Genomic DNA, 55,738 nt, shown 5'->3' on the forward strand with positions numbered 1-55,738 from the left:
GCTGTGCGGGACGCCGAGGGCGGTACCCGGCTCGGGTGGGAGGCCACCCCCGAGCGCACCGTCGATCTTCGGCGGCGCATCCTCGACACACTGCCGTCGGCGCTCCCTGCCCTCGCCGCCGATGTCGTGTGGCGACTCCAGGATGTCGCCGACGGAAACGCCAGTCTGGAGGCGTTCGTGGCCCAACTCTCCCTGGAGGAACTCGAGGCGCTCAGTCGTGGCGACCTCCGCATGAACAGCCCGCTCGGTGCGCCGGGGAACGCGGGCGTGCTCGGAGGGGTGACGGAATCCCTGAGGCGCAAGGGCGTGGTCCCCGTCACCTGCACCGACGGGCCCTCCGGCATCCGTCTGAGTGAGCACGCCGCCCTTCTCCCGTGCGGGACGGCACTGGCCTCCAGTTGGAACGTGGACCTGATCAGCGAACTGGCATCGGAACACGGCAGGGAGATGATCAGGAAGGGCTCGGACGTCCTGCTCAGCCCCGGGATGAACATCCACCGCGACCCCCTGTGCGGACGCAACTTCGAGTACTTCTCCGAGGACCCGCTGCTCACGGGACGCATGGGGGCGGCCGTCGTGACGGGTGTCCAGTCGCAGGGTGTTTCGGCCTGCCCGAAGCATTTTGCCGCCAACAACCAGGAGACCAACCGCACCAAGCACGACTCACGCGTCTCCGAGAGGGCACTGCGGGAGATCTACCTGCGCGGTTTCGAGATCTGCATTGCCGAGGCGGCACCGCACACCATCATGACGTCCTACAACAAGATCAACGGGGTGTGGGCCCACTACAACCACGAACTGGTCACCACCATCCTTCGCGACCAGTGGGGCTACGACGGCCTCGTCATGACCGACTGGTGGATGCAGCCATCCCGGGACCCGAATTTCCCTGCGTTGTGGGACAGCGCCTACCGCGTCCGCGCGCAAGTGGATGTCCTGATGCCGGGCAGCACCATCGGAGGGCTGCGGCGCGGTTACGACAGGTCGCTGCTGAGGTCCCACGCCCGACCTGAGGGCATCACGCTGGGCGAGTTGCAGCGCACTGCAACAAATGTGCTCTCCTTCGTTCTGGTGTCGAGACCGTTCACCACGGGGCGGGTTACCGCCTGAGTTCCCGTCACGGCTGGGCGGCGGAGTGTTGCTTGTGGACAGGAGTCCGGAGGTCGAACCCGAAGGCGCACAGGAACAGCAGCGCGGACGGCAGGAATGCGAGGCCGATGCCGAGGGCCAGGAGCAGGGACCACGCGAGCATGGTGAGCCCGGCCGTCGCCTCCACCACGAGCACGCTTCGTCCCGACAGGTCCCTCAGGAAGACGATGATGCTGATGACCAGGGGGACTCCCAGGAGGTAGCCGGCAGCCGCGCCCGCATCGTGGAATGTCGTGGGTGTCAGCGCCAGCGCCACCACCCACGTCAAGCCGCAGGCGGCGCGGCGGAGGTTCCCGGCGGCGCCAGCGCCCCGTCGACCACCAGTGGTCAGCAGGACGACTGTCACCAGCAGTGCCAGGAGCACCACAACGATGGTCATGCGCCCATGGTAATTGTTCGCAGCAAGTATTAGCGCTCGCTCGTCCTTTGTGCCCCACCCATGGACTTATGGCCCTGTCCGGGGGGAGAGTGGAGGCATGGAATACACGCATCTCGGCCGCACCGGCCTGAACGTCAGCAGGCTGTGCCTCGGCACCATGAACTTCGGTCCCTTCACCGACGAGACGGACTCCTTCGCCATCATGGACTCCGCCCACGAACAGGGCATCAACTTCTTCGACACCGCGAACGCCTATGGCAGGGACAAGGGCAAGGGGGCCACGGAGCAGATCATCGGCAACTGGTTCCAGCAGGGCGGGGGACGGCGTGAGCGCACGGTACTGGCCACCAAGCTGTATGCGGACATGGACGACTGGCCGAACTACGGAAAGTTGTCCGCGCTCAACATCCGCCGCTCCCTGGATGACAGCTTGCGGCGCCTGCAGACAGACCACATCGACCTCTACCAGTTCCACCATGTGGATCGGGCAACCCCGTGGGAGGAGATATGGCAGGCCGTCGACGTCGCTGTCGCCCAGGGCAAGATCCTCTACGCCGGGAGCAGCAACTTCGCGGGCTGGCACATCGCCCAGGCGCAGGCGGCGGCATCGGAGCGCCACATGGTGGGACTCGTGAGCGAGCAGTCGATCTACAACCTCATCACTCGCGACATTGAGCTCGAGGTCATCCCCGCAGCAAAACACTACGGTCTGGGAATTCTCCCCTGGTCCCCGCTGCAGGGCGGGCTGCTGGGCGGCATGCTGCGCAAGGGCCGCGAAGGCGGTCGACGGGCGGAGGGCCGCGTCGCCGACGCGCTGGAGGCGCTCCGACCCCAGATCCAGGAGTTCGAGGACTTCGCCGACGGGTTGGGCCACGCCCCGGGCGACGTCGCCCTGGCATGGCTGCTGCACCAGCCGGCGGTGACCGGCCCCATCGTGGGGCCGCGCACGCAGGAGCAACTGGATGCGGCCGTTCGTGCGCTCGACGTGACGCTTGACGACGACGCGCTGGCCCGCCTCGACGAGATCTTCCCGGGCTACAAAACGGCTCCGGAGCACTACGCCTGGTGACGGTTGCCCGGGAAGTTCCCGGTTCTCTTGCGCCCGACCCCCTCCGGGGTTGACACCCGGAGGGGGTCGGGGACGTCCACTCTCAGTGCGTTGTGAGGACGAAGAAGATGAAGCACAGGAATGCCGTGCGGTCGCCGGTTCTGATGCTGGGTGTCAGTAGCCCGGGTGGTGTCTCCGGCGACGGCGCTGGTTCGGCCACCGCGGCGATCCTGAATCCCGCGTCGATGAAGGCGTTCATCATGGCGTGCAGGGGGCGGTGCCACATGGTGAGGACGGCGTCCTCCCCGTCGAACTCGAAGGCCTCCGAGTACTCCCGGGTGGAGAAGTAGTCCTCGGTGGGGTGAGTGATGAGGCGGACCGTTGGGTGATTGACCGACAGGATGAGCCGGCCGTCCGGCTTCAGCACCCTTCGCAGTTCGGCCAGGGGGCCGGCCCACTCCTCGAGGTAGTGCAGCACGAGCGAAGCCACGACGTCATCGAAGGCGTCGTCGGCGAACGGCAGGGGCTCGGCCAGGTCGCTCACGGACAGCGAGATGTCGTTGCCCAGCCTCCGTCGTGCGAGGTCAATCATCGCAGGACTGCCGTCAAACCCGGTCATGATGGCGCCCCTGGCCCGCAGTGATGCTGACAATGGACCAGAACCGCAGCCTGCATCGAGGATTCGCCGGCCGCGCACATCGCCAGCCACATTGATCATCGCCGGACGCTCGTAGAACTCGTTGAGCAGGCTTGAGGCGTTTTCCGCGTCATAGCAGTCCGCGAAGCTGTCGTAGTGATCAGCCGTCATGCGTCCCCCTCGGGTTGGCGGGTTCATCGTGGGTCATCGTGAACGGCTGGCCCCGAATGAGATGACGTGATTGCTTGCACAGCTCAAGTCCGCGCTGCCGAGCAGGATAACGCGACGGCAAGGCCGGAATGACTGCACGTCCCTCCATGACGTGGGAGAGTGACGGCTGGAAGGGCAAGTCAATGCGCAGACGGGCGACATTTCCTCGAGAGGTGCGAAATCATCACAAGAAGGGGCGGCGAAGGTGCGTGGAGCAGTCGTGGTTCAGGCACCTTCGTACTGGCGAGCGTGCATGGCCTCGGCTGAACCACGAGTGGTGAATCCGTGACGGGCGTTCTTGTGGCCGTGCTCTGGATAGCCGGTGGCGCAGGCACCGTCGCTTTGTTTGCAGCACCCCCACCGAAGGCGTCGCTGGTCATCAGGCTGGCAATGACCATCCCGTATGCCGCGTACCTGTGGGGCGGCGCTCCGATGCAGGAACTTCAGTGGTACTGGGTGCTTCTGTTCTCCGCCATCATCGGCGACGCCATCCTGCATCACCGGCGACGCGCCACGCATCGTGGAGCCGCCCCCGCAGCCGCAGGGGACCGTGCTCAGTGAGGGTGGAAACCACGAGGTTCTGGCCGTGCGGCCTACCGGATCTATACCCCCTGGGGTATCATGAGTGAAACGAGAGCGCGAAGGAGCGACACATGAGCAGCTACACCATCACCATCACCCTCGACCAGCCGTACGAGGATGCCGTCCCGGCCGTCCGTGAAGCGCTGGGGGACCAGGGGTTCGGGATCCTCACCGAGATTGATCTCAGGTCGACGCTCAAGGCCAAGCTCGGCGTCGACATCCAGCCGCAGGTCATTCTGGGGGCTTGCCGGCCGCCGCTGGCCTACGAGGCCATTCAGGCGGAGCCGTCGATAGCGACGGTGCTGCCCTGCAACGTGGTGGTGCGAGCGGTCGGCGAATCCTCCACCGTCGTGGAGGCCTTTGATCCTGAGGCAATGATGGGTCTGGCGGACAACGCCTCGCTGCATGCTGTTGCGGAGGATGCGAAGAAGCGGATCACGGCAGCGTTCGCAGTTCTCTCCGGGGCGCGACCGTGACCAGTCAGTCGCTGGAGGTCCAGCACCCGACGCGCGACGAGGTGGGCACGGCCCTGCCGGCCTGGGGCTCCGTCCTGGTGGTGGTGGCGCACCCCGATGATGAGTCGTTCGGCCTGGGTGCTGTGCTTGACGGTTTCATCATGGAGGGGGCAGAAGTGTCCGTGCTGTGCCTCACCCACGGCGGGGCCTCCACCTTGGGCGCCGGGCCTCAGCTCAGCCAGGTGCGCGCGAAGGAATTGAGGAGTGCAGCAGACCAGTTGGGCGTCGAATCAGCGGTGCTGCTCGGCTACCGCGACGGCATGTTGTCGGACGTGCTGCGGGACATCCTCTCCGCCGAGGTGCTCCGTGAACTGGACGATCGGCCGACGGATGGTCTCGTGGTCTTCGACCCCAGCGGGATCACTGGTCACGCCGACCACACGGCGGCCACTCGGGCAGCCGTCGATGCGGCCGCTGTCATGGATCTTCCGGTTCTGGCATGGACTCTGCCGCAGGACGTCGCCGACACCCTCAACGAGGAATTTGACGCCGGTTTCGTCGGTCACGAGCAGAGCGATGTGGATCTGGTGGTGCCGGTGCGCAGGGAGCGCCAGCGATCCGCATGCCTGTGCCACACCAGCCAGGCGGTGCCCGGCAGCGCCTTGTGGCGGAGACTGGAACTCCTCGGCAACCACGAGCACCTCCGATGGTTGCGCAGAGAAGGCGACCCCCTGCTTCGCTGACGCCAAGCGCGCGTGCTGCTGAACACCAGTCTGACGAGACCCATCAACCACGGCGTCTCCGTCGAACCAGAACCTGGACGATCCTTGCCCCGAGCCTGGAGCTGCGCTGGGTGGAGGGCCTGCCAAAGAGGGTAGGCGCGGGTCAGTCCCGGTCGTCCGGGGCGACGGTGCGGATATGCAGCAGTCGCTCCAGGACGGCGTCGGTGGGGACCAGATAGTTGTCGGGTACACCGGGCGGGGATCCGGCGGCGTGCACCTGCCGGTGCAGCTCCTCCATGAGCGAGTCCAGACGGTGCGCCGTCTCGGCGGCCTCAGTCAGCTGTGCCAGGACGTCGGGGGGTGGCGTGCTCTGGTACTTGTAGTAGATCTTGTGTTCGGTGCTCGCCCAGAAGTCCATCGCGATGGTGCGGAACTGGATCTCGACCATGACGTGCTCCACAGAGTCCGAGAGGAACACCGGCACCTCCACGAGCGCGTGGAGGCTGCGGTAGCCGTTCGGCTTGGGATGCTCTATGTAGTCCTTGACAGTGTGGACCGTGATGTCCGACTGCGTGGTCAGCATTTCGAACAGGCGGTACACGTCGGATGTGAAACTGCAGGTGACCCGCACCCCCGCGATGTCGGTGATCTCCGCGCGGATGGTCTCGAAGGAGGGTGCACATCCCTTGCGGGCGACCTTGCTGATGATCGATTCCGGGGTCTTCAGCCTCGACCCGACGTGCTCGATGGGGTTGTAGTCGTGCAGCAGGCGGAACTCCTCCCGAAGGATGGAGATTTTTGTGGTGACCTCCGACACGGCGAACTGGTACTGGAGCATGAACCGCGTGAATTCGCGGCGCAACTGGTTCAGGTCACCGAGAAACCCGGGTGTGACCAGCGGCAGCGGCGCTGCGGACTGTCCGTCGGTTCCCGATCCGGCCCCGTCGTCAGTGGTCACGTTGCGTCCCTTTGGTCACCCGTGAAGCCTATCCGGAATGGCAGTGGCCGGGCGTGGGGGTGGGGGGTCGGGGATGCTCCACGATTCCCTGCGACGTCCTGCCAATTTCCTTGCTCACCAGCGAAATGGTTCGGCTCGGACCGACAGGGCGGCCTTCTCGCAATGTCGAGTCCTCGCGCACGTGCTGAACGAGGACGACGGCGCAATGGTCGAATTCCCGAACGGGAAAGTCGATTGTGCTGACGCCCTGGCGAAGGATTGATTTCCCGCACAGTTGACATGGATGCAGTCCGCGGTCACGGGAATTATCAGTCCGTCAGGCCCGTGACGCGCATCGTGATGTTGATGCGGCCCTCACGGAGGCCGCATCCAGTGGGTGCCGTGCGTGGCTGCACCTTCGTGATGCCGTGGAACGCGAGGCGTGACGGACCGCCGAACACGAACAGGTCCCCCGACCGCAACTCGATGTCCTCGTAGGGGCGGTTGCGGTTCTCGGAGTTCCCGAAGCGGAACGTGGCGCTGTCGCCGATGGACAGCGACACCACGGGCTCGAGCGTCGCCTCGTCCTTGTCCTGGTGCATCCCCATGCGGGCGTCATCGTCATACAGGTTCACCAGTGCGGTGTCCGGGGTGTAGGTGTCTCCGGACCGGGAGTCACCGGTCGCCTCGACGATCGCACGCCGCCCCAGTCGGAGCATCCAGTCGGGGAAGGCGAGCACCTGGTTACCGTTCACGTCCACGGCGTCCCGGCTGTACTGGTACGGCCGCCAGTGCCACCCGAGGCAGACCGTCTGGACGCTCATCTCGTGGCCGCGGACTGTCGCGCTGCGGATGGGGACGGGGCCGGCCCTCCACTCGTGAAACCTGTCCACGATCCACGCCTGCTGCTCCAAAGTGAGCCAGCCGGGAAGCCAGAACGCTCCCGGACCGAGTGCGCGGGCGGGGCGGGGTGCGTCCTCGAACAGGGCGTCGGTCATCGTGCTCTCCCTCGATCGGTGCCGGGTACATCCGGTGCGATCGCGTCGCATCCACCACGACGGTACCCACCCTCGGCACGGATTGCCCGCATGCGCCCCGTGCATGCCCCGGGGCCTTGAGTAGGCTGAGCCCTGGTACCGCGCCGGGGCGCACATCGACGTCGACGAGTGGGCGGTGCCGGGAAAGGGAATTCATGAGGATCAGGGTGGGGGCCAAGGAGTCCGACGTGTCCGTGGCGCGGGCCGATGACTTGGCCGAGCAGTTGCGGGCCAAGGGGCACGACGTGGAGATCGTCCTGCTGCCTGACACAGGCGACAGGGAGAGCATCGGACAGTTACGGCTCGGCTTGCTGCGAGACGATTTCGATGTGGCCATCCACCGCATGAACCGCATGCCCACCGGGTCCGTGCCGGGTCTGAAGCTGGCTGCCATCCCCGTGCGCGGCGATGCACGCGATGCGTTGTGCGCCCGGGACGGGCTCCAGCTGTCGGGACTTCCGGACGGATCAGTCCTGGCCACCCAGGGTCCGCTTCGCCGAGCAAACGTGCGGCGGTTGCGTGCTGAGATGGACTTCGAGGACCTGAAACCCAGCCTGTCCGTCTGTCTCGACCGCGTTGCAGCTGGCACGCTCGACGGCGTCGTCGCCAGCGCCGCGGACATCTTCGTGATCGGCCGCGAGGAGGCCATCACGGACTACGTGCCGTTCGTCTCGGCGCCCGGGCTGGGCGCCGTCGGATACGAATGCCGGGAGGTGGACACCGATCTGGTGGAGTTGCTGGCCCAGTTCGACGATCAGGACAGCCGTATCTGTGCCATCACCGAGCGTGCCGCCCGCGCTGCTCTCAACGTGCACGAGTCCGTATCCGTGGGTGCGTTTGCACAGCGCAGTGGCCTGCTGACCCTGAAGGTGGAGGTGATTCCGCACGACGGTTCGCAGGGCATGAGCGTGCAGATGGGCATGCCCACCTCCGAGTTCCACGCGATTCGCTGCGGTCAGCGCGCCGCCGAGGCCCTTCGCATGCGCGGCGCCGAGCAGATCGGCCGAGAACAGGCCCCCGTCCACGAAGTCCAGACCGAGGACCGCCCCGTCACCACGGACATCTGCCAGGCCCGCGTACTCGTACCTCGGGAAGAGGGTCGCATGTCGCTCGGACTGCGCGCCCACGGGATCACCGTCGACGCCGTCCCTCTGCAGCGACGCGACGTGCTCAGCGTCAGCAGCACGTTGGAGGGTGCCGATTGGGTGGCGTTCACGTCCCGTCGGGCCGTCGACAGCATCCGGGAGCTGGGGTGGACCCTGCCCCGCGGCGCGAAGGTGGCCGCCGTCGGCCCCGGCACCGCCGATGCCCTCGTGGACCTCGGCTACACCGTCGACCTCGTCCCCACGCAGGGATGGGGCGTCAACGCGCTGCTCGACATCTGGCCCGAGGGCACCGGCAACGTGCTGGTCCCCGGCTCTGCTCTCCTGGCGCCCACGTTCGTGGCGTCACTGCAGGCCAAGGGCTACACCGCCCAACTGGTGCCGGTCTACACCATGAAGGTCGTCGAATCGGCCCCCGCCGAGGTCGTCGAGGCCTGGAAGGACTCCCGCTACGACGCCATCGTCATCGCATCCGGTTCAAGTGCCCTGGCGGTCAGCAGTCTGCTGGGCTGGAATCCTGAGACGGCCGTCATCGCCGTCGGCGACTCCGCAGCGGCGGTGTTGAAGCGCGTGCGCGTCGACGTGGCGGGGGAGACCGGCTCCTACCTGCCGGAGGACACCGTGGAGTTGCTGCGCGGGATCATCGAGCGACGGTCACAGCAGTCCTGATGGCGGGCCTCCCCGACAGTCACTGTCGGGGGGCGCCCGTATGATCATCGCCATGGATGGGACGACCGTCAGCGACCTGCTGCAGATGGATGGCTACGACGCCGTCGTCACGTACAAGGCCATGAAACGATTGCGCCTGCGAATCCTGCCCCCTGATGGTGCCGTGGCCATCTCTGCACCGTTCGGGACCCCCGAACACGTCATCGAGCAGTTCGTGGATCAGCACCACGGCTGGATTCTGCGGACCCGGACGGCCGTACGCCTCCGGTCACCCCGGCCGCAGCGCCTCGACACGGGTGGCAGGGTACGCCTCTGGGGTGCGTGGACCGAACTGGTGGTCGAGGACGCCTCCCGTGCGTACGCCCGCCACACGGACGGCCGGGTCCACATCCTCTGCCCGGATGGTGACGAGGATGCGGCGCGTCGGGCACTCGACGCCCTCCACCGGCGCGAGCTGGAGCCGGCGCTGAAGCGTCTGCTGGAGGAGTGGCAACCCCGCGTGGGACGTCGGGCCGCCGGCATCAGGATGCGCCGCATGACCTCGCGGTGGGGGAGCTGCAACACCGCGACCGCCGTGATCACCTTCAACACGGCCCTTGCAAAATTCCCTCCGGAAGCCCTTGAGTTCGTGGTCGTGCACGAACTGGTGCACCTGCTGGAGCGGGGCCACGGCCCCGTGTTCAAGGCACACATGTCGCGTCTTCTGCCCGACTGGCAGGCCAGGCGGATGCTGCTGAGGGAGGGCCCGTGACGGTCCTCAGCGGTTCCGAGTGGAGGGAGAGTGCCGCAGAGCATGCCGAGCGCGTCGACACCGAACTGGCTGACATCCTCGCTCGTCGCGACAGCGGAACCGCGCACCCCGTGGACGATTTTCTGTTCCACTACTACAGCGTGCGCCCAGCCCAGCTGAGGGTGTGGCATCCGGGCATGGGGGTGGACCTGATGGATGCCCCCGAGTACGCGGACCGCCGGTTCTACAGGGTGCGGGAGAACAGGGCGGTGCTCGACGTCCCGGCGTTCCTCGCGCAGCGTGGCCCCACCGTCGACACCGCGCACACCTTGTTGACGGCGGCACTCGGGCAAACTCCACGCTTCGGGTGTTTCGGCATGCATGAGTGGGCCATGGTTCTGGGTCTGGCGCAGGAGCAAACCAGGCATCCGTATCTGCCGTTGCGCTTCCCGCCCGAGGAGGTGTCGCGGATCGTCGAAGAGGTGGGCTGCCGCTGTTCCCACATAGATGCGTTCCGGTTCTTCACTCCTGCAGCAAAGCCGCTGAACCTGGTGCAGCCGACGCGCGAGCGGCAGGCCGAGTTCGACCAACCCGGCTGCCTCCACGTCAACATGGACTTGTACAAATGGGCTGGGAAGTTGTCGCCGGCAGTGTCCTCGGAGTTGTTGTTCGACACGTTCGTGCTCGCCCGTGACATCCGGGTGGTGGACATGCAGGCCAGTGCTTATGACCTGACCGAATGGGGGCTGGACCCGGTCCGGGTGGAGACGCCGGAAGGTCGCGCCGAATACGCCGACGTGCAGAAAGGGTTTGCTGAGCGGGCCCAGCCACTGCGACGAGAACTCGTGGCCGTGACGCAGGAACTCATCACCATCAGACAACTCGTCCGTTCCTGACGGCCCACGCCGACCACGTGGGAGGCATGATGCTGGCGGTCCCGCCCGGCGCTGGGCGACGGTTACGCGTCCTGCAGTGTGGCGCGGAGATCCTTCGGAGGAGTCCTGTTGAAGTCCGTGCCCGCCAGGCGTTTGCCCGTGACACCGTCCGAGTCACGGGAGGCCAGCCAGACGGCCGCGGGGACAATAACCGTCGGCTCAGACCACGGGGCGTGAGCCTTGATGTGGGCAGGCATCCCGCCGGGACCGAACAGGTGGGTGTCGACCATGCCTCCGGGAGAGAGGCAGTTGACCCGTACCCCGCGTTCCGCTGACTCGGCTGCGGCGATCCGGACCAGCAGATCCACGCTCGCCTTGGTGATGGCATACACCCCGGCGCCGGCCCCGGCCAGCCTCCCGAGTTCGGATCCGATGGCGATGAAGCTGCCCCCTGCGGGCATGACGGGGAGAGCGGCTTTCATGGACAGCCACATCCCCACGGTGTTCACTGCGATGAGGCGCTCAACGACATCGAGTTCGTAGGTGTCGAGCGTCGTCATGCGCTTGTCGGTGATGCCGGGCACCGCAATGCCCGCGTTGGCGACGAAGACATCGAGGCGGCCGAGCCGCTCCAGCGTGGTCTGCACGAGCGCGTTGACGTGGTCCTCCCGGGTGACGTCGGTGGGAATGACCTCCACACGGACGGCCCCCGCCTCACGGCATCGCGCCGCGACGCTCTCCAGATCCGCAACGGTTCTGGCGGCCAGAACCACCGAGGCCCCTTCGGAGGCGAATCCGGTCGCCATGGCTGCACCGAGACCTCGGCTGGCCCCGGTGACCACCACCACTGTGTCCGCGAGCTTGCCCATTCCCCCGACCTCCCGTGCATCGTCGTCAACGAGATTTTAGTCCCGGGTGTGCGACGGCGTGGCGGGCGTGGTCCTGAGAGGAGGACGTGTCGAGTTGCACCGGCGCGACGCAGGGCCCTGGCTGCCTCGTGTGGTGCACGTCCGATGAAGCTGTCAGTCGGGGAGGTCCTGGGTGGCCGGACCCTCCAGGACCTTCCCGTCGGGGGCGAAACGTGAGCCGTGCAGCGGGCAGTCCCACGACTTCTCGGCGTCGTTCCAGTGCAAAATCCCTCCCATGTGGGTGCACACGCCGGAGACCTGGCAGGTCTTCCCATCCACGGTGGACCGCGCCGTCGGTGTCGCTCCCACTCGTCCCACCACCCCCATGCCTTCCGCCGGGTCGCCGTCGGGCAGGGCGTGAAGCTCTGATTGCACCCAGTCCTTCATGAGGTGTGTCCCGACACCCGCCATGATCTTGGCTGTCGAGGCCAATCCTGCGGGCTTGGTCACTCGATGGTCGAGTACGTCGGACCATTCCATGGTGCCGCCAAGAATCTGGGTGCTGATCGACAGGGCTGCAGCCACGGCGTTCGTCATGCCCCACTTGTTGTAGCCGGTGCCCATCCAGATGTTTCCATGACCGCGTGGCATCTTGCCGATGAAGGGAACCCGGTTGAGCGACTGGTAGTCCTGCGATGACCAGGCGTGCGTTCGTTCTGCACCGGGGAAGTGTTCCTGAGTCCACGCCTCGAGGTCATCGACGGCGGCCTGGGTGGAGTCGGAGCGACCCACCACGTGTCCGTTGCCGCCGACGAGCAGCAGTTCATCGTCGCCGGTCGGTGCTGTGCGCAGGCTGCGGGTGGGCTCCTCGGCGTTGAGGTACATCCCCTGTGGCAGCGACGTCGGGGCACCCGGGACCCGGAAGGACAGGGCGTAGGAGCGCAACGGCGTCAGTTTGGCGAAGTACCCACCGCGGTCGAGGACCGGGAAGCCAGTGCACAGGATGAGGTGATCGGCGGTGACGTCGCCACGTGAGGTCTCCACCGTGATCGGTGCGTGGGAGCCCTTGGCGCCGGTCACCCTCACGCCCTCGATGATGACTCCGCCGCGCTCCCGCAGGTCGTCCGCCAGTGCCGCGAGGACCTCCATGGGCTGGAACTGCGCCTGATCGGCCAGTGCAATGGCGCCGGTCACCGCAAAGGGCAGTTCGCTCTCCTCGGACCAGGTGACTTCCAGACCTGCGGCCAGGGCGGCCTCATGTTCCTTCTTCAGGGTGGTTGTCCCGTCGGGGGTGGTGGCGTAGGTGTAGGCGTTTCGCTGCTGGACGGCGACGTCACGCTCAGCCAGGTACTGCAGCAGCCAGGCCTGGGCCTCCCTGTTTCCGTCCACATAGGCGCGCAGCACCTTGTCCGAATGGAAGTGGCGGATCTGGTGGAGGGTGGTGCCCTGGAGGAGGGACAGTTTTCCCGTGGTGTTGCCGGTGGTGACGGCGCCGACGAACCGCGCCTCCAGTACGGCAACGCGGTGCCCCGCACGGGCAAGTTGGGCGGCGGTGGCGAGTCCGGTGAGTCCGCCCCCGGCGACAATGGTGTCGTAGTGGGTGCCCTTCGTGAACTCGTCCGGGGAAGGTGGGAGTCGGTGGGTGGCCAGCCATAGTGAGTCCATCCCTCATCATCGCCCGCGCCCGGGCAGAAGGAGTCGTTTCGGCTATTCAGGTGGGCGTCTCGCCCCGGACGGGGGATTCGGTGGCCCCACCAGCGGGTCATGCCGTCACGAGATCCTTCGCCGGTAGATCCTCGTGGCGGTGACGTGGGCGGCGATCAGGACGCCGACGAGCCAGGCAAGCGCGATCCACATGTCACCGCCTACGGGAGACTGGGTGAACAGAGCTCGGAGGGTGTTCACGATCGGGGTCACGGGCTGGTTCTCAGCGAACCCTGCGACCGGTCCGGGCATCGATTCGGTGGGCACGAACGCCGAACTGATGAAGGGGAGGAAGATCAGCGGGTAGCTGAACGCGCTGGCCCCGTCGATGGTTGTGGCTAAAAGTCCCGCGATCACGGCGACCCATGTCAATGTCAGTGTGAAAAGGATCAGGATGCCGGCAACGGCGAGCCACGCGCCCACGGATGCCCTCGTGCGGAACCCCATGATCAGCGCAACACCGGTGACCACTGCTGTCGAGACCACGTTCGCGGCCACAGAGGTGAGGACGTGCGCCCAGAGCGGGCTTGATCTGGCAATCGCCATGGAGCGGAAGCGTTCACACATGCCGCCCTTCACGCGAGGAACAGCCGGTACGCCGTGTAGGCGATGCCGGAGGCGATGGTGATGAGCAGGATGCCGGGAATCATGTAGTTGACGTAGGACTCGCTGGAGCCGTCCAACCCACTCGTGGCCGAGCCGCAGGGGAAATGGGTGAGCCCTGGCCGACGTAGGCCATCTCAGCGGTGTACAGCTCGACGTCGGTGCCGCAGATCCCGACCCGTTCCACGTCCACCAGGAGTTGCCCGGGCGCAGGGAACGGGGCGGGGACCTCCACCACCTCGGCCCGGCGTGGAGCGGTGACGACGAGCGCACGCATCAGCGGGCTGGGTCGGTGTGGCGGATGACGTGTTGCGTCTGGGTGCCGAGGCGGGTGATGCCGAGGTTCATGACCTCGCCACCCTTGAGGTAGAACTGCGGCGACTGTCCCATGCCGACCCCGGGAGGGGTGCCGGTGTTGATGAGGTCACCGGGCTCCAGAGCCATGAACTGGCTCAGGTAGTGGACGATGAACGTGGGCGAGAAGACCATCCTGGAGGTGGACCCGGTCTGCAGGCGCGTGCCGTCGATGTCGAGCCACATGTCGAGGTCCAGTGGGTCCCCGATCTCGTCGGGAGTGACCAGGTAGGGTCCGGCAGGGTTGAAGGTGGGTGCCGACTTGCCCTTGGACCACTGGCCGTTGCGTTCCAGCTGCCAGGCCCGTTCGCTCACATCATTGACCAGCACGTAGCCGGCGATGGAGGCTGCGGCTTCTGCTTCATCCGCCAGGTACGAACAGTGGCGCCCGATGACGATGCCGAGCTCCACCTCCCAGTCGGTTTTCTCCGAACCCCGCGGGATGACGACGTCGTCGTCCGGACCCACGAGCGTGTTGGGGGACTTGGTGAACAGGATCGGCTCGTCCGGTACGGCCTGGCCAGTCTCGGCGGCGTGGTCGCTGTAGTTCAGTCCGATGCAGAGGATCTGGTGCGGGCGGGCGATGGGCGCGCCGAAACGTCGGCCGTCGAGGGGTTCGCTCCGGTTGGTGGCGATCCGCTCGGCTACCAGTTCACCCAGGGTGGCCAGTGACCCGGAGCGGAAGAAGGCTTCGTTGAAGTCGACGACGACGTCGGACAGATCCACGAAGGTCTCGTCGTCCACCAGGACCCCGGGGGTTTCCCGGCCGATGCTGCCTATGCGTACAAGTTTCATGGTTCTGCGTCTCTTTCCTGTGTCGGCATCAGCCGGTGGGGTTGTTGGGTAGCGCGCCCAGCCGTGGGTCGGCAGACCAGTTGGTCTCAGTCGGCTTCAGGGCCTTCATGCACCCGCTGGATCGGCATCTGCCGACGTTGCCCGGGCTCCATGCACACGTGGAGTCACACGTCATCGCCTTCCGTCAGCGGTCGCAGGACCCGGATCGGGCCACCCCGCGTCATGGCGATGGGCAGTGTGTCTGCCCGCCAGACCGGGTTCCTGATCAGCGCTTCCGGTAGAGGTTCTTCGTCTGGTAGACCGGCTCGCTGGTGACCAGGACGCCAAGGTTGCGAAGGATGCCCCGGTCCACGGGACCGAGGATCACGGCGGAGTGGGCGTCGCAGCCGCGGAGGTGCCGCAGTTCGGCCAGGGCCCGTTTCGCGTGGGGGTCGACGTTGGCGCTGACCGCCAGGGCGATGAGGACCTCGTCGGTGTGGAGACGCGGATTCTTGCTCCCGAGGTGTTGGGTCTTGAGTTCCTGGATCGGCTCGATGGCCTCGGGGGAGAGGAGCTTGACGGAGGGATCGATGCCCGCCAGCGTCTTGAGTGCGTCGAGGAGCATGGCGGAGCATGCGCCCAGCAGGGGTGATGTCTTGCCGGTGATGATGCGGCCGTCTGGTAGTTCGATGGCCGCCGCGGGTGCCTGCGTGCGCCTGGCAACCTTCAGGGCCGGCTCGACAACCGCGCGGTCAAGCTTGCTGATCCCCAGCGAACTCATGAGCAGGGCGATCCGGTCCGACTCGTCGGGTTCCAGCTGGTCGCGTTTCTCCTCCACGAGGGCGGCGAACCATCTCCTGATCACCTCCTGTCTGGAGGCCTCCCTGCACGCCTCGTCGTCGGAGATGCAGGCCCCCACCATGTTCACGCCCATGTCAGTGGGTGACTTGTACGGGGAGGTGCCCAGGATCCGCTGGAACATCAGGTTCAACACCGGGAAGATCTCCACGTCCCGGTTGTAGTTGATGGCCTGTTTCCCGTAGGCGGCGAGGTGGTACGGGTCGATCATGTTGACGTCATCGAGATCGGCTGTGGCCGCCTCGTAGGCAACGTTGACTGGATGGTCCAGAGGCAGGTTCCAGATCGGGAAGGTCTCGAACTTCGCGTAGCCGGAGCTGATGCCGCGTGTGTGGTCGTGGTACATCTGCGACAGGCAGGTGGCCATCTTGCCGCTGCCAGGGCCGGGGCCCGTGACGACGACGACGTCGCGGGTTGTCTCCACGTAGTCGTTCTTTCCGTATCCCTGGTCGCTGACGATGTGGGCGATGTCGTTGGGGTAGCCCTTGATCGGGTAGTGGCGGTACACCTTCAGCCCCAGCTTTTCGAGCTTGCGCTTGAAGGCCCGGGCGTTGCCGTTGTCCTCGGTCATCCGCGAAATGACGACGCTGCCCACGTACAGGCCGTGGGCCCTGAACCCGTCGACGAGGCGGAGGACGTCCTCGTCGTAGGAGATGCCGTGGTCGGCCCGCATCTTGTGGCGGGCCAGGTCACGGGCGCTGATGGCGATGATGATCTCGAGGTCGTCCTTGAGTTCCGCGAGCATCGCGATCTTGTTGTCGGGGGTGAAGCCCGGCAGTACGCGGGACGCGTGAAGGTCATCGAACAGTTTCCCGCCGAGTTCCAGGTAGAGCTTGCCGCCGAACTGCTTGCGCCGGGCGTCGATGTGGTGGGACTGAAGTGCGAGGTACTTCTCGCGATCGAATCCGATCCTGTGCATGCTGTTCCTCCCGGTCCCAGCGGATCATACCGACCGGCCCCCGGAGTCTGCGACGCGCGATCGCCCAAGGAGCGTCGCTCCGCCGTCGTCGGGGGTCAGCGGCGCACGAAACCCATGCACCATCACTCGTGGGCGGTGCACTGCGGGCAATCAGCCACTCACTGGCGTGTGCCGCGGTCATCCAGCAGCACTGGCCCGTACTCTGGGGCCGAAGTGCTGCCCCGCAGCAACCCCCGTCGCGAAGGTTCGGCTGTGTCGCTGTTCTCCCCCCGCCGTATGGGCGCCGTCCTGGCGCCGCTTCTCCTGCTCTGCGTGGCGGCCTGCGCCCCCGCACCTCTGGCGCTGCCCGAGCCGGTGGTGGAGCAGTCGACGGAGCCTGCCTCCTCGGCCGTTCCCACGGCGACGCCGCAGGACGGCACCCCGCCAAGCCCCACGAAGACCGCAGGAGCGAGCCCGAGCACGGGGACACAGGACGGCGAGGGCCCGGAGACGGCCCCCAGCATGAGCGAGTCCCTGACGAGCGTCACGCCGTCGCTGACCCTGCTCCCCGAGGCCATCCTGGCGCCCGGCGATGCCGGCGATGACGTCCGTGACCTCCAGCACCGGCTGATGCAGCTGGAGTGGTACTCCGGAAAAATCACGGACAACTTCGGCGAGCAGACACAACTCGCAGTGGAGGGGTTCCAGACCAAGCGCGGCCTACCAGCGCTCGGCTTCGTCGACGACGCAACATGGGACAGGCTCGTCGAAATGACCAGAACCCCCACACGCGACGAGATGTACAACGTGCTCAAGCCGGGGCCCGCCCTGCTGGCCTCGGGCGCCAGGGGCGAGACTGTGAAGGATCTGCAGGCGCGGCTGAAGCAGGTCGCGTGGTACGACGCGCTGATCGACGGGGTCTACGGAGCGCAGACCCTCGAGGCCGTGACGGGGTTCCAGGGCAAGCGTGGGATACCGGTGACGGGTGAGGTGGATCAGCGCACCATCGACCGCCTGCACGCCATGACGCGCACGCCCACCACCGACGAACTCAACAACGTGGCCCCGAAGCCGAGGACGGAGGGGATGACGCTCGATGACCGCTGCCTCAGCGGGCGGGTGGTGTGCATTTCCAAGAAGCAACGGAAGCTGGCGTTCGTGGTGGACGGCCAGGTGAAGTTGACTATGGACGTGCGTTTCGGCTCGGAGCTGACCCCCACCCGCAACGGTGCGTTCTCGGTGAACTGGAAGTCGAAGAACCACGTCTCCAGCCTGTACAAGACCGCCATGCCCTACGCCCTGTTCTTCTCCGGAGGACAGGCCGTGCACTTCTCCGCGGACTTTGCGGCCAGAGGATACAACGGCTCCTCCCACGGTTGTGTGAACGTGCGGAACAAGGACGCCGTCTCTGCGCTGTTCGACGCCACCTCGGTGGGGGACACGGTGATCGTCTACCCGGGATGACCCGGGGAAGGACAGACCCGGGTCTGATACTGATCAACCGGGGATTCGACTATCGTCATCATCGGCGCACACGCACTTCGGAAGGTTGCTCGTGAACATTGCTCTGGCCATTGGGCTGCAGGTCATAGGGTCGTTTCTTTTTGCCAGTGGGGCGACACTGCAGCACCTCGGCGTCAAGAGCACCTTCGACCCGTCCAGCACAACCTCGTCGAACCGGCTCACCATGAGTGGCATGCTGCGGCTCTTCAAGATCCGCAAGTGGCTCCTCGGCCTGGTGTTCGTGTTCAGCGGCGCCGCACTGCACCTGTTCGCCCTCAGCATGGCACCGGTGGCAGTCGTCCAGCCCGTCGGAATCCTCGCGGTTCCGTGGTCGGTGCTGCTGGCCGCCAAGATCCACGGGCACAAGGTGCCCTCCCGGATCTGGACGGCGGTGTCGGTGACCGTCCTGGGCGTCGTGGGCTTCACCGTCTTCTCGTCGCTGTTCGCCAAAGGGGACACGCCGTTTGAATTCGCCCCCATCCTCATCTCGTTCGTCGTTGTTCTGCTGCTGTGCGCAGTCCTCTCGGGGTTTGCTCTCAAGGCTCCGGGCTGGTCCAAGGCCATGTTGTGGTCGTCTGTGGGCGCCATTTTCTACGGTCTGGCCTCGGGCATGATGAAGGCGGCCATGAACCTGGTGCAGAGCCACGGCTTCTCGCTGACGCACTGGCGGGTCCTGGCCGTGATCGGGTTCATGCTGGCCTGCTATGCCCTCGGCGTGTGGATGATCCAACAGGGATACGCCTCCGGGCCCGCCGAGATCACGGTGGGCACCATGACGACGGTGGACCCGTTCGTGGCCGTCGTCTTCGGATTGGTCGTGCTGGGTGAGGGCTACGGGATGGGCATCGGGCCGGGCATCGGCATGGTCGTCTCGGGTGCGGTGGCCGTCTACGGCGTCGTGCTCCTATCCCGAGACCATCCGGATGCTGTGGAGGAGCGGCGAAAGGCTGCGGAGGACGCCGCGCAGGCACTCGCCGCCGCCCATGCCCTGAAGATGGGGGAGCGGTCTCCCGGTGTCCACCGGGAGGACTCAGTCGGGGATGGGAAGCGCGGTCAGCGCGGCACCGAATCCTGATGCCAGCACCAGCGTGCTTTTCGCCCTCACCACGGAAAACTCCACCGTGCCCGTGAACGGCTTCCCTGAGGCGGCAACAGCCAGCTCGGAATTGAGCGGGTCGGCCACCTCCAGCGTGGAGTTGGTGAACATGTAGAGGGAGAAGCTGCGTTCGCCCTGCCCCTCGTCCAACGTGATCTGGTACGTGATGCTCAGGCCTGTGTCGGTCCACTCCTGCGACAGGATCTCGAACAGGCCCGTGCCATTGCCCTCGAACGGAATGGAGGTCCCGCCCGTCGCTGCGGGTACAGGGCTGGCGCCTTCCGTCACAGCCGCGCTGGGGGAGGCCGAGGGGGTGGGATCGGTGGGGGTGAAGCTGCCGGTGAGTTGCAGCACGAGAACCAGGACGACGATGGTTGCGACGATGCCCACACCCCAGCCGAGGGTCTTCCTGGTGAACCGCGGCGGCGGCTCGAACTGGTCGATGCCCGGGGCGGGAGCGGGTGTCGTCGGCTGACCGAAGGGCTTCTGGGGATCACGCGCCTGCGAGTCCCGGTAGCTCTGGGGACTCCATCGGGCGTCGGGCTGGGCCCACGGCGACTGGTCAGGGGGGCCGGGTCTCGCGCCGTTGCCCTGCGAAGGTCTGTTGCCCTGCGGAGGGCCGTTGCCCGGGGGCGGCGGCCACTGTTGGTTGCTCATGGTGGGCCCCACGATACCCATCGATGGTGGGCATCCGCGGCAGCGTCTTCTCCACACTGCACCCACCGTCCTGGCGATCCCGCGGGCACGCCGACCAAGGTGCCGTCCATGAGCACCGAGATCACACGACTTCACGGCACCACCAGCGCGGACCTGCTAGCCATACCCGTCATCATGTTGGGGTTCCATCCACGGGAATCCTGTGTCGTCCTGGGCGTGCGGGGCACAAGGGTCGAATTCTGCGCGCGGATGGACCTGGACTGGTTCACCAACGACTTCAGGTTCGGTGAGGTGGTGGACCAGTTGGAGAACGCCGTGATCAGATGCGCCGGTTGCCGCGTGGCCGTCCTCGCCTACACCGCGGATCCCGAGGCGGGCTCGCTGGCGGTGGAGGAACTCGTTGCGGTGCTCGGTGAGGAGATCGTCGCCGAATCGTTGGTCACCGATGGCGACCTGTTCTGGTACGTGCATGCGGGGATGCTGGCACCCCCCGGCGGCGTCTCCTACTCCTACGCCTCCAGTAACTTCGCTGCACAGGCCGTGTACTCGGGGGTCAACGTTGACACCTGCCGTGAGGAAGCCGTGCAGGCAGTCCGGCCACCGGAGCCCGCCTCCCTCGTCGCGCGCTGTCCGGGAGCGGGCTGGCAGCCGCGCAGAGACTTGCCGCCCTGTCCGCGGATGAACGAATGATGCTGTTGTCCCGACACGTGGCGTGCGACGACCAGCCGGGATCCGACCCCACGGAACTGGCACTCCTGCTGCAGGATGAAGAACTGTTCGGGGAGGTGCTGGCCCAACTCAGCACCAGCAGTGCCGAGCGACTCCGGCCCCGCCTCGCCGCAGCACGCCGGGTCAGCGACGACACTGTGGCCCCCAATGTTCTGGCCCTGCTGGTCCTGGCGTGCTGGCTCGACGGGGAGGGTGCGCAACAGAGCGACTGCCTGGGGCAGCTCGAATCCCTGGACCCGTGCCACCCCCTCATGCCGTTGCTGGTGGCCATGCACCACAAAGCGGCGCCGCCGGGCATCTGGGACCTGTGACCCCCCTGCCCTACCAAGCCGTGGCTTGGCCGTAGAGTGTCGCCATGCGATTCGTGGTGTGCGGTGAGGCCTTGGTGGACATGCTCCCGGCGGAGGTGGTGTCCCCGGCAGAGACCCGGTGGACGGCCCTGGCGGGGGGCGGGCCCATGAACACGGCCGTGGCGCTCACGCGCCTCGGGGAGGACGTCCAGTTCCTCGGCCGGTTGGGTGGCGATGCGTTCGGCCGACAGATCGAGCGCTGGCTGGACGCCAACGAGGTGGGCACCGAACTGATGGTGCGTACGGACCAGGCCACGTCGATGGCCGTGGTGTCCCTCGACGACGACGGCAAGGCCCAGTACACGTTCCACTTCGACGGCACCTCGAACTTCGGATGGCGTCCGTCTGAGCTGCCCGCCCTCTCCGAGGACGACTGGCTCCACTTCGGGTCCATCGCCGCCGTGGTGGGTCCCGGTGCGAAGCCGTTGCTCGATTTCGTGGCGGCGACGCCGGCCACTGTCAGCTACGACATCAACGTTCGCCCCAGTGTGCAGCCGGACCGCAGCGCCTACTTCCATCACGTCGCAGATCTCATGGCGGCCGTCGGATCAGGTGGGGGAATCGTCAAGGCCAGCGACGAGGACATCAACTGGCTCGTCGACGACGACGATCCGCTGTCCTACGCGGAGGCGTGGGCAGCCGAGTACGGACTCTCGATGTTCGTGGTGACTCTCGGCGCCGACGGCGTGGCTGCTGTCAAGCCTGACGGCCGCCACGCACGTGTTCCCGGATACCAGGTGGAACTCGTCGACACCGTCGGTGCCGGTGACACGTTCATGGCGGGATTCCTCAGTGCCTACGCGGATGACCCCATGGACGTCGAGGCAGCCCTCACACGGGGGGCCGCGGCCGCCGCGCTGGTGTGCAGCCGCAAGGGTGCCAACCCCCCCACCTCAGCGGAGCTCGAGGCGTTCCTCGCGCGCTGACGCGGTCGTCGGGGTGGCCGGTGGGCGACTGTATATTGAGCGGGCGTGTGTGCGTGCGTACGCGAGATCAACCAAGGAGCATTCGTGACCCAGGACGTGGACCAGACGTCAAGAAGCTTCGACCGGGTGCAGGCCCAGGAGAAGTGGCAGGCATTCTGGGAGGAGGACGAGACCTTCCGCCCGCGGGACGACGGCAGCCGTGAACGCCGCTACGTCCTCGACATGTTCCCCTACCCGTCCGGCGACCTTCACATGGGCCACGCCGAGGCCTACGCCATGGGCGACGTGCTCTCCCGGTTCTGGCGCTTGCAGGGCTATGACGTCATGCACCCCATCGGCTGGGACTCCTTCGGGCTGCCCGCTGAGAATGCCGCCATCAAAGCCAACACGCACCCCGCCACCTGGACGTACAACAACATCGAGACCCAGGCGCGGTCCCTGCGCCGCTACGGTCTGTCGCTGGACTGGTCGCGACGCCTCCACACCTCCGACGAGGAGTACTACCGCTGGACACAGTGGCTGTTCCTGAAGTTCCGTGAGCGTGGCCTTGCCTACCGCAAGAACTCGTTCGTGAACTGGTGCCCTTCTGATCAGACGGTGCTCGCCAACGAGCAGGTCGTGGGTGGCTTCTGCGAACGATGCGGCGCGGAGGTGACCAAACGCAAGCTGAACCAGTGGTACTTCAAGATCACTGACTACGCCGAGCAGCTGCTGGATGACATGTCGCAGCTGGAGGGCGGCTGGCCGGACCACGTGCTGGCGATGCAGCGCAACTGGATCGGACGCTCGGAGGGTGCCCACGTCAAGTTCACGGTGGATGGCCGCGACGAGCCCATCACCGTGTTCACCACGCGTCCGGACACCCTCTTTGGTGCCACCTACATGGCCGTGGCGCCAGATGCGGCACTGGCCTCCGAGCTGGTCTCCGACGATCAGCGACCCGCCTTCGAGGCGTACGCGGACAAGGTGAAGAAGCAAACCGAGATCCAGCGGCAGTCCACGGACCACCCCAAGACCGGCGTCTTTCTGGGCGTGTACGCCACCAACCCCGTCAACGGCAAGCAGGTTCCCATCTGGGCGGCGGACTATGTGCTGGCCGATTACGGCACGGGCGCCATCATGGCTGTCCCCGCCCACGACCAGCGCGACCTCGACTTCGCCCGCACCTACGACCTTCCCGTGGTCACCGTGCTCGACGTCGATGGCACTGACCCGGCGGAGACCGGCATAGCCACCGTTGGGGACGGCGCCTACCTGAACTCCGGCCTGCTCAACGGCCTGACCGACAAGGCCTCGGGCGTGTCCAGGATCATCCAGGAGCTCGAAGCCGACGGTGCCGGCACAGGCACCATCCAGTACCGGCTGCGCGACTGGCTGCTGTCACGCCAGCGTTTCTGGGGCTGTCCCATCCCCATCATCCACTGCGGGAAGTGCGGGGATGTCCCCGTTCCCGAGGAGCAGCTGCCCGTCCGGCTGCCGGACATGCGCGGTGCCGCCCTGTCACCCAAGGGCACCTCCCCGCTCGCGTCCGCCACGGACTGGGTGAACGTTGCCTGCCCTGCGTGCGGCGGGCGCGCCACCCGCGACACCGACACCATGGACACGTTCGTGGACTCGTCCTGGTACTTCTTCCGCTACTGCTCACCCCACTACACCGAGGGTCCGTTCGACCCGCAGGCGGTGGCCGACTGGATGCCGGTGGCGCAGTACGTGGGTGGAGTGGAGCACGCCATCCTGCACCTCCTCTACATGCGGTTCTTCACCAAGGTGTTGCGCGACATGGGTCTGGTCTCCTTTGACGAGCCCATGCAGCGCCTTCTGAACCAGGGTCAGGTCATCAACGCGGGCAAAGCCATGAGCAAGTCCCTCGGCAATGGTGTGGACCTCGGCAAGGTGATTGACGAGTTCGGCGTCGACGCTGTCCGGCTCACCATGGTGTTCGCAGGCCCCCCCGAGGACGACATCGACTGGGCCGAGGTGTCCCCGGCGTCGTCGCTGAAGTTCTTGCAACGTGCGTACCGGATCGCCGCGGACGTCACGTCCGGGGTGGATGCCGACCTCAGGAACGGTGACCAGACCCTGCGACGTCAGACCCACAAGGCCATTGCCGAGATCACCACCCTGGTGGAGTCGGGCCGCTTCAACGTGGCGATCGCCCGCACCATGGAGATGGTCAACGCCACCCGCAAGGCCATCGACGGGTCGGCGGGCGGGGCCGACCCGGCCGTCCGCGAGGCCGCTGCGTTCGTGGCGCAGTCGCTGAGCCTCGTGGCACCGTACGTGGCGGAGGAGATGTGGGAGACGTTGGGTCTGCCGCCCTCGATCGCCAACAGCACCTGGCCCACGGCCGACCCCGCCCTCATGGTGGAGGACTCCGCCACCATGGTGGTGCAGATCCAGGGCAAGATCCGCGGCAAGATCGAGGTCCCCGCTGACATCGATGAGGACACCGCGCTGGAACTGGCACTGGCGGATCCGGGCGTGAAGCGCTCGCTGGATGGCCGCGAGGTGGTCAAGGTGATCGCACGCCTGCCCAAGATGTTGAGTCTGGTGCCCGGAAAGTAGCCCCCCAGCACGAGTCACAGGCCGCCGCCGGGACACTGTCCCGGCGGCGGCTTGTCCACATCAGGTGCCGTTCCTGGCGACGGGGCCTCCCTGCCGCCCAAGGTGGTGGGCATGAGCCCAGGGACCCGAGCCAGCTTCGACGAGGAACTGGCGCGGGCACGCCTCGCGTTCATCAGCGCAGGTCAACAGCCTCTCGGCGCCCCCCGGCGGGCTGCCACCCCGCCGGAGCGTCCCGCCCCACCTCCACCTGAGGACTCCGAGGCGGCTCCGGCGGGCATCCCCCCGGGGCATTCCGGTGATCCAGCCGGGGTGCGCATCTTCGACAGGTTCTCCCTCACCACACGACAGGCAGCAGCGGTGCTTGTCCTGCTGCTCTGCGGTGTGGCCGTGACTGTCCTGGCGCTGGGCCGAAGTTCCGCGAGTCAACTTCCCATCCCGCAGGAACCGGTGGTGTCGCCCTCCGTGTCCAGCGCCGGTCCCAGCCCGGGCCCCAGCCCACCGCCGCCGGTGCGGGTCCACGTTCTGGGTGCCGTGGTGTCACCCGGCGTCGTGACCATTCCCGCAGGTGCAATCGTTCAGGACGCAGTCCTTGCAGCTGGCGGGCTCCGGCAGGATGCCGATCCCGCCGAGCTCAATCTCGCTGCCCCCGTCAGCGACGGACAGCAGGTGATCGTCGGCACCACGGCCGCACCCCGGGGCGAGGTGAACCACCAGCCTGGGACCACGCTCTCCAGCGAATCCGGAGGCCCCCTGAACCTCAACACGGCCACGGCATCCCAGTTGGAGGACCTCCCGGGGGTGGGCCCTGTACTGGCCTCAGCGATCCTCGCATGGCGGGAAGAGCATGGAGAATTCACCTCGGTGGCAGAACTGCAGGAAGTCTCCGGGATCGGCCCCAAGAGCTTCGCCAAGCTGGAACCCCTGGTGACCTTGTGAAGCCGCAGGACTGGCGCCTCGCGCCGCTGGCTGCGGCAGCGTGGGGTGGTGCCTGGCTGGGGTCTTCAGGGTGGCGGCCCGGTTGGGCCCCGGTGCTGGCCGCCTGTGCTGCGCTCCTGGTGGTGGCTGTCGGAGCGCATGTGGGCAATCGCAGGTGGATGGTGCTGGTGGTGGTTGTACTGGTGGTGACCACCGTCTTGACGGTTCTGCGCGCCGGCAGCCTCCAGTCCGCAGCCCCCGCCCAGCTTGCTGCACAGTCCGCCGCGGCCACCGCAGTGGTCAAACTCGTGGGGGAGCCGTACTCAAGGACGGACGAGGGGCGTCGGCTGAAGGTGGCCGTCGCCCGGGCCCAGCTCAACGAGTTGCGTGCCCGCGGGGTCACCATCACCACGTCGCAGCCCATCGTGATCTTCGCCTCCGGCGGACTTGCCGAGGAGTTTGTCGCCGCTGCACCCGGTGGCACGTACGAGGTGCATGGAGTTCTGGCACCAGCGGAGCCGGGCTCTGCCGAGGCGCTGGTACTGCGCGCCCGCTCGTTGTCATCCCAACTGGCGCCCCCCGGGCCCCTCGACACCCTGGTCAACGGCTTGCGCATCGGACTGCGGGACAGCACGGCCCACTCCCCGCCGCTGCAGGCGGCGCTGGTGCCGTCGCTCGTGGTGGGCGACAGATCGGACATCACCGATGCGATGGATGCCCAGTTCAAGGCCACATCCCTGTCCCACCTGATGGCGGTCAGCGGATCGAACCTGTCGCTCATGCTCGTGGTGCTGCTTGCCCTCACGCGTGCCGTTGGTGTGCGGGGCTGGTGGGTCCGTGTGGTGGCCATGGCCGGGGTGGCGATGTTCGTGCTTGTCTGCAGGGGAGAACCATCCGTGGTGCGCGCCGCTGCCATGGGGCTGGTGGCCGTGTCCGCGACGGGGGCGGGCAGAGGCCGCCGCAGCGTACGGAACCTGTCCCTGGCCGTGTTGTGCCTGATGCTGGTGGACCCGTGGCTGTCACGGACGTGGGGGTTCGCGCTGTCGGTGGCGGCCTGCTCCGGGATCGCACTGTGGTCGCCCGGTTGGGTGGAAGCCCTGTGCGCGTGGGCGCCCCGGTGGGTGGCGGAGGCACTGGCCATCCCCTTGGCGGCGCAACTCGCCACGCAGCCGCTGATCGTTGCACTCTCTGGTCAGGTCTCGGTGATCGGGGTCCTCGCCAACGCACTGGCCGGCCCCTTCGTCGGTCCGGCGACAGTACTGGGCCTTGCCGCCATGTGCACCGCCTTCCTGCCGGTGGTCTCGGTGTCGCTCGGGTGGCTCGCCGGCTGGTGCGTGCAGCCCATCATCTGGGTGGCCCAGTTCGGCGCCGCGCTGCCGTCGGCGGCCTGGTCCTGGCCCGCGACGCCTGTGGGGGTGGGGCTTTCCGGGGCTGCGTGTGTGCTGGCGGGGTCACTCGTGGTGCACGCGCTGCGTCGACGTATCACCACGGTGGCCCTGCTGGCAGTTCTGATCGTGGGCTCCCTCCTGCGCCCGGTGGCCTGGGGGTGGCCCGGAGGGTGGCAGGTGGTCTTCTGCGATGTGGGGCAGGGGGATGCCACGGTGCTGCGCGCAGGTGCGGCGACGGCGGTCCTCGTCGATACCGGACCCGAACCGGCGCCCGTGCTGGACTGTCTCAGCTCCCTCGGAATCCGACGCATCCCCCTGCTGGTCCTCACCCACTTCCACGCCGACCACATCGGTGGGGTCCAGGAGGTCATTCGCCGGTTTCGTCCCGACGTCGTCCTTGTCAGTCCCTTTGATTCCCCAGGACCCGGCGCCGATTCCGTCCGGCGGGAGGCCGACGGTGTGGGCGCGATTCTGTCGCAGGCCGAGCCCGGGTCGAGCGTGGTCGTGGGCGACGTGAAGTGGACCACCGTGTCGGCGGTGGACATGGGGGACACTGCGGTGGGGGGCGACGGCCAGAGTGAGGCGGAGAACAACTCCTCGGTGGTGGCCGTGGTGGAGGTCTCAGGCCTGCGGATACTGCTGCCCGGGGACGCGGAACCCATGGGCCAACAGCGTGCCCTGGCGGAGGCCAGCCGGCGCGGAATCAGCCTGCGGACTCACGTCCTGAAGCTCCCACACCACGGATCCGCTCACCAGGAGCCCCGCTTCTTCGCAGCGTCTGGGGCGTCGCTGGGTGTGGTCAGTGCGGGGCTGGACAACGACTACGGCCACCCCGCCAAGGCGGCCCTGGACCTTGCGGTCCGTGACGGCATGGCTGTGGCGCGCACAGACCGTGACGGGGCCGTGGCCGTGTCGCTGGTCGACGGGCACCTCACGGTTCGCCGCATGGGCCGATGACCACCGGGGTCCGCGGATGCGCGGCCCCCGGTGGGTGGGTCAGATCAGCGTGGACGGGCGGGGATCCAGTCCTGCGGCTCGGTACATGGCGTCGATGACCTCCATGTTCGCCACCGCATCAGAAGGTCCCGTGGCTACGGCCACGCCGTCCCGGACAGCTGCGACGAACGCCGCCAATTGGGCGGCGTAGCTCGATGGCTGCTGCGGAATCTCCTGTGTGGTGGTGCCACCCTCCACCGTGAGAGTGATCCTGTTGCCGGCCTGCGGGTGCACGAAGTGGTCCACGTCGATGGTCCCCAGCGTGCCCGTGATACGCGCGCTCTGTTCCTCCGCGTCCTCCAGCAGCGAGCTGCGCACCGTCGAGGTCACCCCGCCATGGAACTGCAGCTTCGCCTCCAGTGCCTCGTCCACCTGTCCTCCGTCGACCCTGCGGGCCGAGGCCGAGAGCACCTCGGGTTCGGAACCCATCAGCGTCCGGACCAGGTGCAGCGGGTAGCACCCGAGGTCCATGGTCGCGCCGCCGCCCAGCGGCAGCTGGTAACGGATGTTGCTGCGGTCAGGCATGTGAATGTCGAAGGTGGCGCTGATGTCGGTCACATCCCCCACGAGACCCATGGCCAGCATCTCCTGCAACCTCGGCAGCAGTGCGTGGTAGCGGTAGTGGAAGGCCTCCATGAGCACCGTGTCGCTCATGGCCGCCACCTCCGCCACCTGGCGCGCCTCGCTCGCGTTGGCGGCGAACGGCTTCTCCACGAGGACGTGCTTGCCGGCCTGCAGCGCCCGGATGCTCCAGTGTGCGTGGTGGGAGGCGGGCAGCGGAATATAGATGGCGTCCAGGTCAGGGGAGTCAACCACGTCGTCGTAGGAGTCGAGAACCGTGGCGATCCCGTGCTCCGAGGCGTAGGCCTCTGCTCGGCCCCGGTCACGGGCGGCCACGGCAGCCAACTGCACGTCGTCCCGTCCCGCCGCCGGCTCGATGAGAGCACGCCCGGTGATGCGGGCGGCGCCGAGAATTCCGATCCTGATGGGGTTCGACATCGATGTCCCTTTCCAATCGCTTCGTGTCCGCCCACACTAGGGCAGCGCAGCGGTGCGCGGTGTCACCCGCAGGTGGCAAGCTAGGCACCGTGACTGCTTTCGGATCTGCCCTGCTGGTGACGGGGAGCGAACAACTCCTGGCCTCCCGTGCCGTGGACGGTCGTCGACGGACGGCGGAAACCGAGCAGCCCGGCGCCGACATCAACCGCATCAACGCGCTGGAGCTCGGCACGTCGATGCTCTCGGAGGTGGTCGGGGGTTCCCTATTCTCCAGCCACATCATCGCCATCATCGACGACGTGGGCGCCACACCACCCGATGTGGTGGACCAGCTCATCGCCACCGCCAAGGACCCGGGTGACGACCTGTGTCTCATTCTCGTGCACGAAGGTGGGAACAAGGGCAAGGGGCTCATCGACAAGCTCAAGAAGGCCAAGATCGAGACCGTTGCCGTGGCAGCACCCAAGGCGTGGGAGTTGCCGAAGTTCTGCCAGCAGGAGGCCCGGCGGTTGAAAGTGGGCTTGGACCAGGAGGCCGCCAACGCGCTGGTCTCCGCCGTCGGCACGGACCTGCGGGCGCTGGTGTCCGCTCTGTCGCAGTTGGCCGACGACGCTGGCGGCGAGACAATCGACGCCAAGCTGGTCCAGCGGTACTTCGCAGGACGCGCGGACGTGACGTCCTTCGCAGTGGCGGACGCGGTTCTGGCTGGCAACACGTCGCTGGCACTTGAGAGGTTGCGGTGGGCACTGAACTCCGGCGCTGCACCGGTGCTCGTGACCAGTGCCATGGCCGGGGCTTTCCGTGGCATGGGCAAATATCTCGACGCCCAGGGCAACCGCATGAACGATTACGACCTGGCCCGACAGATCGGCCTGCCGCCCTGGAAACTGAAGGACTACTCACGCACGTCGCGGAATTGGCAGCAGGCGGGCATCTCTGCTTCCATCAAACTGATCGCCCTTGCTGACGCTGACGTCAAGGGAGCCGCCACCAACGCCGAGTACGCGCTGGAGAAAATGGTGTTGGGCGTACTGTCCCACCGCCGCCACTGACGCCGCCCCCGCAATGTCCCCTCACAGTCGCGGGTGGCCGTCAACGCTGACGAAGCATCGTCCTCCTGCTGGCGAGGTGCTCCACACAGGCGCGCTGCGCTACCATCCACGCTCGACGTCAGGCAACGTCAAACAGCGCCCTGACCACCGAGTGGATCAGGGCGCTGGAAACGCGCAGTCGTGAGACTCAGGCCAGGGCGTGAGCAGTCGACGAAATCGCCGACTTGCGGTTTGCAGCCTGGTTGCTGTGGATGACGCCCTTGCTCACGGCGCGATCGAGGGAGCGGTTGGCAACCTGGGCCAACTCGACAGCCTTCTCATTGTTGCCCTGGGCAACTGCGGTACGGAACGCTCGCACGTGGGTACGCAGCTCGGCCTTGACGGCCTTGTTGCGCTGACGCGCGATCTCGTTGGTCTTGTTCCGCTTCTTCTGGGACTTGATGTTCGCCACTTGGCAAGCCTCACTCGGTGCTTTGTTACTGAACTTGGACGCGCAAATTCACGCGACGCCCTAGGTTACCCGAGCCCGGTTGCCTCAACCAAATTCTGGTGCGCTGCGCTGGCAGGGTCCTGATCACCACCACGGTTCCGCCTCTCATTGCAACGACCCCTGGGCCCACCCGCCGGTGGGCTGTCCCACGGTGGCTGTGGTGTGCACGGGAAGGTTTCGGTGGCACCGCCCATCCGTGAGAAGATGACACGTCCACCCTCGACCACAAGGAATGTGAATGCCCCCACCGCGTCCAGGCAGGACCGATCCGGCGATCATCCGCAACTTCTGCATCATCGCCCACATCGACCACGGAAAGTCGACGCTGGCGGATCGTATGCTGCAGTTGACCGGTGTTGTCGACGGCCGCAGCATGCGTGCGCAGTACTTGGACCGCATGGACATTGAGCGGGAGCGTGGCATCACCATCAAGAGCCAGGCCGTCCGCATGCCGTGGACCCACGAGGGGCAGATCCACGTCCTGAACATGATCGACACCCCCGGGCACGTCGACTTCACCTACGAAGTGTCGCGCTCCCTGGCCGCTTGCGAGGGCGCTCTGCTCCTCGTCGACGCCGCCCAGGGGATCGAGGCCCAGACGCTGGCCAACCTCTACCTCGCGCTCGAGGCTGACCTGCAGATCATCCCGGTGTTGAACAAGATCGACCTGCCCGGCGCGCAGCCCGAGAAGTACGCTGCAGAACTGGCCGGCATCATCGGCTGCGATCCCAGCGACGTCCTGCTGGTCTCGGCCAAGACCGGCATGGGCGTGGAGACGCTGCTCAACGAGATCGTGAAGCAGATCCCGGCCCCCCTCGGCGACCCCAACGCCCCCGCGCGTGCCCTGATCTTCGACTCGGTCTACGACACCTATCGCGGTGTCGTCACCTATGTTCGCGTGATCGACGGGGAACTCAGCGGCCGCGAACGCATTCTGATGATGTCCAGCAAGACGGAGCACGAACTCCTCGAGGTGGGCGTCATCTCCCCCGAACCCGTCAAGTCGGACTCGATCGGTGTCGGCGAGGTGGGATACCTCATCACCGGCGTCAAGGACGTCCGCCAGTCCCGCGTCGGTGACACCATCACCGCCGCCCACAAGCCGGCAACCGTGGCTCTCGGCGGTTACCGGGACCCCAACCCGATGGTGTACTCGGGTCTGTACCCCATCGACGGCGACGAGTTCAACATGCTCCGCGAGGCGCTGGAGAAGCTCCAGCTCAATGACGCGGCCCTCGTCTGGGAACCGGAGACCTCCGGTGCGCTCGGCTTCGGATTCCGTATCGGATTCCTGGGCCTGCTCCACATGGAGATCGTGCGCGAAAGGCTGGAACGCGAGTTCAACCTGTCGCTCATCTCGACGGCCCCCAACGTGGTCTACGACGTCGTGATGGAGGACGGGACCAAGCACCACGTCACCAACCCGTCGGAGTACCCCGAGGGCAAGATCTCGGAGGTCTTCGAACCCGTCGTCAACGCCACCATCCTCGCCCCCGCCGAGTACATCGGTGTGATCCTGGAACTGTGCCAGATGCGTCGAGGCATCCAGAAGGGGCTCGACTACATCAGCGAGGACCGGGTGGAGATCCGCTATGCCCTCCCGCTCGCCGAGATCGTCTTCGACTTCTTCGATGCGCTGAAGTCCCGTACCAAGGGCTATGCCTCGCTTGACTACGACCCCGCCGGAGAGGAAGCAGCAGACCTCGTGAAGGTGGACATCCTGTTGCAGGGTGAGACCGTGGATGCGTTCAGCTCCATCGTGCACCGCGACAAGGCGTACAGCTACGGCCTCATGATGGCCGGGAAGTTGAAGGAACTCATCCCCCGGCAGCAGTTCGAGGTGCCCATCCAGGCTGCCATCGGCTCCCGGGTGATCGCCCGCGAAACCATCCGCGCCATGCGCAAGGACGTGCTCGCAAAATGCTACGGCGGTGACATCTCCCGCAAGCGGAAGCTGCTGGAGAAGCAGAAGGAGGGCAAGAAGCGCATGAAGATGGTGGGCAGGGTCGAGGTGCCGCAGGAAGCCTTCGTCGCCGCCTTGTCCACCACCGAAGCGCCGAAGAAGTAATCTCCCGCAGAAGGGTCCAGAGTTCCGCAACCTATGCGTCATCCGGCTTTTGATTCCATTTCACCCGCCTACCCGAGTCGAGCAGCATGGGGCACCGCCTCCAGCCTGCGCGCCTGGCAGGCCGAGGCATTCGCCCAGTACGAGGCCACCCAACCCAGGGATTTCCTCTGCGTGGCAACCCCTGGGGCAGGCAAGACCACCTTCGCGCTGCGCGTCGCGCACCATTTGCTGACGACGCGCACCATCAAGCGCATCGTGGTGGTGACACCCACCGAGCACCTGAAGGTGCAGTGGGCCGACGCCGCCGCACGGGTGGGTATCCAGTTGGATCCCGGCCTCAACAGGTCCACGAAAAAGGGACGCGCCAAGGAGTACGACGGCTCCGTCGTCACGTATGCGGGCGTCTCCATGCGCGCCTGGTCGTACGAGGCGTTGTGCCACAAGCTGGACACCCTCGTGATCTTCGACGAGATCCACCACGCGGGTGACGCGCTGAGCTGGGGCGAGGGGATCGAGGAGGCGTTCGGGTACGCCACCCGCCGCCTGTCACTGACGGGTACGCCGTTTCGCTCCGACGAGAACCCCATCCCGTTCGTCAGCTACGAGGAGATCGGCCCCGGAGTCAAGATCTCCCGGCCGGACTACACCTACGGCTACGCCGAGGCACTCGCCGACCACGTGGTGCGACCCGTGCTCTTCATGAATTACGGCGGCCCCATGCGGTGGCGCACGAAGGCTGGCGACGAACTGGGCGTGGAACTGGGGACGGCCCTCACCAAGGACCTCACCGCCCAGGCCTGGCGGACCGCCCTGGCGCCGACGGGCGAGTGGATCAACGCAGTCCTGCAGGCGGCCAACACGCGCCTCAGCGAGGTGCGCCGCCACCTCCCCGACGCGGGCGGACTGGTGATCGCCTCCAACCAGAGCCAGGCCCGTGCCTACGCCAAGCTCCTGACCTCCATCAGCGGCGAGGAGCCGTGCGTCGTGCTCTCCGACAACACGCGCGCCAGCGCACGCATCGACGAGTTCTCCGGGTCCTCGTCGAGATGGATGGTGGCAGTGCGCATGGTGTCGGAGGGCGTCGACGTGCCACGCCTGGCCGTTGGCGTCTACGCCACCGCCACCTCCACACCGCTCTTCTTCTCGCAGGCAGTCGGTCGCTTTGTGAGGTCGCGACGTCGAGGCGAGGTGGCCACCGTGTTCCTGCCCACCGTCCCCATCCTGCTGGCGCACGCAGGCACGCTGGAGAAGCAGCGGGACCACGTGCTGGGCAAGCCGAAGAACGACGACGACCTCTGGAGCGAGTCGGAGGCGCTCATGGAGGCGGCGAACGAGGGCGACGGCGCCGCCGACGACTTGTTCGGCAGCTTCGAGGCGCTGGAGTCGCAGGCCACCTTCGACCATGTGCTGTTCGACTCGCAGGCGTTCGGGATGCACGCCGAGCCCATGTCCACCGACGAGGAGGACTACCTGGGTCTGCCGGGTCTGCTGGAACCCGATCAGGTGAGCTCCCTGCTGCGGGACAGGCAGGCCAAGCAGATGCGCCGTCGGGACCAGCAGGACCGCAAGGAGCGGGCCGAGCCGGAGGTAGCCCTGCACCGCGCCCTGGCGGGCAAGCGCAAGGAGCTGAACTCACTGGTGGCGCAATACGCCCGCACCGCGGGTGTGCCGCACAGCCATGTCCATGCCAACCTACGGCGTGAATGCGGGGGCCCGAGCCTGGCGGAGGCCTCCCAGGACCAGGTCGACCAGCGGGTGACGGCCGTCCGCCGCTGGATGCGCGCCGGCTGACACCCACAGGTGATGGAACACTCCCTCCAGGAGCCACGTTGCCCCGATCGGGCCCACTGCGGGGCCGTGCGTGGTTAGGCTGGTACATGAAAATCTCCGAGGTCATCAAGAAGAAGGGCAACCGCGTCGTCACCATTGAATCGGGGACGACCGTCGCGGACATGCTGCGGATGCTGGACGAGAACCGGATCGGCGCGCTTGTGGTGAGCGACGACGGTGGTGAGACAGTCCAGGGCATCGCCAGCGAACGTGACATCGTCCGCGCGCTGCACCAGCGCGGGGTGGAGGTGCTCGGCAAGACGGTGCGCTCCATCATGACCAGCGAAGTGTGGACGTGCACGTCCGACGATGAACTCGAGGCGCTGGCCGTCTCGATGACGGAGCACCGCGTGCGCCACCTACCGGTCGTTGACAAGGGAAAACTCGTGGCCATCGTGTCCATCGGCGACGTGGTGAAGCACCGCCTCGACGAACTCGAGGCCGAGCGCAACGAGTTGTTCCACTACGTCCAGGGCGACCGCTCCATGACCTGAGACCGGGCGCTGCTGTCGGCGCCTGACGTTGGCGTCGACCAGGTGTTAGCGTCGTGTGGTGAACCCGCAGGAACTGGAAATCCTGACCTGCCTCCGCCGCGCCAGGGACCTGATCGACCGCGACTATGCGGAACCGCTCGACGTCCCCACCATGGCGCAGCGTGCGCTGATGTCGCCGGCGCACTTCTCACGTCGCTTCCGGGCCGTCTACGGGGAGACCCCGTACCGCTACCTCATGACCCGCCGGATTGAGCGGGCCATGGCGCTGCTTCGCTCCGGGACGAGTGTCACCGACGCCTGTATGACCGTCGGCTGCTCCTCGTTGGGATCATTCAGTTCCAGTTTCACCGAGATCGTCGGCGAGAGCCCGTCCGCCTACCGCTCCCGCGACCACAGCGCCGTTGACCAGATGGCACCGTGCATCGCGAAGTCGGTGACCCGTCCCTCGGCCCGGGAATCGAGCAGGATCGAAGAAGCCAGGCGGCTCGAGTCCCTCTAGGTTCTTGTCCATGACCACTTCGCTCCAGTACTGCAACATCACCGTCAATGACGTCGACGAGGCGATCGCGTTCTACGGCGGCGCCCTCGGACTCACTATCACCCAGGACGTGTCCTCCGGCGAGTACCGGTGGGTGACGTTCGGCAGCGAGGCCCAGCCCGGTCTCGGCATCGTCGTCTCAGTGCCGCACGCAGGCCGATCTCAGGCCGACGGCGACGCCCTGCAGGAACTCCTCACCAAGGGGGTTCTGCCCATGCTGGTGTTCAGCACCGCCGATGTCGACGCACTCTTCGACAAGGTGCGGGCCAGCGGCGCCGAGGTCCTCCAGGAACCGATGGACCAGGGATGGGGACCGCGGGACTGCGCGTTCCGGGACCCGTCGGGCAACACGGTGAGGATCGCCCGGGCGCAGGGTGTGTGATTGCTCGTCAACATCATGCACGGAGGCATGAGGGCGAGGTTCGCAGTGGAGATGTCGTTGTCCCCACAGGCTTCTCGACGACGGCTACTCAGGACGCGGCGAGTCGGGGCCGGGCGACATCGTTGCGACGTAGGCGTCGGTGATGTGAAAACCTTCCCCTTCGACAGCCCGCTCGAAGTCGCGGCCAGTCTCCATGCCCAACACGATGACCAGGACCTTGGCGAGGGCGGAGAGCACGGGCGTCGACTGCTGGTTGAGGGCGTCGTAGCACCACTGCTGAACAGCCGGAACCATGCGCTTGTGGAGTTGGTCGTGCTGCGCGAGACGCAGAGTCTTGGCGTGTTCATGGTCACCGCCGGACCAGGACCGCTTCTCCGCGGCCAACTGCACCAGCAGGTCGTCGATGACCCCGGCGAGGTGGGTGCGTTCACGGGAGGTGATGTCGTCGAATCCGGCAAGCAGGGACTCGAGCGTCACGGGTGCGGCGTCGGCTGCCTCGCCGAGCGCCACCAGGCCGGGACGAAAGCGCTCGGCTGCGTCCCCGAGCCACTGCACTGACCGCTGCATGTCCTCCACCCACGCGCCGGAGGTGAGTCGTTGCGCCACGGAGGTGTCGGGGCGGGACACCACCTCCGACACCAGCGCCCACATCCGGGCGCGGTCGTCGACGATGCCCGCCATCAGCTGGGCCACCTGGGGGGAGGGGTGCTCGGTCACGCAGCAGAGTCTGCCACGGTGCACCCGCCCGCGCGTCATGGAGAGGACCGGCCGTGACCGGCGTCGCCATGGTGGAATGGGGGCATGCATGGGCTGGAGGGGCGGCTGGTGGTCATCACCGGCGCATCGAGGGGCATCGGTGCCGCGACTGCCGTGGCTGTGGCCGCGCGCGGCGGCGACGTCGTCCTGCTGGCGCGTGGCCGTGAGTCCCTCGACGCGGTGGCCGCGCGGGTGAGGGAGCGGGGAGTGAGGGCCTGGGTGATCCCTGTCGACCTTCGAGTCGACGTGGACGCGAAGGCGGCTGCGGAGGCGGTGCTGCAGATCGGGGTCCCCGACGTGGTGGTGGCCAACGCTGGGCACTCCATCGCTCGCGGGGTCCTGGAATGCGTGGAGCGCCCCGACTCCTACACGCGGAGCATGGGGGTCAACTTCCTGGGAACAGTGGCGTTCTGCGGCCCGCTGCTGGCCGCCATGGTGCACCGCAACTCGGGGCACCTGATCGGCGTGACCACCGCCACCGCCCGCATCCCCCTCCCCGGCTGGGGCCCCTACGTGGCGTCCAAGGCTGCGTTCGACGCGTGGCTGCGTGCCGCGGGGCCCGAGTTGGCTGCCTCGGGCATCCACGTCACCATTTCCCGGCCGGCACTGGTGGACACCGGGATGGTGGTGCGGAGGCGGGAACGATCTCGCAGGGGGGTGGCGCCGGAGCGGATCGCCGACCAACTCGTGGGGGCCATGCTCCGACCACGCCCCGAGATCTCGCCCTGGTGGGTGCGGCCGGCCGACGTGGCGTCAGCCGCCGCCCCCCACACCGTCGCCCGCCTGGTGTGGGCCGTGACCCGTCGGCGCGCCCCATGACTCCCTCACGCGTCCGCGGGGGCCGGGGCCCGGCTGTGCGGGGGGCGTGGCGGGTGCTGCGGGAGTACCGGTCGGGGGCGCTCGTGTCCGCCGTGGTGCGGCACGGTGCCTCCCCTCTGGCACTGCTGGAGGCGACGGCGCGCAGCCACGGTGACCGGCTGGCCTGGATGCAGGATGGGGCGAACGTCACCTACGCGGACCTCCTGGACCGGGTGCGCGCTGCGACGCGTCGACCGGCGGAGGACCGTGAGCTGACGGGGCATCCGCTGGAAGCCGTGGTGCACGTCCTGGCTAATGCCGCAGCCGGGCGTCGGGTGGAACTCCTCTCCTCCGGTTCCACGGGCCCACCGAAGAGGGTCACGCAGTCGTCAGGTTGGGCCGCCACCGCCCAACGGCTGTCGCTGCTGGGCCGCCTGCCATCGGTCCAGCACCCGTTGGTGGCGGGCCTGTCCCCGACGTGGCGAGGGCACGGATTGGCGTTGGTGCTGTCCACGTGGGCTCTCGCCGGCACGTACCTGTGGCTCGATGGTCCCGCGCCCACGCACTCGCTTGATGTCCTGTCCGGCACTCCACTGCAGTTGCGCGAGGCGCTCGCCGCCGGATGGCTTGACGGGGTGCGCATCGGACTGGTGCTGTCAGGAAGCGACGTGTTGTCCACCGACCTCGTGGATGCCGTCGCAGCCCGGACGGGAGCGCAGGTGTGGGACTCCTACGGTGCCACCGAGGTGGGGTCGGTGACTCTGGCGGGCCCCGATGACGTCGCGGAGGCGTCGCAGGGCAGGGCGTTGGCAGGCGTCAGGGTGGAGGTGCGGGACAACAGCGGTCGCGTGGTTCGACGCGGCGTGTCCGGCGACCTGTGGATCACCACCGGCTGGTCCGGGCAGCCGTTTTGCGCGGACCGGGGCCTCATTGACCGACGTGGCCGCGTCGTGGTGCTCGGACGAGGCGATGGACAGTTCAACAGCGGTGGGGAACTGGTCAGTCCGGCCAGACTGCAGGAGTGGCTCGAAGCGCAGCCCGGTGTTGACTCCGTGCGCGTGGACACCACCCCCGATCCGCGGTTCGGCGTCAGGCTGCTGGCCATCATCAACGGGTCAGCGGACACCGACGACCTTCGCGTGCGGTGCAGGGAAGCGCTGGGGCCGGCGCACACGCCGGTGATGATCGAACTCAGCCCCGAGGATCCCGGCTGAGGGAGCGCCCCGCCGTCAGCGCAGTCCGGAGGTGGTCAGGCCCTGCACCAGGTACCTCTGCAGGAACAGGAACACCACGAGCATGGGCGCCACCACGATGAGAGACCCCATGAACAGCTCGGGGTAGCGGACGCCCTGGCTCGTCATGAACTGGCTGAGAGCCACCTGGACGGTGCGGGTGGCGTCGCGGCCGATGAGGCTGGGCCACAGGAACGCGTTCCACGAGCCGATCAGGATGATCGTTCCGACGGCCGCGACGATGCCCTTGGAATTGGGGAACACCACGCGCCAGAATGCGGACCACGGATTGCACCCATCCACCAGCGATGCGTCCTCAAGTTCGACGGGGAAGTCGAGGAAGTACTGGCGGAACAGGTAGGTGGCGAAGGCGGAGAACAGCCCGGGGATCACCAGACCGCGGAACGTGTCCACCCACCCCAGCTGGGCCGTGATGATGAACATCGGGACGAAGATGGTGGCCACCGGCACCATGAGGGTGAAGAGGGTAACACCCAGCATGAACCGGGACGCACGGTGGGTGAAGCGGGCGAGCGCATACCCGGCCAACAGGCTGACGAAGACCGTCCCGCCGGTCTGCAGGACCGCCATGATGGCCGAGTTCAGCAGGGCACGCAGGATGCCGATGGAGTCGTTGGCCAAGAGGGTGGTCAGGTTGGTCAGGTTGAGCTGGTCGGGGAGCCAGTTCCAGGTCGCGGACGTGATGTTCTTGTTGGTGGAGAACGCGTTGCGCACGATCACCCAGAACGGCAGCATGAAGAGCAGCGCCAGAATCACCAGCACCACGTAGCGCACACCCAGCCAGAACCTCTGCCGCGTCATTTTCCGCTCCGGTTCAGGATGAAGTTCTGTCCCACACCGAAGAGCACGATGATCGCCGTCAGGATCATGGTTCCTGCACCACCGACGCCGAGGTCCTGCTGGCCACCGCCCACGGCGATGAGGTACAGGTGGACCAGGGGCGGGCGGGCATACGGCGGGTAGGAGCCGATGGATCCCAGCATGTTGTAGAACTCGTCGAACGCCTGGAACGCGTTGATGAGAAGCAGGAGGATCACCGCCACGCTGGTGGCCTTCAGCTGCGGCAGGGTGATGTAGCGCAACAGCCGCCACCCGGCGGCGCCGTCGAGCGCGGCGGCCTCGTAGGTCTCGAGTGGGATCCGTTGCAGGCCGGCGATGAGCAGGATCATGTAGAAGCCGGTCTGGAGCCAGAGCCGGACGCTGATGAGCGCCACCCAGTAGAGGCTGTTGGTGCCTCCCAGCCAGTTGACCTGCTCCCCGCCCGCGGCGGTGATGAACTGGTTCAGGAGTCCGAACCGTGCCCCGGAGAAGAAGGCGAAGCGCCAGATGATGGCGGCGATGACGTAGGACACGGCCGTCGGGATGAAGAACACCGATCGGAAGAACGCCTGGCCCCACTTCAGGTTGTTCAGCAGCAACGCCAACCCCAGCGACGCCACGTACGTGGTCGGCACGATGAACACGGCGAACGCCACGAACGTCAGCAACGAGTTGATGAACAGTTTGTCGGTGAGCAGGTAGGTGTAGTTGGCGAACCCGACGAATCGGGTGGGTGTGACGGTGTTGCGCGCCTCGAAGAACGACAGGTAGGCGCTCCACACGATGGGCAGGTACACAAAAGCCATCAACCCCAGCAGGAACGGCGCGATGAAGGCGACGAACCACAGGTTGCGCCCCTGGTGCCCCCGAAGCCGACGCCAGAGCCCCGGCCCGTCCTGTGCAGGGCGGGCCGGGGCGGTGGCTTCGAGTGTTGGCATCAGCCCTTGAGCTTCTCGAGTTCGCTCTTGATCAGGTCCTTGAGGGGCTCGAACTCCGCTGCCGGGTCGGCGCCGTTCTTGATGACGTTGCTGACCGCTGCGTTGAACTTGTCGCCGATGGCACCCGACCACATGATGTCGTTGGCGAAACCGCTGTCGGCAACGAACTTCGCTGCCTCCGAGCCCGGGCCGGACGACAGCTTGGTGGCCTTGGAGACCAGCGCGTCCTTGGCTGGGATGTGTGTGCCGTAGGCATCGGAGAACTCCACCTGCTTGTCCTCCTGGTCGATCCACAGCCACTTCACGAAGTCCTTGGCCGCTTCCACATTCTTGCCCTTGGCTGCGACGCAGGCACCGAACGCACCGAACGGCACAGCTGGGCGACCCTTGGCACCCATGGCGGGGAACGCCATGACGCCGACGTCGTCACCGAACGCCTTGGTGATGTCGGGCAGGGACCACAGACCGCCCCACTGGAACGCGGCCTCCTCGTTGACGAAGGCATCCGGGGAATACCACTCGGCGGAGGCGGACTGCACGACGCCACCGGACTTGGAGAAGTCGCGGTAGGCCACCAGCGCCTTGTAGAAGTCGTCGTTGAGGAATGCGGCTTCAGTGCGGTCGTCGTTGAGCTGCTCGTATCCGGACGCCCAGATGAAGAGTGTTCCGAGCACACCGATGCCGCCGTCGTTGCCGGCGAAGAAGCCGCCGGTGGAGCTGGTCTTGACAGCGTTGGCAGCGGCGACCAGTTCCTCGAACGTGGTGGGTACCTCGACGCCGGCCGCCTTCAGCAGTGAGGGGCGGTAGTACAGCAGCTGCATGTCGATGGTCTGGGGGATGCCGTGGATCTTGTCCTCGAACGTGAACCGCTTCATCACGGACTTGTTGAACTGATCCTTGGCGTCACCGATGAGCTCGGTGAGGTCCTCGAGCTGACCGCTGCGGATCTGGTCGAGGGAGCCGCCCTGCTCAGCCTCGAAGACGTCGGGGACTTCGGCGGTGAGCAGTTGGGCGGCGAGGATGCTGTTGTAGTCGCCGGGGGTCCACTTCACCGTGACGTTGGCAGCCTCGTATTCTGCCGCGAATCGCTCGACGGCTTCCTTGACTCCTGCCTCGCCATACTCGTGGTACCACTGCGTGAGGTCGACCTTCTCGCCGGTCGCCATTCCTGTTTCGCTGGTGGCCGGGCTTGCTGCTCCGGTGGGTGAGGCCATGGGGTTGTTCTGGCCGCATGCGACCAGCGTGGCGGCGGCGGCAAGTCCGCCTCCCATGCCGAGGATGCTTCGTCGTGAGATGTTCATGCGCCCAATCTTGGCATCACGGCAGGATCCACTTGGCCGAAACACGTGCGCTGACAGCGGAATCGTTACCTCGCGTACGCTGCAGGGGTGCCCAGCGCCCTTCCCAGCGGTGATCCGATGCCCCCCGATGGTTCCCTCCCGCCCGAGGCGGTGGAGGGCATCGGTGGTTCCCCGCTGTCAATGTACGTCCACATACCCTTCTGCCGCACACGGTGTGGGTACTGCGACTTCAACACCTACACAGCCTCCGAGCTGCCCGGCATGTCCAGCGGCGACTACGTCTCCGCCGCGCACCGGGAGATCGCCCTGGCCGCGAGTGTCCTTGGTGACGGGGCGCCGCCCGTGGACACCGTGTTCTTCGGCGGTGGTACCCCCACGATGCTTCCCGCCGAGACGCTCGCCGGGATGCTCGATGCGATTCGGGACCGCTTCGGCCTGGCCGACGACGCCGAGGTCACCACGGAGGCCAACCCTGACACCGTCGACCGCGCCTACTTCGACAGGCTCAGGGAGTCCGGTTTCACCCGCATTTCGCTGGGCATGCAGTCGGTGGTGCCCCATGTGTTGTCGGTGCTGGAGAGGGTCCACACACCTGAACGCGGTCTGCAGGCGGCGAGGTGGGCCGCTGAGGCAGGTTTCGACCACGTCAGCCTCGACCTGATCTATGGCACCCCCGGCGAGTCGGCCGACGACTGGATGGCGTCGCTGGAAGCGGTCGCGGCGACCCCCGTGGACCACGTCAGCGCCTACTCGCTCATCGTCGAGGAGGGCACCCGGCTCGCGATGCAGGTTCGCCGCGGCCAGATCCCCATGCCCGACGACGACGAACTGGCCGACAAGTACCTCATGGCCGAGCAGTTCCTCACCGGCCACGGGTTCGCCAACTACGAGGTCAGCAACTGGGCTGCGACGCCGTCGGGCCAGTGCCGTCACAACCTCAACTACTGGCGAGGTGCCAACTGGTGGGGAGTCGGCCCGGGCGCCCACAGCCACGTTGGCGGATTGCGGTTCTGGAACCGCAAGCACCCCCGCTCGTATGTGGCGGAACTCGACGCCGGACGCTCACCCGTGCAGGCGGGGGAGCAGCTGTCGGCGGAGGACCGCCGCATCGAGACGGTGATGCTGGAGCTCCGACTGGCCGAGGGGCTTGATCTCGCGGTCCTGACGGACTCCGAGCGCGCACGGGTCCCGGAAACGGTGGAGCGGGGACTCGGGGTCATCGAGGGCCAACGGCTCATTCTCACGCTGCAGGGGCGGTTGCTGGCCGACGGTGTCGTCCGCAACCTCCTCGACTGAGCGCCCTGCTCTCTCGTTCGTCCTCTGGAGAACCAGCAACATCGCCGTGGGTCAGCGCTTGACACGGTTCCCCCACCCGGCGCACGCCGTGACCGGTCAGGCCTGCTCCGGCTGCGGCAGTGCCGGGGTCGCTCGCGCGCCGACCACGCCCCTCCCCAAGCGCGACGGTACGATCCGCGGGAAGTCATTTTGTCCGCAGGTAGGGGAAGCAGTGTTTCAGAAGCTCACCGAGCGGTACCTCGCGTCGTGGCCAGCGCGCCTCCTGGCTGTCGCCGCGGCCCTGCTGGTGGCGGCGGCACTCACGTTCTGGCTGCCCTACACCTGGCCGTACCGCATCGACATCGACGTCTACCGCCTCGGTGGGCGGGCGTTCCTCGACGGCGCCGACCTCTACGGCCGTCTTCCGGACACGGAGGTGGGCGCCAACCTGCCGTTCACGTACCCGCCGATCGCCGCAGCGCTGTTCTCCCTGTTCGCGATCATGCCGCTGAGGGCAGCCTCCACCCTGCTCAGCATCCTCAGCGTGATGGCGATGGGCTGGCTTCTGGCGCTGGTGCTGCGCGAGGTCACCCGTCGCACGACGTCCGAAGCACTGTGGCTCGCCCTGCCGGTCCTGGCGTTGATCTCGTGGCTGGGGCCCATGCGGGAGAACATCGAGTTCGGCCAGATCAACGTGCTCCTCATGGCTCTGGTCCTCACCGATGTCCTGGCGGGACAGGGGAAACCCTGGCGCGGATGGCTGACAGGCCTGGCGGTGGCCATCAAGCTGACGCCCGCCGTCTTCCTCGTCTACTTCCTGCTGCGTCGCGACTGGCGCTCGCTCATCATGACGGTGGTGTCCTTCGCGGTCTACACCGCCATCGGGTTCGCGCTGCGTCCAGCCGACTCCGTGGAGTACTGGACGTCCGCACTGCGCGACACCGGCAGGATCGGCAACGCCGGTTTCCCGTCGAACCTGTCCATCAACGGTTTCGTGCATCGCCTTGGGTTCGACGGAACGGCGGCGAGTGTCGGCTGGTTCGTCGTCTCCGCCGCCGTCGGGCTCGCCATCATGTGGATCGCCTGGAAGCTGCTGCAGGCCGACCAGAAGGCGGCTGCCGCCCTCGTCGTCGGATTCATCGCACTGTTCTGCTCACCAGTGTCCTGGGGGCACCACTGGGTGTGGGCGCTGCCGATGCTCGTGGTGTTCGCCGTCTGGGCCGCCCAGGGGATCGCCCCGCGAGTCGCCTGGCTGGTGCTGCTGGTGACTGGCGCCTACATCTTCTGGGCGCTGCCGCAGTGGTGGTTCCCCAGCAGCGAGGGTGAGACACCCGAGTGGAACATTCTCCAGCAACTGGTGGGCAGCGCGTACCTGGTGTGGGCAGCAGCCGCACTGGTGGTCATGGCGGTGTTCTGGCGGTCCCGTCCCGTGGCCGTGCCCGCAGGAAACTGACCCCGAACCACCCGCACTGCATCCTCTCCTGAGCACAATGGGGGCATGGACACCGAATACGACCTGATTGTCATCGGCGCCGGCAGCACGGGCGAGAACGTCGCTGACCGTGCCGTGCAGGGCGGCCTGAAAGTGGTCATCGTGGAGGATGAACTGGTGGGCGGAGAATGCTCCTACTGGGCGTGCATGCCCTCGAAGGCGCTCCTGCGGTCCGGGGAGGCGCTGCGGGCAGCCGAAGCGGTGCCGGGCGCGGCAGAGGCCGTCACCGGCGACCTCGACGTGGCCGCTGTTCTGAAGCGGCGCGACGCGTTCACCAGCAGCTGGGACGACACGTCCCAGGTGGGATGGCTGGAGGGCGCCGGGATCGACCTGGTGCGTGGCCGTGGCCGCATCACCGCCGTTCGCGAGGTGACTGTCCTGGACACCGACGGGCAGGAGCGCGTGCTGCGCGCCCGGCATGCCGTCGCCGTCTGCACGGGTAGTGAGGCCACCATCCCGGACATCCCCGGCCTGCGGGACGCCGCCCCGTGGACAAGCCGGGATGCCACGAGTGTGAAGGAGATCCCGGACAGCCTGGTCATCATCGGCGGCGGTGTTGTGGGGGTCGAGATGGCCACGGCGTTCACCGACCTGGGGGCCAGGGTGACGATCATCTCCCGTGGGCGACTCCTGGAGACCATGGAGACCATCGTGGGGGACGCGGTGGTGGACCGTCTGCGCGACCGCGGCGTGCAGGTGATGCTCGACACCCGGACCACGTCCGTCACCCGCGGACCTGCGGGGGTCACGGTGGAGACCGACACCGGGGAAACGGTGCAGGCGACCGAGGTGTTGGCCGCCACCGGACGCCGGGCCCGCACCGATGATCTGGGTCTGGCCGTTGTGGGACTGACCGACGGCGACTGGCTGGAGGTCGACGACACGATGCGTGTGAAGGGCATCGACTGGCTCTACGGGGTGGGCGACGTGAACCATCGGGTACTGCTCACCCATCAGGGCAAGTACCAGGCCAGGGCTGCGGGAGACGTCATCGCGTCGCGCGCCCACGGCACACCCGTTGACGACGCCCCATGGGGCATTCACGTGGCCACGGCCGACCACGACTGCGTGCCACAGGTGGTGTTCTCGGACCCCGAGGCGGCGTCCGTGGGGCAGACGTCGGACGTCGCCCAGCAGGCCGGCATCCGCGTGCGCGTGGTGGACACACCGCTGGGGGGCGTGGCCGGTGCGGCGCTGCTCATGGACGGGTACGAGGGGACGGCCCGCATGGTCGTGGACGAGGACAGGGGTGTCGTGGTGGGCATGACGTTCGTCGGGCCCAGTGTCAGTGACCTGTTGCACGCCGCCACCGTTGCCGTCGTGGGGGAGGTGCACCTCGACCGACTGTGGCACGCCGTGCCGTCCTACCCCACGGTGAACGAGGTCTGGTTGCGACTGCTCGAGGCCTACGGCCGACCACAGCCAACCCCCTGATCTCTGAAGAATTCATCCAGGGCCCCCGCCGCATGGCGGGGGCCCTGCGTGTCGTGCTCCCCGCTGAGCGGGTCTTGACAGGGCCATCCTACTGTCCTACTGTATTAAGCACTTACTACAGTAATACGAGGAGGCGTCATGGACTTCGACACGAGCTCGCCCATCTGGATCCAACTCGTGACCGAATTCTCGCGTCGCGTCGCGACGGCCGAATGGGCGGCAGGGGTGAGGATCCCCGGGGTCCGTGAACTCGCCCTGCAGTTGGGTGTCAACCCCAACACCGTCCAGCGCGCACTGACCGAGATGGAACGCGACGGACTCTGCCGCTCCGAGAGGACGGCCGGGCGTTTCGTGACCGACGACGGACGGCGCGTCAGCAGGTTGCGACGCGAGCTGGCCGCCGGAGCAGCAGATGACTACATCCGAATCAGCCGCGGCCTTCGCATGGAACGAGACGACGCCACGGCTCTCGTCGACGAAAGGTGGAACGAGAATGACAACCCCAACCATGACCGATCACGAGCGGAGGGATGAGAGCACCATGAGCACCACAGCGATCAACGTCCGTGGCCTGACCAAGAACTACGGCGTGCTACGCGCCCTCGACGCCCTTGACCTGACGCTGCCCACCGGCCAGATCGTCGGACTGCTCGGGGAGAACGGCTGCGGGAAGACAACTCTGCTGAAGGTGTTGGCCGGGGTGCTGGCCGACCACGAGGGGGACGTCACCATCGCCGGACACCGGCCCGGCCCGGAGTCCAAGGCACACGTGTCATTCCTTCCGGACGCCAGCTTCCTGCCCGACAATGCACGCGTCAGCGAGTGCGTCCGCCTGTACCGGGATTTCTTCGCCGACTTCGACGTCGCCAAGGCCGAGGACCTCATCGGATACTTCGGGCTGCAGCAGTCCACGCGGCTGAAGGCAATGTCCAAGGGCATGCGGGAAAAGGTGCAGATTGCCCTGGCCATGTCCCGGCAGGCCACGGTGTACCTCCTCGACGAACCCATCTCCGGCGTCGACCCGGCTGCACGGCAGGTCATCCTCGACGGCATGGTCCGCAACCTGTCCGAGGACTCACTGGTGTTGATCTCCACGCACCTGGTGCACGATCTGGAGCCCATCCTCGACGGCGTCGTCCTGATGCGCCACGGGAAGGTCCTGCTGGAGGGCGCAGTGGACGACCTGCGCGGCCAGTACAACATGAGTATCGACCAACTGTTCAGGGAGGTTTACCAATGGTCAGCACGTTGATCACACACGAATACCTGCGCACTCGCACCTGGCTCGCCGTGGTGTTCGGTGTTGCGACGCTTCTGACGGTGGTGGGGACCCTGATGGCGTACACGCCGTGGGGTTTCATCCGAGTCCTCGGATTCATCCTGTCGTTCGTTGCCGTGGCCGCATTTCTGTTCGTCGTGCAGCTGGGGCTGGCATTCGACTACTGGCGGTCGAGCTACAGCAAGACCGGCTACTTCACACAGTCGTTGCCGGTGAAGGGGTCCACCATCTACGGGGCCAAGTTCCTCTGGGGAGCCATCGTCACCGTCGTGACGCTGCTCTGGAATGTGGTCCTGGCTGTGCCCGTCATCTTCGGCGGCGCGCGGGCCATGGGCGATGGGATGACCTGGGCCGCCCTCATGAGCAACCTGCGCTCCGCGGTGGGCGTGGCTCCGCTGTGGACGTGGATCTTCCTCGGTTTCCTGTTCGTCACACTGAGCGTCGGCGGGATTGCGCAGTACTACTTCGCGGCCTCGCTCGGCAGTGAGTCCCGGATGAACCGCCTGGGCATTGGTGGCCCCATCATCGTCTGGTTCGTCCTGTACCTGGTCATGCAGGTCCTGCTGCTCGTGGGCATCGTCGCGGTCCCCCTGGGTCTGGGGCCGGGGGTGGATGGGCACCTGGCCGTCATGTCCGTCAACTACCTGGAGACGCTGATGCAGAACAACAACCCGGACATCATGCCCCTGGGCTTCTTCCCGGTGCTGTTCATCGTCTCGGCAGTCCTCATCTGGCGAACCGTCGTCTCGTGGAACAAGAAGGTGTCCCTGGCCTGAGCCGCTCTGGCCACCCCTGGATCGCCACCGTCGATGGCCCGACCACCGCCACGCGAGAACGCCACTGATACATCAGTGGCGTTCTTGTGCGTCGATGGCGTCGTGACACAGCGGTGGCGTCAGGGGCAGAGACGGGTGACGTCCCAGCCGGCGTCGGTTCGGGTGAACACGATGCGGTCGTGCAGCCGGGAGCGACGGCCCTGCCAGAACTCGATCCGCTGGGGCACCACCCGGAACCCGCCCCAGAATGGGGGAACCGGCACTGGCTGTTCAGCGAACCGCTCCTCGGCATCGCTGAACGCCTGCTCCAGTTCTTCGCGGGAACCGATGGGCTGACTCTGGTGCGACGCCCATGCGCCCGTCTGCGAGGCACGAGGGCGGACCGAGAAATAGTCGTTCACCTGCGAGCGGTCCACCTGGTGGGCGACCCCGTCGATGCGCACCTGGCGCTCCAGTTCGCTCCAGTTGAAGCTCAGGCAGACCCGCGGATTGGCGGCCAGGGCCCTGCCTTTGTCCGATTCCAGGTTCGTGTAGAACACGAAACCCTCCTCGTCGTACTCCTTCAGCAGCACCACGCGGGCCTGCGGCTGCCACGTCCCGTCGGCCAGTTGGGTGACGGTGGACACGGTCATCGACGTCGCCTCGAACGGGCGACCCTCGTCCTGCCCTGCCGTCGCGTCCGACATCCAGGCGTCGAACAGGTCGAACGGCTCGCCGGCAGGGTTGTCCACGAGGGTGTCGGCGTCATAGCTCAGCCGGCGGGATCTCAGATCACGGGTGCTCATGGGCCCATCTTGCCCCCACGGGTCGACTACATGGCGCGCCCCTCGGTGTGGCGCCCCCAGCACGGGGTGGATGACGCCTACTGTGGCGCCCGTGGAACGCTATGGATCCGACGTGTTGAAGCCCGGCTGGCAGAAGGCCCACCTCAAGCAGACCCGGGACGTGCAGGTGGAGATGGACGCGGTGGTCGAGTTCGACGACTTCTGCGGAGCCGTCGTCGGCTGGGAGAACGGTCTCGTGGTGCTGGAGGACCGGCGAGGCAAGCGCCGCAGCTTCCCGTTCGGTGCGGGATTCATGCTGGAGGGTGAGCCTGTCGCTCTTCGTCCACCGCTGCGCACTGCGCCGAAGAAACCGAAGTACACCGCCTCCGGCTCACGAGCTGGCGATGCCCCCGCCAAGGCGAGGGTGGCGCTGCCCAGCCGCATCTACGTCGAGGGACGCCACGACGCCGAACTCATCGAGAAGGTCTGGGGTGAGGACCTCCGCCACGTCGGGGTGGTCGTGGAGTTCCTTGGCGGCATCGACGATCTCCCCGCCATCGTCGCGGAGTTCGCCCCCGAGCCCGGGCGACGCCTCGGCGTGCTGGTGGACCACCTGGTTCCGGGTAGCAAGGAGTCGCGCATCGTGAAGGAGGTCTACACCGCGGGGTACCGCGACGTGGTGTTGGTGGAGGGCCACGAATACATCGACGTCTGGCAGGCCGTCAAGCCTGAGCGAGTGGGCCTCAAGGCGTGGCCGAAAATCCCCCGCGACGTGGACTTCAAGAAGGGCACGCTCAAGGCGCTGCGGTTGGCCCATGAGGACCAGGCCGACATCGCCCGCGGCTGGCAGGCAATCCTGGCACGGGTGGATTCCTGGCGGCACCTGGAACCGCAGCTGAATACCAAGGTGGAGAAGCTCATCGATTTCGTCACGCAGGACCACGTCGACCCCCACTGAGCGCAGCCCCTCGCGTCGGAGGCTAGGGTTGCGGCATGGACACGGACGGCATCCTTGAGCTCATGCAGGAGACGGCTGAGAAAGTCATCACTCCTCGCTTCAGAACTCTGGAGGACGATCAGATCACCCAGAAGTCTGGCCCCCACGACCTCGTGACGGTGGCCGACAAGGAGGCCGAGGAATATCTGACCACCCGCCTCCAGGCCGCGTTCCCGCAGGCTGTCGTGGTGGGGGAGGAGGCGGTCTTCGATCACCCGGACCGTCGCAAGTTGCTGCCGAATGCCGATCACGCCTTCATCATCGATCCCATCGACGGCACCCGGAACTTCGTGCGCGGCCGGGATGAGCACGGCGTCATGGTGGCGGAGACGAAGGGCGGCATCACCACCCGGGGCTGGATCTGGCAGCCCCAGACGGGGCGCGCCTACGTGGCGGAGCGGGGCGCCGGTGTCCGCATGAACGGTGAGCCCATCGTCTCCTCCCGCACCAGCCGTCTGCCGCTTGGCGCATCGTCCAAGGAGTCCATGCACGGATTCACCGCCCACGGGCATCTGGCCCCCGTGGTGTGGTCGCACTTCGCGTGCGCGTTCGACTACCCGGCCGTCCTGCACGGTGACATCGACTTCATGTACTACACGTCCATGCATCCGTGGGACCACCTGGCGGGGTCGTTGATGGTCACAGAGAATGGTGGCGTGAGCCGCACCATGGACGGGTTGGCCTACACGTTGCTGTCCCGTTCCAAGGGCCTTCTGGTGGCCTGTGACACCTTGGTGTGGATGACTGCGCAGCAGTACTGGCCCGCCGCGGCCAAAATGCCCGTCGTCGGCTGAGTCCTGCTCAGAGCGAACTGATGGGCAACTGGGTGCGGGGCTTGATGCCGATCGCCTCCAACTCCCCGTAGATCAGCGGCAGCGCCACCTTCAGCGTCTCCGCTGTGAAGGGCCAGTCGCTCGCCTCTGCGGCGTCCTGGACCTTCGTGCCCTGCTGGATGAGCATCTCGGTGTTGCCGTAGAGCATGCCGATCTCGGCGCGCTGGATGAACGCGAAATTGCGGTCGACCACGTGGCCGTGGCCGGGCACGAACTGTGTGGACTCGTTGGCCGCCCCCAGCACGCCGTCCAGGGCCGTGGGCCAGTTCTTGATGTTCGACGTCTCGTCGAACTGGGGATCCCCGGCGGACTCGAGCATGTCGCCAGCAAAGATCACGTTGCCGCTCGGCACCATCACCAGCACGTCGCCGCGGGTGTGAGCACCCCCGAAGTGCAGCATCTCGAGCCGCACCCCGCCGCCGAGGTTCACGGCCTTGGCGATGGAGAAGGTGATGGTGGGTTGCGGGAGTTCAGTCATGCCGATGGAGTCGGCGAAGGCGCGAGTGGCGCGGGACGGCTCGCCCAGCAGGTTCTCGTGCGCGATGCTCGTGAGGTCCTTCATCCCCGCCAGACCCAGCCAGTGGTCGTGGTGGTTGTGGGTGATGACCACATGGGTCACGGGCACTCCCGCGATCTGGCGCGCACTTTCCAGCAAAGCGGCACCCTGCTCGGGCGTGGAGCCCGCATCCACGAGCATGGCGGCGTCGGCACCCACCACCAGTCCCACGTTGACGTGCTCCGGTTCACAGGTGACGCAGTGGATGCCGGGGGCCAGTTCGCGCCATTCGCCGATGCTCGTTGAAGTCATGCACGACAGCTTAGGCGTCCATGGCGGAGTGACCACCGGGTCTGTGCGCCGGTTGGCGGTCACTTCCGGGCAGCCGTACACTGGCACTCGTCTGTGTTGAGTGCCAACCATCAGGAGGTGATGATGCTCGACGACCGAAAGCTGGCCGTACTGAAGGCCATCGTCACCGACTATGTGGCCAGCCGGGAGCCCGTGGGCTCGAAGGCGCTCGTGGAACGTCACCAACTCAACGTGTCGTCCGCCACCGTGCGCAACGACATGGCCGTGCTGGAGGAGGAGGGCTACATCACGCAGCCCCACACCAGTGCTGGGCGCATCCCCACCGACAAGGGATACCGGCTCTTCGTTGACAAGCTGGCCACGGTCAAGCCACTGTCGGGCGCTGAACGTCGCGCCATCCAGACCTTCATGACCGGTGCCGTTGATGTCGACGACCTCGTCACGCGCACGGTGCGGCTCCTGGCGCAGATGACACGCCAGGTGGCCGTCGTCCAGTACCCCGTTGCCCAGCGCAGCACCATCGCCCACATCGAACTCGTCGCGCTGACCACGGAACGCCTCATGGTGATCGTCGTGAACTCCGCGGGTCGTGTGGAGCAGCAAATCCTCGAGTTGCCCTCCCACGACGAGGGGATACTCGCGACGGTGCGCGTCAAGATCCGCGAGGCCACCGTCGGGAAGGCTCCGGCGGATGCGGCCGGCGCGCTGGGTATGATGCTCGACGGCTTCAACCATCTGGAGCGCGCCATCGCTGTCCCGGTGATCTCCGTGGTGCTGGAGTTGCTGGCCTCGGAGCCGACGTCGCAGGTGGTGGTGGCTGGCATGCCGAACCTCGCCACCTTCGGGAGCGCGTTCCAGACCGGGATGCGGCCGCTGCTGGAAGCCCTCGAGGAGCAGGTGGTGCTGTTGCGCCTGCTGGGTGAGGTTTCCGGTGACCGGGACATCACCGTTCGCATCGGCCAGGAGAACACGGCTCAGGGCTTCCAGTCCACGTCGCTGATCGCCTCGGCGTACGGCCCCAGCGGTGACATTGCCGCGAATCTGGGTGTGGTGGGGCCCACCCGCATGGATTACCCGTCCACGATTGCCTCCGTACGCGCGGTGGCGCGATACGTCAGCCGTTTCCTGTTGGAAGGATGAGTCGACACCACTCATGAGCAAGGACTACTACGACATCCTGGGCGTGGACCGAGAGGCCACCGCCGAGCAGATCAAGAAGGCCTACAGACGGCGTGCCATGAAGGTGCATCCCGACGTGGCGCCCGACGAGGACGCCGCCGACCAGTTCAAGGAGCTGAACGAGGCCTACGAGGTCCTCAGCGACCCCAACAAGCGGGCCATTTTCGACCGTGGCGGCGACCCCATGAACCAGTCGGCGGCCGGGTTCTCCGGTTTCGGAGGGGGTGGTGGGTTCTCCGGCGGATTCGACTTCTCCAACCTCGTTGATGCCATGTTCGGCGCCCAGGGTGCCCGCGGCCCGCGCTCGCGGGTCAGGCAGGGCCAGGACGCTCTGGTGCGGGTGCAGTTGCCGCTCCACGAGGCCGTGTTCGGCACCACCAAACCCATCAAGGTGGACACCGCAGTGGTCTGCCCCAAGTGCCAGGGACGCGGCGGTGAGCCTGGTTCCGAGCCCGTGACCTGCGCGACGTGCAACGGCAACGGCGAGGTGTCGCAGATCCAGCGGAGCTTCATCGGCGACATCCGCACCTCACAGCCCTGCCCGAACTGTCGCGGGTACGGCACCACCATTCCCCGTCCCTGCGGCGAGTGCTCCGGTGAGGGGCGCGTCCGTTCCGCACGCACCATCTCCGTCCGCATCCCCGCCGGTGTCTCCACGGGCATCCGCATCCACCTCGAGGGACAGGGTGAGGTGGGGCCGGGAGGCGGCCCCGCCGGCGACCTGTACGTGGAACTCCACGTCGCCGAACATGGGACGTTCCGACGCGACGGGGACAACCTCGAGATGGTGGTCAAGGTACCCATGACCGCTGCAGCACTGGGGACGACCGTGAACATCAGCACCCTGGAGGCGGAGTGGGACGGCTCCGACGAGGCCGACCGTTCAGTCGCCGTCGAGGTCCCGGCCGGTACCCAGTCCGGCACCCGTATAGCGCTCCGGGGCCGGGGCGTGCCGAAGCTCCGTGGTGGTGGACGCGGAGAGTTGGGCATCACGTTCCTGGTCCAGACGCCCACCCGGCTCGACGACCGACAGCGCGAACTGTTGCGCGAGTTGGCCGGCGAGCGCGACGAGATGCACCCGGAAGCAGACGTGCACCGCGGTGGCGGCAAAGGCGTGTTCGGATGGCTGAAGGAGACCTTCTCCGGATGAGCGACGCACTGTTCCCCGCCAAGGCGGGGAACACGGGCTTCGGCTTTGACGTGGCCACCCGCCTGGAGGGCCATGGGCGGACGGGCACCATCCGCACACCCCACGGCGCCATCGAGACGCCCGCATTCATCGTCGTGGGGACCAAGGCCACGGTGAAGGCCGTGCTGCCGGAGGCGCTCACCGACATGGGCACCCAGGCGGTGCTCGCGAACGCCTATCACCTCTACCTGCAGCCGGGGGCCGACATCGTCGACGAGGCTGGCGGTCTGGGCACGTTCATGAACTGGCCGGGGCCGACGTTCACGGACTCCGGCGGCTTCCAGGTCATGAGCCTTGGCTCCGGCTTCAAGAAGGTTCTGGCCATGGACACAGCGGGGATGGCCAGCGACGACGTCATCGCCGAGGGGCGAACCCGCATGGCGCACGTCGACGACGACGGCGTCACGTTCACGAGCCACCTCAACGGCGACAAGCACCGCTTCACGCCCGAGGTCTCCATGCAGATACAGCACCAACTGGGCGCCGACATCATGTTCGCCTTCGATGAGCTGACCACCCTCATGAACACCCGGCCCTACCAGGAGCGGTCGGTGGTCCGCACCCACGAGTGGGCGATCCGCTGCCTCGCCGAACACAATCGCCTGACCACGAAACGCGCAGGCAAGCCGTACCAGGCCCTCTTCGGCGTCATCCAGGGTGCGCAGTACGAGGATCTCCGACGGCAAGCGGCCCGCGGGTTGGCCGATCTCGAGGTCGAAGGCCGCGCCTTCGACGGCTTCGGCCTCGGCGGGGCCCTGGAGAAGCAGAACCTGGGAACGATCGTCGGGTGGATGTCCGACGAGTTGCCCGATGACAAACCCCGCCACCTCCTGGGGATCTCGGAACCTGACGACCTGTTTGCGGCCGTCGCCGCCGGGGCCGACACCTTCGACTGCGTCAACCCCTCACGGGTGGCCCGCAACGCGGCCATCTACACCGCCGACGGCCGGTACAACGTGAACACGGCCGGGTCGCGGCGCTCCTTCGAACCGCTCGAGGATGGTTGCGACTGCTACACGTGCGCCCACTACACACGGGCCTACCTGCACCACCTGTTCAAGGCCAAGGAGATGCTGGCCTCCACGCTGGCCACGATCCACAACGAGCGCTTCACGGTGCGACTCGTCGACGACATCCGCGCAGCCATGACATCAGGCCACTTTGAGGCGTTCCGCGACGAGTTCCTCGGCCGCTTCTACGCCGGTCGCACCCGCAGCTGACCCGTCCTTACGCCGCGCCTGACGAATACGTGCGCCTGAATTGTGTTCCACACCACCTGGGGGACCATTTCGGGGATCTGTGCGCACATTTCCGTCGTGGGGGGACTCCAGGTGGGGGTCAGGACTGCCCCAGGCTCGGCTCGTGCCTCTTGACGAGCCCGATGACCCTGTACGTCACGGGCAGCAGCAGAACCTCCACGAGAACCTTGTAGACGTAGCCCACGAGGATGTAGTTCACCAGTGTGCCGCCCGTCACGATGCCCCCGAAGGCGACGATGCAGAAGATGGTGGTGTCTGCGGCCTCGCCCACCAGCGTCGAGCCGATGAGCCGTGACCACAGCGAACCGCCCGGGGCCCGCTCCTTCAATTTCACGAGTACGAACGCGTTCAGCAACTGACCGGCCAGGTACCCCAGCAGGCTGGCCAGCACTATGCGGGGCACGAACCCGAGGATGGCATCGAACGCGTCCTGGTTCCCCCAGTCGTCGGCCGGGGGTGCGACCCCCACCAGGAGGAAAGTGCCTGACGCCAGGATCGAGACGCCGAACCCGATGAGGATCGCCCGCTTGGCGCCACGCATCCCGTACACCTCGGCCAGCACGTCGCCGAAGATGTAGGTGAGGGGGAAGAGCAGAGCCCCGCCGTCCGTGATGAGCGGCAGGAGCGGGAACCCGAAGACCTCCACGTGGGGGCCGAAGGCAATCAGTTTCACGGCCGACACGTTGGAGATCAACAGCAGCGAACAGAACAGCGCCACGATCAGGTCGAAGTTTCCGTGCATGGGGCGGGCGAAGCGAGCGCGCTCGGCGGGTGCGTCCTCTGCCTTGGTCATTTGGCGCATCCTACGCGGATGCCGAAGCCAACCCCAGTTGGGAAAGGGGTGGGTGTTTGCCGGTCACCGACCCTGAACTGGTGGCAGGATGGGGGCATGAGCGACACAGCCGACTTCGACACACCAGTCCCGGACGAGTCCGAACAGCTCGATCAGATTCAGGAAGCGGACTCCCTGATTGATCGTGGTGTGGAGGACGTCCTCGATGAGGGGTACACCGCCCCGGAGCAGTGGTCAGCCGCCCA

At 66.8% G+C, this 55,738-nt stretch carries 55 protein-coding genes and 1 pseudogene (2 of these 56 only partly in view); 37 read left to right on the plus strand and 19 right to left on the minus strand.

Annotated features, from left to right (window positions below):
* Nucleotides 1–1,110, plus strand: the 3' portion of a protein-coding gene (locus EAX62_RS09190; protein ID WP_121901378.1) for a glycoside hydrolase family 3 protein. It extends 1,353 nt beyond the left edge of the window; only the last 1,110 of its 2,463 coding nucleotides appear in the window; its start codon lies off the left edge, out of view; it ends in the stop codon at nt 1,108–1,110.
* 7 nt (nt 1,111–1,117) lie between these two features.
* Here the strand turns inward: EAX62_RS09190 and EAX62_RS09195 are convergent, their stop codons facing one another.
* Entirely contained in the window at nt 1,118–1,528 is a 411-nt protein-coding gene (locus tag EAX62_RS09195; protein ID WP_121901379.1) for a hypothetical protein, read from the minus strand.
* Between the two features lie 97 nt (nt 1,529–1,625).
* On the opposite strand from EAX62_RS09195, the gene EAX62_RS09200 reads away from it, so the two are divergent.
* Nucleotides 1,626–2,597, plus strand: coding sequence for an aldo/keto reductase (locus EAX62_RS09200; protein WP_121901380.1), 972 nt, complete (start codon nt 1,626–1,628; stop codon nt 2,595–2,597).
* Between the two features lie 82 nt (nt 2,598–2,679).
* Here EAX62_RS09200 and EAX62_RS09205 read toward each other — a convergent pair whose 3' ends face one another.
* Nucleotides 2,680–3,384, minus strand: a complete 705-nt coding sequence (locus EAX62_RS09205; RefSeq protein ID WP_121901381.1) for a class I SAM-dependent methyltransferase — start codon at nt 3,382–3,384, stop codon at nt 2,680–2,682.
* A 324-nt stretch (nt 3,385–3,708) separates the two neighbouring features.
* Between EAX62_RS09205 and EAX62_RS09210 the strand changes: the two genes are divergently transcribed.
* From EAX62_RS09210 to EAX62_RS09220, 3 genes are all read left to right on the plus strand, one after another.
* On the plus strand, nt 3,709–3,984 hold the full coding sequence (locus EAX62_RS09210; protein WP_121901382.1) for a hypothetical protein: 276 nt from the start codon (nt 3,709–3,711) through the stop codon (nt 3,982–3,984).
* 92 nt (nt 3,985–4,076) lie between these two features.
* Nucleotides 4,077–4,481, plus strand: coding sequence for a DUF302 domain-containing protein (locus tag EAX62_RS09215; protein WP_121901383.1), 405 nt, complete (start codon nt 4,077–4,079; stop codon nt 4,479–4,481).
* Nucleotides 4,478–5,203, plus strand: a complete 726-nt coding sequence (locus EAX62_RS09220) for a PIG-L family deacetylase (RefSeq protein WP_199711222.1) — start codon at nt 4,478–4,480, stop codon at nt 5,201–5,203. The genes EAX62_RS09215 and EAX62_RS09220 overlap by 4 nt, the downstream gene beginning before the upstream one ends.
* Before the next feature lie 142 nt (nt 5,204–5,345).
* Here the strand turns inward: EAX62_RS09220 and EAX62_RS09225 are convergent, their stop codons facing one another.
* Both EAX62_RS09225 and EAX62_RS09230 read right to left on the minus strand, forming a co-directional pair.
* Nucleotides 5,346–6,140: a GTP pyrophosphokinase gene (locus EAX62_RS09225; protein ID WP_233557878.1), complete on the minus strand. Its 795-nt coding sequence runs from the start codon at nt 6,138–6,140 to the stop codon at nt 5,346–5,348.
* A 308-nt stretch (nt 6,141–6,448) separates the two neighbouring features.
* Complete coding sequence (locus EAX62_RS09230) at nt 6,449–7,117, minus strand: alpha-ketoglutarate-dependent dioxygenase AlkB family protein (RefSeq protein WP_199711223.1); 669 nt, start codon at nt 7,115–7,117, stop codon at nt 6,449–6,451.
* A gap of 194 nt (nt 7,118–7,311) precedes the next feature.
* On the opposite strand from EAX62_RS09230, the gene EAX62_RS09235 reads away from it, so the two are divergent.
* Genes EAX62_RS09235 through EAX62_RS09245 form a run of 3 tightly spaced genes read left to right on the plus strand, consistent with a single transcriptional unit; the run spans nt 7,312 to nt 10,554 of the window.
* The gene (locus EAX62_RS09235) at nt 7,312–8,928 is read left to right on the plus strand and encodes a uroporphyrinogen-III synthase (RefSeq protein WP_121901385.1); all 1,617 of its coding nucleotides are present in this window, start codon (nt 7,312–7,314) and stop codon (nt 8,926–8,928) included.
* Nucleotides 8,929–8,980: 52 nt separating this feature from the next.
* Complete coding sequence (locus EAX62_RS09240; RefSeq protein ID WP_158600610.1) at nt 8,981–9,679, plus strand: M48 family metallopeptidase; 699 nt, start codon at nt 8,981–8,983, stop codon at nt 9,677–9,679.
* Nucleotides 9,676–10,554 (plus strand): 3-methyladenine DNA glycosylase, encoded by an 879-nt coding sequence (locus tag EAX62_RS09245; RefSeq protein WP_199711224.1) that lies wholly within the window; start codon nt 9,676–9,678, stop codon nt 10,552–10,554. Before EAX62_RS09240 ends, EAX62_RS09245 begins: the two co-directional genes overlap by 4 nt.
* Before the next feature lie 62 nt (nt 10,555–10,616).
* Here the strand turns inward: EAX62_RS09245 and EAX62_RS09250 are convergent, their stop codons facing one another.
* The 5 genes from EAX62_RS09250 to EAX62_RS09270 form a co-directional block, all read right to left on the minus strand.
* Nucleotides 10,617–11,402, minus strand: a complete 786-nt coding sequence (locus tag EAX62_RS09250; RefSeq protein ID WP_121901388.1) for an SDR family NAD(P)-dependent oxidoreductase — start codon at nt 11,400–11,402, stop codon at nt 10,617–10,619.
* Between the two features lie 153 nt (nt 11,403–11,555).
* Nucleotides 11,556–13,046 carry an FAD-dependent oxidoreductase gene (locus EAX62_RS09255; protein ID WP_121901389.1) on the minus strand — a complete coding sequence of 497 codons (1,491 nt, stop codon included), beginning with the start codon at nt 13,044–13,046 and terminating at the stop codon, nt 11,556–11,558.
* A gap of 105 nt (nt 13,047–13,151) precedes the next feature.
* Nucleotides 13,152–13,652, minus strand: a complete 501-nt coding sequence (locus EAX62_RS09260; protein ID WP_325048809.1) for an ABC transporter permease — start codon at nt 13,650–13,652, stop codon at nt 13,152–13,154.
* A gap of 312 nt (nt 13,653–13,964) precedes the next feature.
* Complete coding sequence (locus tag EAX62_RS09265; RefSeq protein WP_121901390.1) at nt 13,965–14,837, minus strand: fumarylacetoacetate hydrolase family protein; 873 nt, start codon at nt 14,835–14,837, stop codon at nt 13,965–13,967.
* Nucleotides 14,838–15,102: 265 nt separating this feature from the next.
* On the minus strand, nt 15,103–16,593 hold the full coding sequence (locus tag EAX62_RS09270; RefSeq protein ID WP_121901391.1) for a DUF1846 domain-containing protein: 1,491 nt from the start codon (nt 16,591–16,593) through the stop codon (nt 15,103–15,105).
* 252 nt (nt 16,594–16,845) lie between these two features.
* On the opposite strand from EAX62_RS09270, the gene EAX62_RS09275 reads away from it, so the two are divergent.
* Nucleotides 16,846–18,036 carry a L,D-transpeptidase family protein gene (locus EAX62_RS09275; RefSeq protein ID WP_233557879.1) on the plus strand — a complete coding sequence of 397 codons (1,191 nt, stop codon included), beginning with the start codon at nt 16,846–16,848 and terminating at the stop codon, nt 18,034–18,036.
* 91 nt (nt 18,037–18,127) lie between these two features.
* Nucleotides 18,128–19,150, plus strand: a complete 1,023-nt coding sequence (locus EAX62_RS09280) for a DMT family protein (RefSeq protein WP_121901392.1) — start codon at nt 18,128–18,130, stop codon at nt 19,148–19,150.
* Here the strand turns inward: EAX62_RS09280 and EAX62_RS09285 are convergent.
* Nucleotides 19,106–19,828, minus strand: a complete 723-nt coding sequence (locus EAX62_RS09285; protein ID WP_147454071.1) for a hypothetical protein — start codon at nt 19,826–19,828, stop codon at nt 19,106–19,108. The genes EAX62_RS09280 and EAX62_RS09285 overlap by 45 nt on opposite strands.
* A gap of 108 nt (nt 19,829–19,936) precedes the next feature.
* On the opposite strand from EAX62_RS09285, the gene EAX62_RS09290 reads away from it, so the two are divergent.
* The 7 genes and pseudogenes from EAX62_RS09290 (at nt 19,937) to EAX62_RS17530 (ending at nt 27,658) form a co-directional block, all read left to right on the plus strand.
* Entirely contained in the window at nt 19,937–20,518 is a 582-nt protein-coding gene (locus tag EAX62_RS09290) for a DUF4192 family protein (RefSeq protein WP_121901394.1), read from the plus strand.
* Nucleotides 20,515–20,868, plus strand: coding sequence for a DUF4192 family protein (locus tag EAX62_RS09295; protein WP_147454072.1), 354 nt, complete (start codon nt 20,515–20,517; stop codon nt 20,866–20,868). The genes EAX62_RS09290 and EAX62_RS09295 overlap by 4 nt, the downstream gene beginning before the upstream one ends.
* A gap of 44 nt (nt 20,869–20,912) precedes the next feature.
* Complete coding sequence (locus EAX62_RS09300; RefSeq protein WP_121901396.1) at nt 20,913–21,833, plus strand: carbohydrate kinase family protein; 921 nt, start codon at nt 20,913–20,915, stop codon at nt 21,831–21,833.
* A 96-nt stretch (nt 21,834–21,929) separates the two neighbouring features.
* Complete coding sequence (gene leuS, locus EAX62_RS09305) at nt 21,930–24,398, plus strand: leucine--tRNA ligase (RefSeq protein WP_407703325.1); 2,469 nt, start codon at nt 21,930–21,932, stop codon at nt 24,396–24,398.
* A gap of 111 nt (nt 24,399–24,509) precedes the next feature.
* Entirely contained in the window at nt 24,510–25,334 is an 825-nt protein-coding gene (locus EAX62_RS09310; RefSeq protein ID WP_121901398.1) for a helix-hairpin-helix domain-containing protein, read from the plus strand.
* Nucleotides 25,335–25,492: 158 nt separating this feature from the next.
* Nucleotides 25,493–26,752, plus strand: a pseudogene (locus EAX62_RS17525) (ComEC/Rec2 family competence protein); the annotation flags it as partial.
* A gap of 141 nt (nt 26,753–26,893) precedes the next feature.
* Nucleotides 26,894–27,658 (plus strand): ComEC/Rec2 family competence protein, encoded by a 765-nt coding sequence (locus tag EAX62_RS17530; RefSeq protein ID WP_407703326.1) that lies wholly within the window; start codon nt 26,894–26,896, stop codon nt 27,656–27,658.
* A gap of 39 nt (nt 27,659–27,697) precedes the next feature.
* On the opposite strand, the gene EAX62_RS09320 is transcribed toward EAX62_RS17530, so the two are convergent.
* Nucleotides 27,698–28,696: a Gfo/Idh/MocA family protein gene (locus EAX62_RS09320; RefSeq protein ID WP_121901400.1), complete on the minus strand. Its 999-nt coding sequence runs from the start codon at nt 28,694–28,696 to the stop codon at nt 27,698–27,700.
* A gap of 89 nt (nt 28,697–28,785) precedes the next feature.
* Between EAX62_RS09320 and holA the strand changes: the two genes are divergently transcribed.
* Nucleotides 28,786–29,748 (plus strand): DNA polymerase III subunit delta, encoded by a 963-nt coding sequence (gene holA, locus EAX62_RS09325; RefSeq protein ID WP_121901401.1) that lies wholly within the window; start codon nt 28,786–28,788, stop codon nt 29,746–29,748.
* A gap of 187 nt (nt 29,749–29,935) precedes the next feature.
* Here the strand turns inward: holA and rpsT are convergent, their stop codons facing one another.
* Nucleotides 29,936–30,199 (minus strand): 30S ribosomal protein S20, encoded by a 264-nt coding sequence (rpsT, locus tag EAX62_RS09330; RefSeq protein WP_121901402.1) that lies wholly within the window; start codon nt 30,197–30,199, stop codon nt 29,936–29,938.
* A 277-nt stretch (nt 30,200–30,476) separates the two neighbouring features.
* Here rpsT and lepA point away from each other — a divergent pair, with 277 nt between their 5' ends.
* From lepA to EAX62_RS09355, 5 genes are all read left to right on the plus strand, one after another.
* Nucleotides 30,477–32,306, plus strand: a complete 1,830-nt coding sequence (gene lepA / locus EAX62_RS09335) for a translation elongation factor 4 (protein WP_121901403.1) — start codon at nt 30,477–30,479, stop codon at nt 32,304–32,306.
* Nucleotides 32,307–32,339: 33 nt separating this feature from the next.
* Nucleotides 32,340–34,097: a DEAD/DEAH box helicase gene (locus EAX62_RS09340; RefSeq protein ID WP_121901404.1), complete on the plus strand. Its 1,758-nt coding sequence runs from the start codon at nt 32,340–32,342 to the stop codon at nt 34,095–34,097.
* Nucleotides 34,098–34,183: 86 nt separating this feature from the next.
* Nucleotides 34,184–34,630 carry a CBS domain-containing protein gene (locus EAX62_RS09345; RefSeq protein ID WP_121901405.1) on the plus strand — a complete coding sequence of 149 codons (447 nt, stop codon included), beginning with the start codon at nt 34,184–34,186 and terminating at the stop codon, nt 34,628–34,630.
* Between the two features lie 58 nt (nt 34,631–34,688).
* The gene (locus EAX62_RS09350; RefSeq protein ID WP_121901780.1) at nt 34,689–35,129 is read left to right on the plus strand and encodes a helix-turn-helix domain-containing protein; all 441 of its coding nucleotides are present in this window, start codon (nt 34,689–34,691) and stop codon (nt 35,127–35,129) included.
* 10 nt (nt 35,130–35,139) lie between these two features.
* Nucleotides 35,140–35,550, plus strand: a complete 411-nt coding sequence (locus tag EAX62_RS09355) for a VOC family protein (protein ID WP_121901406.1) — start codon at nt 35,140–35,142, stop codon at nt 35,548–35,550.
* Nucleotides 35,551–35,634: 84 nt separating this feature from the next.
* Here the strand turns inward: EAX62_RS09355 and EAX62_RS09360 are convergent, their stop codons facing one another.
* Nucleotides 35,635–36,267 (minus strand): hypothetical protein, encoded by a 633-nt coding sequence (locus EAX62_RS09360; RefSeq protein WP_121901407.1) that lies wholly within the window; start codon nt 36,265–36,267, stop codon nt 35,635–35,637.
* A gap of 84 nt (nt 36,268–36,351) precedes the next feature.
* Here EAX62_RS09360 and EAX62_RS09365 point away from each other — a divergent pair, with 84 nt between their 5' ends.
* Both EAX62_RS09365 and EAX62_RS09370 read left to right on the plus strand, forming a co-directional pair.
* A complete protein-coding gene (locus tag EAX62_RS09365; RefSeq protein ID WP_121901408.1) occupies nt 36,352–37,125 on the plus strand; it encodes an SDR family NAD(P)-dependent oxidoreductase in 774 nt (257 codons plus the stop codon).
* Nucleotides 37,122–38,318 (plus strand): AMP-binding protein, encoded by a 1,197-nt coding sequence (locus EAX62_RS09370; protein WP_121901409.1) that lies wholly within the window; start codon nt 37,122–37,124, stop codon nt 38,316–38,318. The genes EAX62_RS09365 and EAX62_RS09370 overlap by 4 nt, the downstream gene beginning before the upstream one ends.
* Nucleotides 38,319–38,333: 15 nt before the next feature.
* On the opposite strand, the gene EAX62_RS09375 is transcribed toward EAX62_RS09370, so the two are convergent.
* Genes EAX62_RS09375 through EAX62_RS09385 form a run of 3 tightly spaced genes read right to left on the minus strand, consistent with a single transcriptional unit; the run spans nt 38,334 to nt 41,415 of the window.
* A complete protein-coding gene (locus EAX62_RS09375) occupies nt 38,334–39,158 on the minus strand; it encodes a carbohydrate ABC transporter permease (protein ID WP_121901410.1) in 825 nt (274 codons plus the stop codon).
* Nucleotides 39,155–40,114 carry a carbohydrate ABC transporter permease gene (locus EAX62_RS09380; protein WP_121901411.1) on the minus strand — a complete coding sequence of 320 codons (960 nt, stop codon included), beginning with the start codon at nt 40,112–40,114 and terminating at the stop codon, nt 39,155–39,157. The genes EAX62_RS09375 and EAX62_RS09380 overlap by 4 nt, the downstream gene beginning before the upstream one ends.
* Complete coding sequence (locus EAX62_RS09385) at nt 40,114–41,415, minus strand: ABC transporter substrate-binding protein (protein ID WP_121901412.1); 1,302 nt, start codon at nt 41,413–41,415, stop codon at nt 40,114–40,116. Before EAX62_RS09385 ends, EAX62_RS09380 begins: the two co-directional genes overlap by 1 nt.
* Nucleotides 41,416–41,502: 87 nt before the next feature.
* Here EAX62_RS09385 and hemW point away from each other — a divergent pair, with 87 nt between their 5' ends.
* From hemW to EAX62_RS09415, 6 genes are all read left to right on the plus strand, one after another.
* Nucleotides 41,503–42,711 (plus strand): radical SAM family heme chaperone HemW, encoded by a 1,209-nt coding sequence (hemW, locus tag EAX62_RS09390; RefSeq protein WP_121901413.1) that lies wholly within the window; start codon nt 41,503–41,505, stop codon nt 42,709–42,711.
* A 211-nt stretch (nt 42,712–42,922) separates the two neighbouring features.
* Nucleotides 42,923–44,143, plus strand: a complete 1,221-nt coding sequence (locus tag EAX62_RS09395) for a glycosyltransferase 87 family protein (protein ID WP_158600612.1) — start codon at nt 42,923–42,925, stop codon at nt 44,141–44,143.
* Between the two features lie 45 nt (nt 44,144–44,188).
* A complete protein-coding gene (locus EAX62_RS09400; protein WP_121901415.1) occupies nt 44,189–45,616 on the plus strand; it encodes a dihydrolipoyl dehydrogenase family protein in 1,428 nt (475 codons plus the stop codon).
* Between the two features lie 138 nt (nt 45,617–45,754).
* On the plus strand, nt 45,755–46,150 hold the full coding sequence (locus EAX62_RS09405) for a GntR family transcriptional regulator (RefSeq protein WP_121901416.1): 396 nt from the start codon (nt 45,755–45,757) through the stop codon (nt 46,148–46,150).
* 7 nt (nt 46,151–46,157) lie between these two features.
* Nucleotides 46,158–46,868 (plus strand): ABC transporter ATP-binding protein, encoded by a 711-nt coding sequence (locus EAX62_RS09410; RefSeq protein WP_121901417.1) that lies wholly within the window; start codon nt 46,158–46,160, stop codon nt 46,866–46,868.
* On the plus strand, nt 46,853–47,671 hold the full coding sequence (locus EAX62_RS09415; RefSeq protein ID WP_121901418.1) for a hypothetical protein: 819 nt from the start codon (nt 46,853–46,855) through the stop codon (nt 47,669–47,671). The genes EAX62_RS09410 and EAX62_RS09415 overlap by 16 nt, the downstream gene beginning before the upstream one ends.
* Before the next feature lie 119 nt (nt 47,672–47,790).
* On the opposite strand, the gene pdxH is transcribed toward EAX62_RS09415, so the two are convergent.
* Nucleotides 47,791–48,456 carry a pyridoxamine 5'-phosphate oxidase gene (gene pdxH, locus EAX62_RS09420; RefSeq protein WP_121901419.1) on the minus strand — a complete coding sequence of 222 codons (666 nt, stop codon included), beginning with the start codon at nt 48,454–48,456 and terminating at the stop codon, nt 47,791–47,793.
* A gap of 70 nt (nt 48,457–48,526) precedes the next feature.
* Here pdxH and EAX62_RS09425 point away from each other — a divergent pair, with 70 nt between their 5' ends.
* Together EAX62_RS09425 and EAX62_RS09430 are read left to right on the plus strand one after the other, a co-directional pair.
* The gene (locus EAX62_RS09425) at nt 48,527–49,393 is read left to right on the plus strand and encodes a DUF3097 domain-containing protein (RefSeq protein ID WP_121901420.1); all 867 of its coding nucleotides are present in this window, start codon (nt 48,527–48,529) and stop codon (nt 49,391–49,393) included.
* Nucleotides 49,394–49,428: 35 nt separating this feature from the next.
* The gene (locus tag EAX62_RS09430; protein ID WP_121901421.1) at nt 49,429–50,226 is read left to right on the plus strand and encodes an inositol monophosphatase family protein; all 798 of its coding nucleotides are present in this window, start codon (nt 49,429–49,431) and stop codon (nt 50,224–50,226) included.
* Nucleotides 50,227–50,233: 7 nt separating this feature from the next.
* Here the strand turns inward: EAX62_RS09430 and EAX62_RS09435 are convergent, their stop codons facing one another.
* Complete coding sequence (locus tag EAX62_RS09435; RefSeq protein ID WP_158600613.1) at nt 50,234–51,073, minus strand: MBL fold metallo-hydrolase; 840 nt, start codon at nt 51,071–51,073, stop codon at nt 50,234–50,236.
* Nucleotides 51,074–51,196: 123 nt separating this feature from the next.
* Here EAX62_RS09435 and hrcA point away from each other — a divergent pair, with 123 nt between their 5' ends.
* The 3 genes from hrcA to tgt are packed head-to-tail and all read left to right on the plus strand — an operon-like array spanning nt 51,197 to nt 54,661.
* Complete coding sequence (gene hrcA / locus EAX62_RS09440; RefSeq protein ID WP_121901781.1) at nt 51,197–52,213, plus strand: heat-inducible transcriptional repressor HrcA; 1,017 nt, start codon at nt 51,197–51,199, stop codon at nt 52,211–52,213.
* A 13-nt stretch (nt 52,214–52,226) separates the two neighbouring features.
* On the plus strand, nt 52,227–53,402 hold the full coding sequence (gene dnaJ, locus EAX62_RS09445) for a molecular chaperone DnaJ (RefSeq protein WP_121901423.1): 1,176 nt from the start codon (nt 52,227–52,229) through the stop codon (nt 53,400–53,402).
* The gene (tgt, locus tag EAX62_RS09450) at nt 53,399–54,661 is read left to right on the plus strand and encodes a tRNA guanosine(34) transglycosylase Tgt (protein ID WP_121901424.1); all 1,263 of its coding nucleotides are present in this window, start codon (nt 53,399–53,401) and stop codon (nt 54,659–54,661) included. The genes dnaJ and tgt overlap by 4 nt, the downstream gene beginning before the upstream one ends.
* A 118-nt stretch (nt 54,662–54,779) precedes the next feature.
* On the opposite strand, the gene EAX62_RS09455 is transcribed toward tgt, so the two are convergent.
* Nucleotides 54,780–55,493 carry a queuosine precursor transporter gene (locus EAX62_RS09455; protein ID WP_121901425.1) on the minus strand — a complete coding sequence of 238 codons (714 nt, stop codon included), beginning with the start codon at nt 55,491–55,493 and terminating at the stop codon, nt 54,780–54,782.
* 96 nt (nt 55,494–55,589) lie between these two features.
* Here EAX62_RS09455 and EAX62_RS09460 point away from each other — a divergent pair, with 96 nt between their 5' ends.
* A protein-coding gene (locus EAX62_RS09460; RefSeq protein WP_121901426.1) for a DUF5709 domain-containing protein crosses the window boundary here: on the plus strand, nt 55,590–55,738 show its 5' end (the start). 283 nt of this gene lie beyond the right edge of the window; the window shows 149 of its 432 coding nt (coding positions 1–149); the start codon lies at nt 55,590–55,592; its stop codon lies beyond the right edge, outside the window.

The organism is Tessaracoccus antarcticus (assembly GCF_003688855.1).
GTDB lineage: Bacteria > Actinomycetota > Actinomycetes > Propionibacteriales > Propionibacteriaceae > Arachnia > Arachnia antarctica.

Coding starts and splice junctions, on each gene's coding strand:
- EAX62_RS09385 (WP_121901412.1), bottom strand. CDS start 41,415: ATGAACATCTCACGACGAAGCATCCTCGGCATGGGAGGCGGACTTGCC.
- EAX62_RS09365 (WP_121901408.1), top strand. CDS start 36,352: ATGCATGGGCTGGAGGGGCGGCTGGTGGTCATCACCGGCGCATCGAGG.
- EAX62_RS09320 (WP_121901400.1), bottom strand. CDS start 28,696: ATGTCGAACCCCATCAGGATCGGAATTCTCGGCGCCGCCCGCATCACC.
- EAX62_RS09355 (WP_121901406.1), top strand. CDS start 35,140: ATGACCACTTCGCTCCAGTACTGCAACATCACCGTCAATGACGTCGAC.
- EAX62_RS09290 (WP_121901394.1), top strand. CDS start 19,937: ATGAGCACCGAGATCACACGACTTCACGGCACCACCAGCGCGGACCTG.
- EAX62_RS09195 (WP_121901379.1), bottom strand. CDS start 1,528: ATGACCATCGTTGTGGTGCTCCTGGCACTGCTGGTGACAGTCGTCCTG.
- EAX62_RS09410 (WP_121901417.1), top strand. CDS start 46,158: ATGAGCACCACAGCGATCAACGTCCGTGGCCTGACCAAGAACTACGGC.
- EAX62_RS09265 (WP_121901390.1), bottom strand. CDS start 14,837: ATGAAACTTGTACGCATAGGCAGCATCGGCCGGGAAACCCCCGGGGTC.
- pdxH (WP_121901419.1), bottom strand. CDS start 48,456: ATGAGCACCCGTGATCTGAGATCCCGCCGGCTGAGCTATGACGCCGAC.
- EAX62_RS09200 (WP_121901380.1), top strand. CDS start 1,626: ATGGAATACACGCATCTCGGCCGCACCGGCCTGAACGTCAGCAGGCTG.
- tgt (WP_121901424.1), top strand. CDS start 53,399: ATGAGCGACGCACTGTTCCCCGCCAAGGCGGGGAACACGGGCTTCGGC.
- EAX62_RS09345 (WP_121901405.1), top strand. CDS start 34,184: ATGAAAATCTCCGAGGTCATCAAGAAGAAGGGCAACCGCGTCGTCACC.
- EAX62_RS09215 (WP_121901383.1), top strand. CDS start 4,077: ATGAGCAGCTACACCATCACCATCACCCTCGACCAGCCGTACGAGGAT.
- EAX62_RS09235 (WP_121901385.1), top strand. CDS start 7,312: ATGAGGATCAGGGTGGGGGCCAAGGAGTCCGACGTGTCCGTGGCGCGG.
- EAX62_RS09435 (WP_158600613.1), bottom strand. CDS start 51,073: ATGACTTCAACGAGCATCGGCGAATGGCGCGAACTGGCCCCCGGCATC.
- EAX62_RS09250 (WP_121901388.1), bottom strand. CDS start 11,402: ATGGGCAAGCTCGCGGACACAGTGGTGGTGGTCACCGGGGCCAGCCGA.
- EAX62_RS09455 (WP_121901425.1), bottom strand. CDS start 55,493: ATGACCAAGGCAGAGGACGCACCCGCCGAGCGCGCTCGCTTCGCCCGC.
- EAX62_RS09310 (WP_121901398.1), top strand. CDS start 24,510: ATGAGCCCAGGGACCCGAGCCAGCTTCGACGAGGAACTGGCGCGGGCA.
- EAX62_RS09425 (WP_121901420.1), top strand. CDS start 48,527: ATGACGCCTACTGTGGCGCCCGTGGAACGCTATGGATCCGACGTGTTG.
- EAX62_RS09340 (WP_121901404.1), top strand. CDS start 32,340: ATGCGTCATCCGGCTTTTGATTCCATTTCACCCGCCTACCCGAGTCGA.
- EAX62_RS09295 (WP_147454072.1), top strand. CDS start 20,515: ATGATGCTGTTGTCCCGACACGTGGCGTGCGACGACCAGCCGGGATCC.
- hrcA (WP_121901781.1), top strand. CDS start 51,197: ATGCTCGACGACCGAAAGCTGGCCGTACTGAAGGCCATCGTCACCGAC.
- EAX62_RS09205 (WP_121901381.1), bottom strand. CDS start 3,384: ATGACGGCTGATCACTACGACAGCTTCGCGGACTGCTATGACGCGGAA.
- EAX62_RS09415 (WP_121901418.1), top strand. CDS start 46,853: ATGGTCAGCACGTTGATCACACACGAATACCTGCGCACTCGCACCTGG.
- EAX62_RS09375 (WP_121901410.1), bottom strand. CDS start 39,158: ATGACGCGGCAGAGGTTCTGGCTGGGTGTGCGCTACGTGGTGCTGGTG.
- EAX62_RS09230 (WP_199711223.1), bottom strand. CDS start 7,117: ATGACCGACGCCCTGTTCGAGGACGCACCCCGCCCCGCCCGCGCACTC.
- EAX62_RS09270 (WP_121901391.1), bottom strand. CDS start 16,593: ATGCACAGGATCGGATTCGATCGCGAGAAGTACCTCGCACTTCAGTCC.
- EAX62_RS09380 (WP_121901411.1), bottom strand. CDS start 40,114: ATGCCAACACTCGAAGCCACCGCCCCGGCCCGCCCTGCACAGGACGGG.
- lepA (WP_121901403.1), top strand. CDS start 30,477: ATGCCCCCACCGCGTCCAGGCAGGACCGATCCGGCGATCATCCGCAAC.
- EAX62_RS09430 (WP_121901421.1), top strand. CDS start 49,429: ATGGACACGGACGGCATCCTTGAGCTCATGCAGGAGACGGCTGAGAAA.
- EAX62_RS09255 (WP_121901389.1), bottom strand. CDS start 13,046: ATGGACTCACTATGGCTGGCCACCCACCGACTCCCACCTTCCCCGGAC.
- EAX62_RS09260 (WP_325048809.1), bottom strand. CDS start 13,652: ATGTGTGAACGCTTCCGCTCCATGGCGATTGCCAGATCAAGCCCGCTC.
- EAX62_RS09300 (WP_121901396.1), top strand. CDS start 20,913: ATGCGATTCGTGGTGTGCGGTGAGGCCTTGGTGGACATGCTCCCGGCG.
- EAX62_RS09400 (WP_121901415.1), top strand. CDS start 44,189: ATGGACACCGAATACGACCTGATTGTCATCGGCGCCGGCAGCACGGGC.
- dnaJ (WP_121901423.1), top strand. CDS start 52,227: ATGAGCAAGGACTACTACGACATCCTGGGCGTGGACCGAGAGGCCACC.
- EAX62_RS09370 (WP_121901409.1), top strand. CDS start 37,122: ATGACTCCCTCACGCGTCCGCGGGGGCCGGGGCCCGGCTGTGCGGGGG.
- EAX62_RS09285 (WP_147454071.1), bottom strand. CDS start 19,828: ATGAGCAACCAACAGTGGCCGCCGCCCCCGGGCAACGGCCCTCCGCAG.
- EAX62_RS09240 (WP_158600610.1), top strand. CDS start 8,981: ATGGATGGGACGACCGTCAGCGACCTGCTGCAGATGGATGGCTACGAC.
- EAX62_RS09405 (WP_121901416.1), top strand. CDS start 45,755: ATGGACTTCGACACGAGCTCGCCCATCTGGATCCAACTCGTGACCGAA.